General features: G+C 63.8%; 44 protein-coding genes and 3 pseudogenes (2 of these 47 only partly in view). 22 read left to right on the forward strand and 25 right to left on the reverse strand.

What is annotated here, in order from left to right; translation table 11 throughout:
- Positions 1-4,234, forward strand: the 3' portion of a protein-coding gene (locus AC5Y2L_RS17735; protein ID WP_499936920.1) for a helicase-like domain-containing protein. 1,106 nt of this gene lie to the left of the window's left edge; 4,234 of the gene's 5,340 nt are visible here — the last part of the coding sequence; its start codon lies off the left edge, out of view; its stop codon occupies positions 4,232-4,234.
- Here the strand turns inward: AC5Y2L_RS17735 and AC5Y2L_RS17740 are convergent.
- Positions 4,231-4,728: a DUF4226 domain-containing protein gene (locus tag AC5Y2L_RS17740; protein ID WP_499936919.1), complete on the reverse strand. Its 498-nt coding sequence runs from the start codon at positions 4,726-4,728 to the stop codon at positions 4,231-4,233. The two genes, AC5Y2L_RS17735 and AC5Y2L_RS17740, sit on opposite strands and share 4 nt — an antisense overlap.
- 311 nt (positions 4,729-5,039) lie before the next feature.
- Between AC5Y2L_RS17740 and AC5Y2L_RS17745 the strand changes: the two genes are divergently transcribed.
- From AC5Y2L_RS17745 to AC5Y2L_RS17785, 9 genes are all read left to right on the forward strand, one after another.
- Positions 5,040-6,431, forward strand: coding sequence for a C2 family cysteine protease (locus AC5Y2L_RS17745; protein ID WP_499936917.1), 1,392 nt, complete (start codon positions 5,040-5,042; stop codon positions 6,429-6,431).
- Positions 6,432-6,460: 29 nt separating this feature from the next.
- The gene (locus AC5Y2L_RS17750) at positions 6,461-6,988 is read left to right on the forward strand and encodes a hypothetical protein (RefSeq protein WP_499936915.1); all 528 of its coding nucleotides are present in this window, start codon (positions 6,461-6,463) and stop codon (positions 6,986-6,988) included.
- A gap of 17 nt (positions 6,989-7,005) precedes the next feature.
- Entirely contained in the window at positions 7,006-7,896 is an 891-nt protein-coding gene (locus AC5Y2L_RS17755) for a hypothetical protein (protein WP_499936913.1), read from the forward strand.
- A gap of 683 nt (positions 7,897-8,579) precedes the next feature.
- Entirely contained in the window at positions 8,580-11,564 is a 2,985-nt protein-coding gene (locus tag AC5Y2L_RS17760) for a DUF499 family protein (RefSeq protein ID WP_499936912.1), read from the forward strand.
- Positions 11,561-11,971: a DUF7680 family protein gene (locus AC5Y2L_RS17765; protein WP_499936910.1), complete on the forward strand. Its 411-nt coding sequence runs from the start codon at positions 11,561-11,563 to the stop codon at positions 11,969-11,971. Before AC5Y2L_RS17760 ends, AC5Y2L_RS17765 begins: the two co-directional genes overlap by 4 nt.
- Complete coding sequence (locus AC5Y2L_RS17770) at positions 11,968-14,952, forward strand: DUF1156 domain-containing protein (protein WP_499936908.1); 2,985 nt, start codon at positions 11,968-11,970, stop codon at positions 14,950-14,952. The genes AC5Y2L_RS17765 and AC5Y2L_RS17770 overlap by 4 nt, the downstream gene beginning before the upstream one ends.
- Positions 14,949-18,524: a DEAD/DEAH box helicase gene (locus AC5Y2L_RS17775; protein ID WP_499936906.1), complete on the forward strand. Its 3,576-nt coding sequence runs from the start codon at positions 14,949-14,951 to the stop codon at positions 18,522-18,524. The genes AC5Y2L_RS17770 and AC5Y2L_RS17775 overlap by 4 nt, the downstream gene beginning before the upstream one ends.
- Positions 18,525-19,510: 986 nt before the next feature.
- Entirely contained in the window at positions 19,511-19,906 is a 396-nt protein-coding gene (locus AC5Y2L_RS17780; protein ID WP_499936905.1) for a hypothetical protein, read from the forward strand.
- A complete protein-coding gene (locus AC5Y2L_RS17785) occupies positions 19,903-20,265 on the forward strand; it encodes a helix-turn-helix domain-containing protein (protein WP_499936903.1) in 363 nt (120 codons plus the stop codon). The genes AC5Y2L_RS17780 and AC5Y2L_RS17785 overlap by 4 nt, the downstream gene beginning before the upstream one ends.
- Before the next feature lie 378 nt (positions 20,266-20,643).
- Here the strand turns inward: AC5Y2L_RS17785 and AC5Y2L_RS17790 are convergent, their stop codons facing one another.
- The 5 genes from AC5Y2L_RS17790 to AC5Y2L_RS17810 form a co-directional block, all read right to left on the reverse strand.
- The gene (locus AC5Y2L_RS17790) at positions 20,644-21,030 is read right to left on the reverse strand and encodes a hypothetical protein (RefSeq protein WP_499936901.1); all 387 of its coding nucleotides are present in this window, start codon (positions 21,028-21,030) and stop codon (positions 20,644-20,646) included.
- Between the two features lie 737 nt (positions 21,031-21,767).
- Positions 21,768-22,505, reverse strand: coding sequence for an anti-sigma factor family protein (locus AC5Y2L_RS17795; protein ID WP_499936899.1), 738 nt, complete (start codon positions 22,503-22,505; stop codon positions 21,768-21,770).
- Between the two features lie 172 nt (positions 22,506-22,677).
- Complete coding sequence (locus tag AC5Y2L_RS17800; RefSeq protein ID WP_499936897.1) at positions 22,678-22,983, reverse strand: DUF1416 domain-containing protein; 306 nt, start codon at positions 22,981-22,983, stop codon at positions 22,678-22,680.
- 296 nt (positions 22,984-23,279) lie between these two features.
- Positions 23,280-24,413: a uroporphyrinogen-III synthase gene (locus tag AC5Y2L_RS17805; RefSeq protein WP_499936896.1), complete on the reverse strand. Its 1,134-nt coding sequence runs from the start codon at positions 24,411-24,413 to the stop codon at positions 23,280-23,282.
- A 384-nt stretch (positions 24,414-24,797) separates the two neighbouring features.
- Positions 24,798-25,349, reverse strand: coding sequence for a DUF4189 domain-containing protein (locus AC5Y2L_RS17810; protein ID WP_499944234.1), 552 nt, complete (start codon positions 25,347-25,349; stop codon positions 24,798-24,800).
- A gap of 785 nt (positions 25,350-26,134) precedes the next feature.
- Here AC5Y2L_RS17810 and AC5Y2L_RS17815 point away from each other — a divergent pair.
- The 5 genes from AC5Y2L_RS17815 (at position 26,135) to AC5Y2L_RS17835 (ending at position 29,101) form a co-directional block, all read left to right on the forward strand.
- The gene (locus AC5Y2L_RS17815; RefSeq protein ID WP_499937148.1) at positions 26,135-26,506 is read left to right on the forward strand and encodes a BlaI/MecI/CopY family transcriptional regulator; all 372 of its coding nucleotides are present in this window, start codon (positions 26,135-26,137) and stop codon (positions 26,504-26,506) included.
- A 13-nt stretch (positions 26,507-26,519) separates the two neighbouring features.
- Positions 26,520-27,443, forward strand: coding sequence for a M56 family metallopeptidase (locus tag AC5Y2L_RS17820; RefSeq protein WP_499936894.1), 924 nt, complete (start codon positions 26,520-26,522; stop codon positions 27,441-27,443).
- Between the two features lie 140 nt (positions 27,444-27,583).
- Positions 27,584-27,841 (forward strand): SHOCT domain-containing protein, encoded by a 258-nt coding sequence (locus tag AC5Y2L_RS17825; protein ID WP_499936892.1) that lies wholly within the window; start codon positions 27,584-27,586, stop codon positions 27,839-27,841.
- Positions 27,842-28,126: 285 nt separating this feature from the next.
- Complete coding sequence (locus AC5Y2L_RS17830; protein WP_499936890.1) at positions 28,127-28,687, forward strand: class I SAM-dependent methyltransferase; 561 nt, start codon at positions 28,127-28,129, stop codon at positions 28,685-28,687.
- A 255-nt stretch (positions 28,688-28,942) separates the two neighbouring features.
- A complete protein-coding gene (locus AC5Y2L_RS17835; protein WP_499936888.1) occupies positions 28,943-29,101 on the forward strand; it encodes a hypothetical protein in 159 nt (52 codons plus the stop codon).
- A gap of 210 nt (positions 29,102-29,311) precedes the next feature.
- Here AC5Y2L_RS17835 and AC5Y2L_RS17840 read toward each other — a convergent pair whose 3' ends face one another.
- The 10 genes and pseudogenes from AC5Y2L_RS17840 to AC5Y2L_RS17885 form a co-directional block, all read right to left on the reverse strand.
- Positions 29,312-29,572: a hypothetical protein gene (locus AC5Y2L_RS17840; RefSeq protein WP_499936886.1), complete on the reverse strand. Its 261-nt coding sequence runs from the start codon at positions 29,570-29,572 to the stop codon at positions 29,312-29,314.
- A 1,283-nt stretch (positions 29,573-30,855) separates the two neighbouring features.
- Entirely contained in the window at positions 30,856-32,256 is a 1,401-nt protein-coding gene (locus AC5Y2L_RS17845) for an NADH-quinone oxidoreductase subunit N (protein ID WP_499937147.1), read from the reverse strand.
- Between the two features lie 21 nt (positions 32,257-32,277).
- Entirely contained in the window at positions 32,278-33,768 is a 1,491-nt protein-coding gene (locus AC5Y2L_RS17850) for a complex I subunit 4 family protein (RefSeq protein WP_499936884.1), read from the reverse strand.
- Positions 33,769-33,770: 2 nt separating this feature from the next.
- Positions 33,771-35,597: a proton-conducting transporter transmembrane domain-containing protein gene (locus tag AC5Y2L_RS17855; protein WP_499936882.1), complete on the reverse strand. Its 1,827-nt coding sequence runs from the start codon at positions 35,595-35,597 to the stop codon at positions 33,771-33,773.
- Positions 35,598-35,602: 5 nt separating this feature from the next.
- On the reverse strand, positions 35,603-35,905 hold the full coding sequence (locus tag AC5Y2L_RS17860) for an NADH-quinone oxidoreductase subunit NuoK (RefSeq protein WP_499936881.1): 303 nt from the start codon (positions 35,903-35,905) through the stop codon (positions 35,603-35,605).
- Positions 35,902-36,465, reverse strand: a complete 564-nt coding sequence (locus tag AC5Y2L_RS17865) for an NADH-quinone oxidoreductase subunit J (protein WP_499936880.1) — start codon at positions 36,463-36,465, stop codon at positions 35,902-35,904. The genes AC5Y2L_RS17860 and AC5Y2L_RS17865 overlap by 4 nt, the downstream gene beginning before the upstream one ends.
- A 3-nt stretch (positions 36,466-36,468) precedes the next feature.
- Complete coding sequence (locus AC5Y2L_RS17870) at positions 36,469-37,401, reverse strand: NADH-quinone oxidoreductase subunit H (protein WP_499936878.1); 933 nt, start codon at positions 37,399-37,401, stop codon at positions 36,469-36,471.
- Entirely contained in the window at positions 37,394-38,632 is a 1,239-nt protein-coding gene (locus AC5Y2L_RS17875) for a hypothetical protein (protein WP_499936877.1), read from the reverse strand. The genes AC5Y2L_RS17870 and AC5Y2L_RS17875 overlap by 8 nt, the downstream gene beginning before the upstream one ends.
- Positions 38,629-38,973: an NADH-quinone oxidoreductase subunit A gene (locus tag AC5Y2L_RS17880; protein WP_499936875.1), complete on the reverse strand. Its 345-nt coding sequence runs from the start codon at positions 38,971-38,973 to the stop codon at positions 38,629-38,631. Before AC5Y2L_RS17880 ends, AC5Y2L_RS17875 begins: the two co-directional genes overlap by 4 nt.
- Before the next feature lie 413 nt (positions 38,974-39,386).
- Positions 39,387-39,755, reverse strand: a pseudogene (locus AC5Y2L_RS17885) (MFS transporter); the annotation flags it as partial.
- A 393-nt stretch (positions 39,756-40,148) separates the two neighbouring features.
- Between AC5Y2L_RS17885 and AC5Y2L_RS17890 the strand changes: the two are divergent.
- Complete coding sequence (locus AC5Y2L_RS17890; RefSeq protein ID WP_499936873.1) at positions 40,149-41,681, forward strand: multicopper oxidase family protein; 1,533 nt, start codon at positions 40,149-40,151, stop codon at positions 41,679-41,681.
- 103 nt (positions 41,682-41,784) lie between these two features.
- Here the strand turns inward: AC5Y2L_RS17890 and AC5Y2L_RS17895 are convergent, their stop codons facing one another.
- Positions 41,785-42,438 carry a DUF305 domain-containing protein gene (locus AC5Y2L_RS17895; RefSeq protein WP_499937146.1) on the reverse strand — a complete coding sequence of 218 codons (654 nt, stop codon included), beginning with the start codon at positions 42,436-42,438 and terminating at the stop codon, positions 41,785-41,787.
- Positions 42,439-42,607: 169 nt separating this feature from the next.
- On the opposite strand from AC5Y2L_RS17895, the pseudogene AC5Y2L_RS17900 reads away from it, so the two are divergent.
- Positions 42,608-43,206 (forward strand): annotated as a pseudogene (locus AC5Y2L_RS17900) (class I SAM-dependent methyltransferase).
- A gap of 462 nt (positions 43,207-43,668) precedes the next feature.
- Here AC5Y2L_RS17900 and AC5Y2L_RS17905 read toward each other — a convergent pair.
- A complete protein-coding gene (locus AC5Y2L_RS17905) occupies positions 43,669-45,924 on the reverse strand; it encodes a heavy metal translocating P-type ATPase (RefSeq protein ID WP_499936871.1) in 2,256 nt (751 codons plus the stop codon).
- 26 nt (positions 45,925-45,950) lie between these two features.
- Entirely contained in the window at positions 45,951-46,157 is a 207-nt protein-coding gene (locus tag AC5Y2L_RS17910) for a heavy-metal-associated domain-containing protein (RefSeq protein WP_499936869.1), read from the reverse strand.
- Between the two features lie 672 nt (positions 46,158-46,829).
- Here AC5Y2L_RS17910 and lpqS (AC5Y2L_RS17915) point away from each other — a divergent pair.
- From lpqS (AC5Y2L_RS17915) to AC5Y2L_RS17935, 5 genes and pseudogenes are all read left to right on the forward strand, one after another.
- Positions 46,830-47,204: a putative copper homeostasis (lipo)protein LpqS gene (gene lpqS / locus AC5Y2L_RS17915; protein WP_499937144.1), complete on the forward strand. Its 375-nt coding sequence runs from the start codon at positions 46,830-46,832 to the stop codon at positions 47,202-47,204.
- Between the two features lie 243 nt (positions 47,205-47,447).
- Positions 47,448-48,464, forward strand: a pseudogene (locus AC5Y2L_RS17920) (PLP-dependent cysteine synthase family protein); the annotation flags it as partial.
- A 559-nt stretch (positions 48,465-49,023) separates the two neighbouring features.
- The gene (locus tag AC5Y2L_RS17925; RefSeq protein ID WP_499936867.1) at positions 49,024-50,073 is read left to right on the forward strand and encodes an ornithine cyclodeaminase; all 1,050 of its coding nucleotides are present in this window, start codon (positions 49,024-49,026) and stop codon (positions 50,071-50,073) included.
- Entirely contained in the window at positions 50,064-51,434 is a 1,371-nt protein-coding gene (locus AC5Y2L_RS17930) for a type III PLP-dependent enzyme domain-containing protein (protein ID WP_499936865.1), read from the forward strand. Before AC5Y2L_RS17925 ends, AC5Y2L_RS17930 begins: the two co-directional genes overlap by 10 nt.
- Positions 51,435-51,574: 140 nt before the next feature.
- Entirely contained in the window at positions 51,575-52,846 is a 1,272-nt protein-coding gene (locus AC5Y2L_RS17935; protein ID WP_499944238.1) for an MATE family efflux transporter, read from the forward strand.
- Between the two features lie 567 nt (positions 52,847-53,413).
- Here the strand turns inward: AC5Y2L_RS17935 and AC5Y2L_RS17940 are convergent.
- From AC5Y2L_RS17940 to AC5Y2L_RS17965, 6 genes are all read right to left on the reverse strand, one after another.
- Complete coding sequence (locus AC5Y2L_RS17940; protein ID WP_499937143.1) at positions 53,414-53,671, reverse strand: WXG100 family type VII secretion target; 258 nt, start codon at positions 53,669-53,671, stop codon at positions 53,414-53,416.
- Positions 53,672-53,724: 53 nt separating this feature from the next.
- Positions 53,725-54,021, reverse strand: a complete 297-nt coding sequence (locus AC5Y2L_RS17945) for a WXG100 family type VII secretion target (RefSeq protein WP_499937142.1) — start codon at positions 54,019-54,021, stop codon at positions 53,725-53,727.
- A gap of 101 nt (positions 54,022-54,122) precedes the next feature.
- Positions 54,123-55,328 (reverse strand): PPE family protein, encoded by a 1,206-nt coding sequence (locus AC5Y2L_RS17950; protein WP_499937141.1) that lies wholly within the window; start codon positions 55,326-55,328, stop codon positions 54,123-54,125.
- A gap of 19 nt (positions 55,329-55,347) precedes the next feature.
- Positions 55,348-55,647: a PE family protein gene (locus AC5Y2L_RS17955; RefSeq protein ID WP_499937139.1), complete on the reverse strand. Its 300-nt coding sequence runs from the start codon at positions 55,645-55,647 to the stop codon at positions 55,348-55,350.
- A gap of 629 nt (positions 55,648-56,276) precedes the next feature.
- Positions 56,277-56,654, reverse strand: coding sequence for a putative copper homeostasis (lipo)protein LpqS (lpqS, locus tag AC5Y2L_RS17960; RefSeq protein ID WP_499937174.1), 378 nt, complete (start codon positions 56,652-56,654; stop codon positions 56,277-56,279).
- 373 nt (positions 56,655-57,027) lie between these two features.
- A protein-coding gene (locus tag AC5Y2L_RS17965) for an MDR family MFS transporter (protein WP_499937138.1) crosses the window boundary here: on the reverse strand, positions 57,028-57,671 show its 3' portion. 688 nt of this gene lie beyond the right edge of the window; only the last 644 of its 1,332 coding nucleotides appear in the window; its start codon lies off the right edge, out of view; its stop codon occupies positions 57,028-57,030.

The raw sequence follows: 57,671 nt of genomic DNA on the forward strand, positions 1-57,671 counted from the left end.
GCTGCGCGCCCGGCTCACGCCGCTGATCGACTCCGCGGTGCGCCGCGGCTTGGGGCTCACCGCTACCGCGGCCGACCTCACCGACGTCTCACCCCGCGCGTTCGATCCCGGCCTGATCACCGCCGCCGACCGCGGCGAAGACACCCCGCTGTACACCCTGCGCTACAACCCCGACACCCGCGGCATCGAACACTGGACCGGCCACCAATGGGAACCGCACAAAACCCCGAAAACGCTGGTCGCAGAAACCCGTGAACTGATCGCCCTGCGCGACATCGCGGCCAGCCTGATCGCTTCCCAACGCGACGGGCGCCCCGGCGCCGAACGCGACCAGCTGCGCGGTCACCTCAACACCCTCTACGACACCTACGTGCGCCGCCACGGCCCGCTGAACCGCTTCACCTGGGTCTATCCCAGCATCACCGAGCAGCGCAGCGCCCAGCGCCGCGCCGCGGCCGAAGCCGCCTGGCGCGCCGCCGAAGGCACCGCTGCGCGCCCCTACGACGGACCCATACCCGATGAACTGGCCACCCAGTGGGAACACGAGGCCTCCGAACCCCCCGCCCCGCACAAAAAACGCCGCCACCTCGACGGCGGAATGCGCCACGACCCCGGCTGGGCGCTGGTGGCCGCCCTGGAAATCTTCGACGAAGACACCGGAACCGCGACCAAATCCCCCATCTTTTCCACCGACCTGCTCACCGCCGCAACAGAACCCACCACCGCCGACACCCCCGAAGAAGCCCTCGCGATCAGCTTGGACCGCACCCAACGCGTCGACATCGACCTCATCGCCTCCCTGCTGGAAGTCAGCACCGACGACGCCCGCGAGCTGCTGGCCGGGCTGGTCTATCCCAGCCTCGACGACCCCGGCGAACTCATCCCCGCCGTTACCGCCCTATCCGGAAACGTGCGCACCAAACTCGGTCGCGCTCTAGAGGCCGCCCACACCGACCCGCGCTACGGCGACTACGCGCGCGCGCTCCGCGCGCTGCTGCCAGTGCAGCGGGAAGCCGAAGACATCCGGGTGCGCCCCGGCGCGCCGTGGATCCCCGCACCGGTGATCGCGGCTTTCGCCGAAAAAACTTTCGGCACAACCGGTGTGACCGCCGAGCACATCGCCGGGCGCTGGGTTGTCGACATCGCCTCCTACAAACGTCACGGCAGACTGATGACCGACGAGTGGGGGCTAGACCGGCGTGGCTGCGACGCGGTCAGTCTGCTCGAGGCCGCCTGCAACTCCAAAGCCGTCCTGGTCAACGACCAAGACGGAGTCCTCGACCCGCAGGCCACCTTCGCCGCCCAAGCGAAAATGGCCAAAATCAGCGACGAATTCGCCCGCTGGCTGTGGTCGGATGAGCAGCGCCGCGATCGGCTGGTCACCGAATACAACCGGCGGTTCAACTCGCTACGCGCTCCCAGTTACGACGGGTCACACCTGCGGCTGCCCGGCATGTCGGACCACTTCACCCCGCACTTCTATCAGCGAAACGCGGTGGCGCGCATCATCAGCGAACCCACCGTGCTGCTCGACCACGTCGTCGGTGCCGGCAAGACCGGCAGCATGGTGGCCGGCGCAATGGAATTGCGCCGCCTAGGCTTGGTCCGCCAACCCTGGCTGGTGGTTCCCAACGCCATCGTCGAACAAGTTGGGCGCGAAGCCAAACAGTGGTACCCGGCCGCCAAAGTCCTGCTCGGGTCGGCGGCCACCACAGCCGACGGCCGCCGGCGCTTCGTCGCCCAAACAGCGTCCAGCGACTGGGATCTGGTCGTCATCCCGCAATCAGCGTTCACCGCGATCAACGTCTCCACACAACTACGCATCGATTACATCGAAGACCAGCTCGACACCTTGCGCACCCAACTAGAATCCGCCGAATCCGACCGCAGCAAAAAGCGCATCGAGCTTGCGATCAAAACCGAAAAAGCCCGCCTGGAAAAACTGCTGGCCGCCAACAACAAAGACGTCGGCCTCCGGTTCGAGGAATCCGGCTGCGACTATCTGATGATCGACGAGGCCCACACCTACAAAAACCTCGGACGCACCTGCAACATCGAAGAACTATCCTGCGCCAATGCCTCCCAGCGCGCCGAGGACCTCGCCCTCAAACTACGGGTGCTGCGCCAGCGGCGCCGCGATGAAGCCCACGCTCAAGGCATTCCGGCGCACCGCGTCGTCGAACGCGTCGCCACCTTCGCCACCGGAACACCCATCGCCAACTCCCTCGGCGAGCTGTGGGTCATGCAAACCTTCCTGCGCCCCGACCTGCTCGAGACTGCCGGCGTCGCCGAGCTAGGGGACTGGGGTGCCGCATTTACCGCCACCACCACCACCATCGAAGTCAACTCCACCGGCACCAAACTGCGCCCAGTCACCCGCGTCGGAAAATTCACCAACCTTCCCGAACTGCTGGCCCTATCGTCGACCTACACCGACGTCGTCACCCGCGAACAAGTGCCCGTTCAACTGCCGGCACTGCACACCGGACAACGCCAAATCATCAGCCTGCAACCCGACACCGAAGTCGTCGACTTCATCACCGACCTCGGCTGGCGCCTAGACCACCTCGACGCCCGCAACCCCCAACGCGACAACCAACTCAAAATCAGCACCGACGGGCGCAACGCATCCCTCGACCCCCGCCTGGCCCACCTAAGCCCACCGCGTCACAGCCGCGCCGCCGCGGCAGCAGAGCTTGCCATCGGGATCTACAAGCGCTACCGCGAGCGCGCCTACACCCATCCCGACACCGGTGCCCCCGCCGGCACCGGCGCCCTGCAAATCATGTTCTGCGACCGCGGCACCCCCTCCAAACACGCCGGCCAATTCACCATCTATGAAGCCCTCAAAGACGAGCTCGTGGCCCACGGCATGCCCGAGCAGGCGATCCGCTTCGTCCACGACGCCAAGACCCCCCAAGAACGCCACAGCCTGTTCTCCCAATGCGTCACCGGAGAGGTCTCGGTGCTAATCGGCTCCACCGAGAAAATGGGCACCGGCGTCAACGTGCAAGCCCGCGCCGTGGCCCTCTACCACATCGACGTGCCCTGGCGGCCCTGCGACCTCGAACAACGCGAAGGCCGCATCCTGCGCCAAGGCAACCAAAACCTCGACGGCATCCACATTTTCACCATGGTCACCGAATCCAGCTACGACACCGTCATGTGGCAAAAGGTCCAAGCCAAAGCCCTGTTCATCGAACAAATGCGCCGCAACGAAGTTCTCGACACCGAGATCGAAGACCTCTCCGGCGGCGACATCGGCACCGCCGCCGCCGAAACCAAAGCCATCGCCACCGGAGACCCCCGCTACCTGCGCCAAGTCGAACTCGACGACACCGTCAAGCGCCTCACCGCGCTCGAACGCGCACACCAACAATCCGTGCGCCACCGGGACTTTCAAGTCCGCGTCCTAGAACGCGCCATCCCCAACAAACAACGTGACATCGACGAACTCGCCCCCGTCGCCCGCAAGGCCGCAGCCGTGGCCGCCGCCGGCGGCGCGCCCCGTATCACCGTCGGCGATACCACCTACACCGAACGCGTCCCTGCCGCCCAAGCATTCTCCGCTGTCTGTCGCCACGCCTACACCGCAGGTAAAGACCGCGGCGCCAGCCGCTTTGAGCCGATCGGCGCCGCCATCAACGACATTCCAATCCTGGCCGCCCGCGACCTGACCCACGACCAACTGTTGTTACGCCTGGCAATACCGTCGCGCACCGCCGACATCGACGGCGTTGAATTACTTTCCACCGCAAGTGGTCTGGGCGCTGAGATCAACGGCCCCAAACAGCTCGGCCTGTTACGGCGCTTGGAAAACCTCTACACCGGCCTACCCGAGCACCACGCCGGCTTGCAATCCGAACACGCCCGCGACCAGGCCGCCCTCGACGACTTCCTCGCCAATCCGCCAGCACCCTTCGAGCACGCCGACGAACTGGCCGCCAAAGACACAGAACTCAAGGCCCTCACACTCGAACTGCGCATGGCCGCCCAAAGTCCCGAGGCCAAAACCAAAGCCGCACAAGCAGAACAACGCATGACAGCCCGCGGCCGCAAACCCGGCTGGAGCCTCCTACTGAACCCCACACCCGCCCTGCTCGAAGAACTCGGCTACCCCAGCGCCGAGGCTCTGCGCCGAGTCATCCGCACACGCGAAAAACTCAGCCTGGAGCGCCACCACAAGATCGACAGCCCCGAACCCAAGCGCGACGACCCGGTGCCCGACCTCTAGACGCGGTAAGTTGTTGTGGCCGCCGACAATGCCGAACCGCGCCCCATTGACTCGTGCTGCGCCTGGCGTATCACCGCGAGCAGCTCACCAGCTTTGCCGTGCAGAAACTGCGCCATTTCCATCTGCGCACCCACCGCATCCAGAGTGGGACGCCGCGCCGCGACGCCTTCTTCAAGATCGGCCCGAAGAGCACGCAAACGGGCGCAAGCAGTCTGGGCTGCTGCATGCGCGCCCTCCAGCGCCGCAGCCACCCGTTCGTCGGCCACGGCGCGCCGAGCGTGGACCGCAGCAAGGTCGGCCGACATTGCAGCGGCCGCACCCGCCCCCGACCCACGCATATCCGGTATGGCCATACCTGTCAGCGGTGGGGGAGCGCCGGCGCCGGACAGACCAGCACGCCCCAGGGCTTCATCTGGGGCGGCCGACACCGCGTCGGCGAGCAGGGCATCGATGCCGCGGAGCAATTCCAGTAGCTGCGCTTCCCAGAAAGCCATGCCACCGACCATAAACGGCTGCTCCGCCCGCCGCCAACGCCTGCTCCGCCCGCCGCCAACGAAAAACCTTCCGTGAACGTCCACCGCTTTGGGCGCACCGATCGTCGATGTCGGCGCCGAGCATAGCCGAGCCGCCGCCCGTAATGCTACGGTGCGCCAGTGGGGACCACTCAACCCAATGCCTTGGCGCCGGCAAATGATGCCGGTGGCGCGGTCACCACGTTCGCCCGTCCGCCAGCACCGCGGACTCGCGCCTCCTGGGCGCCCAACGCATCCACCCCGTATCCTTCCTAAGCCGCGGGTTTCGGCGTATGGCTGACATTTCACCCAGCTCCCTGACCGGGCTCATTGACCAAACCCGAGCCGCCCTGCGCCGTGCCGCCGACCTGATCCCAGCTAACCCGGCGTTGCCGCCGACTTTGAACACCACCACACTGGCGGCGGCCCACCAAAGCCTGCGCTCCCAGCAGACCGCGGCTGCGCCACCAGCATTCAGCGGAACCGGCGCACGCACCTACACGACCGCACTGCGAGCCTCGACGGAAGCACTGGCCGACTACCTCGGCGCCGACCACAGGCTCGCCGCAGGCTACGACGCCGCCGCGGCCAGCGCCCGCGCCGCCCGAGCCAAACTCGACAGCATCGTCTACGACACCGACGACGGTATTCAGGCACTGCTGCCCACAACGAACAGCGCAACCGGGCGCGACCAGCTCGCCACCTACCTGCACAATCAACTCGGCAAGGCCGGCGCCGTGCTCACCGACACCCAACACGACAGCAGCGCCGCCGCCTCCGTCATCCGACCCGCCACCGCGGGATACCACGTTGGCCCGAACCACCGCAACGGTCACATCCGCAGCGCCGGGATGGGTGAGCCCTTCGACGATTTCGAAAAGCGCCGGCTGTGGACCGATAAAGATCTCTACCCCCACGAGCCCAGCGCTGCTGACATCAAACAGAAGTCCATTGGCGACTGCTACTTCGACGCCACGATGGGAGCAATCGCTCATGCCAATCCTCAGTGGATCAAGGACCGCATCCACTACGACCCTAAGACCGGCACCTTCGATGTGACTCTGTGGAATGGCCATGCGTGGCAACACATTACGGTCACCCAAGATGATATCGGAACCGACATCGACCATCACGGGGCTAGCTGGATAGATCGCGACCACCCCAACGCCCCGCTGTGGCCGGCCGTGCTGGAGTCGGCCTACGCCAAGTTGCACAACCCCGACCAAAGCCTCGGGCAGGCCCTCGAATACGGCATCGGAAAAGGCGGGTCCGCGCCGGATGCCTTGCAAGCGTTGACCGGTAACCGCGGAGTGAACATCGACCCTAGGCGGGTTTGGTACACCGAGCAGCATATCGATCAGGCCATCTCGACAGCATTGGCGCACCATCAACCGGTGACGATCGCGACCACAGACCACGGTGGCCCGCTGGTCGGTCCGCATGTGTACATCGTGGAAGGCATCGACGGGGTTGGCAGCGACGCCAGGCTGACCCTACGTAACCCCTGGGAAGATAATCCGCGCGACCCGGGGAACCCCTTGATCACAGTGCGGCTCGGCGACGTCATTGGCTCCGGGCCGACCGGGGGATTTGACCGGCACAACACCCATCATCCGTCGCAGGGCGTGAATATTGGCGAGCTCCCTGTAGCAGGAGGCGAAGTCGCGGCAGGCCGCCGCCAGTGAAGGTGAACCAGTCAACCAAGTTATGGGCCATGGCTGCAGCAACATTCGTCGTGGTTGCCGTTGGAGCCGGTGGGTACGTCGTGGTGCAGTACGAGTTCGCGCGGCAGCCATCATCGCTGAGCAGCCTGCCTGAGTATCCGTTTGCCGACTCCACCTACCCGATCGATGACATCCCCACGCCGGAACGTGACCACGCAAAAGCGGTATTGCGGCACCTCGCCGCCGGCATGGCCCCAGGCTATCGCCCCACCGCCGAGCGCTTCCTGGCCAGCAAAGGCGAATTCATCTGGGACGCGGTCCGCAGCGGCCTCGACGGCTACTTGTCCGACGCGAACTTTCACATTCACGACGTCGGGCAATTACCGCACCAAGAAGGTGACCCGGCTTACGTCGTGTGGACTCGCACCAACCGATTGCAGCACTGGTTCAACCCCAACCACATCCTCGCCATCGGCTTGCAAGACACTGTCCGCGCCGCGCAGCCACGTGAAGAACTACACGTCTACGCCTACTTCGAACTGATGCCCGCCGCGCCTCGCACCCGAAATGCTTCCTAAGCCGCGGGTTTCGGCGCATGGCTGACACCTCACCCAGCTCGCTGACCGGGCTCATTGAGCAAACCCGAGCCGCTCTGCGCCGCGCCGCCGACCTGATCACCGCTAACCCGCCGGCGCCAGCCACGCTGAACACCACCACACTGGCGGTCGCTCACCAAACCCTGCGCGCCCAGCAGAGCGCGGCGACGCCACCAGCATTCAGCGGAACCGGCGCACAGACCTACACGACCGCACTGCACGCCTCGGCCGAAACCATGGCCGACTACCTCAGCGCCGACTACAGGCTCGCCGCAGGCTACGACGCCGCCGCGGCCAGCGCCTGCGCCGCCCGAGCCAAACTCGACGGCATCGTCTACGACACCGACGACGGTATTCAGGCACTCCTGCCCACGACGAACAGCGCAACCGGGCGCGACCAACTCGCCACCCACCTGCACAATCAACTCCACAAAGCCCGCACCGTGCTCACCGACACCCAACACCACAGCAACGCCGCCGTGTCCATCATCCAAGCCGCCGCAGCCGGCTACCACCTGCCCCAAAGTCATCGGGACCCCAAACCCCAGCCGCCGCCCGATCCAGCCCCATGCTGCTGGATCGGAACCGAAAACGGCGACGTTGCCAAGCTATGCCCACCCGACACCGACACGGTCACCTACGTCGACCGCGACGGCAATTATGTGGCCAAAGACCTTGCAACCGGAGAAGTTACGATCATGCACCGCCCCGGTCAGACCGAAGGTGGCAGCTGCTGGTTGGGGAGCGCCACCGCAGATCGCTCCATATGCGGACCCTGCGCCGTGCGATGGATGTATCCGCGCAACGGATTCCTGATTACCGAAGAGCTAGGCCCGGATGGCAAGTCCCACATAATCTTTCAAACACCGCTCGGACCACTCATACCGTAGAGCCACGCTGACCGGGATTCCACCCAGACTCACCGCCAGTGCGAGGCCAAGACCACCACCCCGATGAAATCACCGGGAGCGGCTCGAATTTCAACTCGCCGACATTCGCCGAATCACCATGCAGGAGCCCAAATGACAGCGGCCGTCAGCCCGACAACCGAGAAGAAACTGCGGAACGCGATGGAACGGCTACTCGCAGGACAGCCGGTCCGCACGGATGGCCGCCTTACCAAAGCCAACCTGCATATCGAGGCGGGCGTCAGTCGCGCAACCATGAACCGCGCCACTGAAGTCATCGCCGACTGGGAACGCCACTGGCGGCACCGAGCCTGCTCCTCGAGACGCCCGCCTGGTCGAGCTGCAGGAAACGGTCGCCAAGCTGAAGCAGAACGTTGCGACGTTACGACAACACAACACCGAGCTCGAACGTAAAAATCAGGCCGCTGTCACCATGATCGCAGAACTCAGTTCGCGCCAGTCAGGGCAATGACCAGACCGGTACAGTTATGCCCTTGCCGGTGCGGCAGCAACGGCGACGCTGGTGAGCGGGGGAGCCGTACCTTCTGCCCTGGCCAGGACATTTCCTCCGCCCAGTTGCCGATTACACCGAACTCATGCGCCTAACTCGACCAGAATTGTCGGTGTCGATAGCTACGGTGGACACAGCCAGAAGGGATGCACGAATGGGCTTGGTTGAGTCGATCACGCCGCGACGCGATGTTCTCGAGGGCGAGCTGACCGAGGCGCGGTTCGCTGCCAGTCTGGAGGAAGTCGTCGCAGGCACCGCGCCCGAGGCGTACGGAACGCCGGCCGTGTTCTTTGCGTCGACATACCCGTCCGGGGGGCTGAAATCCCTCCTAAATGAGGCGATGGGCCGGGTGACCGGAGGCCGGGCTGACGCTGCAAGCGTGATCCGACTGGAGACGAACCTGGGCGGCGGCAAGACCCACAACCTGATCGCGCTGTACCACGCCGCCCACGGCGGCCTCACCGCCGAGCAAGCCCCCGAGTTGATGGACCCCAATCTGCTGCCCAAGGTCCCGCTCCGCCAGCTCGGCGTGTTTGTCGGCACCAGCTCTGGGGCGTCGACCTTCCCACCCATCGAGGGCGTCGCCGCGAAGACAATGTGGGGATACCTCGCGCTACAGCTGGGCGGGTTGCCTGGCTATGAGTCGGTGCGCTCGGACGACGAGTCCCTTACGGCACCGGGTTCGGATGCGATCAAGCGCCTGCTCGGCGACGAGCCGTCGCTCATCCTCATCGATGAGATCGCCCGCTACTACGCTGTCGCCAAAGGTGTGACTGTCGGCCAGACCACACTCGCTGGTCAGACGACCGCGTTCCTCATGGCGCTGATGGAGGCCGTCGACGCGCTGCCGCACGCAGTTCTAGTCATCACCACGACGGGCCTCACCGACGCATTCGGCGAAGACACCGCCGACGTGATCAAGGCGATTGACGAAGCGCGTGAGTTGATGGCACGCAAGGAACTCGTCCTGCGGCCGAGTGAAGAAGCAGATCTGCCGCGGATCCTGGCGCGGCGATTGTTCGAGCCGATCCCGACCGGTGCCGCAGGTGCCGTCGCGCAGGTCTACGCCGAGACCGCCGACGCTGCCTTCGGCGCGGGCCTCGACCTCCCCGAGGGCGTGGCCGGCGCAGGATGGGCGACCGAAATCATGCGCACCTACCCATTCCACCCCGCGCTCATCCGGGTGCTCGACAAGCGGCTGTCCACCATTCCGAACTTTCAGCGCACCCGCGGTGCGCTTCGGCTGCTCGCGCGAGTCGTGCGAGACCTCTGGCAGGACTCGCCCGAAGACGCCCAGTTGATCCACCTGCACCACGTCAATCTCGCCGACCGCGTCATCGCCGAAGAACTATCCAGCCGGCTCGAACGACCCGCCTACGAACCCGTCATCCGTGCCGACATCGCATCACAGCCGGGCGGCGAACTGTCGCACGCCGACGCCGTGGACCAGCACATGGGCAGCACCTACGCCCGTCGACTCGCCACGAGTATCTACCTGTATTCGCTCACCCGCGATGTGCCTGGCGTCCCCGCCGCCGAACTGTATGGCGCGACCCTCGCTCCAGGCGGTGACCCGAACCTGCTGCAGAAGGCGCTCGACGGTCTTGAGCGCGCTTGCTGGTACCTACACGCGGACGTCCACGGCTACCGGTTCTCTACGGAGGCATCGCTGGTCAAGCTCGTCCAAGAAGCCGAGAGCGAAATCAGTATCACCAAGGCGCGCACCGAGGCCACCGCGATCCTCGCGCAACGCTTCAAAGACGCTGCGCTCAAAGTGAGACGGGCATGGGAGGACGCCAAGGTTCCTGACAACGACGAGGACGCCTGGCTCGTCATTCTCCACTGGGACGACTTTGGCGATCACCGGGGCGTAGACCCGCACTCAGGCGTCCCGACCAAAGTCCAAGAACTGTGGGACCGTACGCCATCCGGCGGCATCCGTGAGTTCCGCAACCGGCTCGTCATCCTGGCGCCCTCGCAGGGCACCCACGACGCGATGGTCCGCGCCGTCCGCACCCACCTGGCGCTGGTCGCGCTGGACAGCAACGCCGAAGTGCGAGCCGCGCTCAGCGCCGATAAACGGGAGGAACTCAAGAATCGGCGCAAGGAATCCGAACTCCTCGCCCAGATCGCCGTCTGCAACCACGTAAACGTCCTGTACGTCCCCACCGCGAGCGGGCTCGACGCGATCGAACTTGACGTGGTCACGCAAGCGTCGTCGAGACCCAACCAGACCGACGCTATCCTTGACCGACTCGCCAGCATGGACAAAACGCTCACTTCGAGCGCGAAACCACTTGACCCCGGCTACATCAAAGCAAAGCTCGGAGAGCTACTACAGAAGCCACAGCCCACCCGCGAGCTGGTCCGCGCCTTCGCTCGCCGCACCGATCTCAAACTCGTCCTCGACCGGGCCCAACTCGTCGCCCTCATCGGCGCGGGGGTACGAAACGGTGTCTGGGAGTACCAAGACCCAGAACGCGGCGACGACGGCTGGGCAACTAAGGACCACCCGAGCGCGGCCGTACGCCTCGCGGAAGACACCTTCATCCATCCCCCGGGCTCCGCCCCCGCGCCCAAGGAGCTCGTGTGCCCGTTCTGCGGCACGAGCCACCCGGGCAGCGCCTGTCCCGAAAAGGGAGGAGGGCCCATCTTCCCCCCGCCGCCAACCCCAACTCCAGGAGTATTCACCGGAACCGGCAGCGGCGGAAAGGCTTTCGCTGATGCGCGGGGTGCCGCAGCGGATGCCGGTCGGAACGAGTTGCGACAGCTCACTGTGGCCATCGACCACGTCGGAGCAGGAGCCGGAGCCGAATTGGCGCGACTTCACACTGTCGTCAATCCGAGCACGCTGGGCGTGACTCTTCACTACGACATCGATGTCACGGTCGCTCTCAGCGACCCGAGTGACTCAGTCCAGATCCGGTTCCACGGTGGACCGGCGGACTACGCACCGCTGCGGGAAGCCCTCAAGCAGCTTCTTGGCCCGCGTCAGGCAACCTTAAAGTCCAGCGTGACAGCACAGTTCACTGAGCCGATCCTGCTGTCCGGCGACCAGGCGAATGCAATAGCCCAAGCCGCGACAGATACCGGGCCCGCAAAGTGCTCAGTCACTATGAATACGGAAGGCATATCGTGAGCCGTGCCGAACACTATTCCTGCCATATCAGCCGCGATGACGACGGTCGGATCACCGCCGTCGCGATCGACGTCACCGACCTCGAAGGCGGACAGCGCGCGATCCGAGTGAACGGTCACCGGGCGGCCCACATTGCAGCCCCCCTACAGGAAATCTTTCGCACAGCTGCCTTGCGCGGAAGGCAATGGAGCTCGCCGCGGCCCTTCGAACTGACTCCCACGCTGGGTGCCCACGCGGAATTACTGCTACGCGCGGTCAAGCCACTTCGGCGGATCGATCGCATCGCCGGCGTCGCCGAAGGAATCGCCGGCATGAGTCGTGAAGAAGCCAATTACTGGCACGCCCAGGCGCAGCGCCGGTACGGCCTGAAGGCACTCCGCGTGTTGCTCGACGGCGGATCCCGATGACACGTTCGCTGATTGAGCAATGGCTACCCGCTCAAGCAATCGGCGCGGAAAGCCTCCGCGAGCGCGGCACCCCCAAGGCACTTCCGCCAATCAACTTCCTCCACGTTTGGTGGGCCCGCCGTCCCCTGACCGCCAGCCGCGCAGCCGTCTTGGCCTCGATCTTGCCTGCTTGGCCATCAGCCGAGGAGGCTGCAGCCGATCCGCGTAGCGAAACGATCCTCGCTGGGCTCCAAGCTGAATTTCCAAGTGGCGAGACCCAATACCATGCATGGTTTCGTCGAACGGTTGGCATCATGGGCGATCCAGTGACGGTCCGGGCCGCGATAAAAGCCGCCAACGCCGAGGGCCGCAAGCTTCCAGGGAACCCTTACGGCTACCAACGTGCATTCACAACTTCCCCTGATGAACAAGCGGTGGAAACAATCCGTCGACTCGCCGCCCTGCGAAGCGGGAGCCCAGATAATCCGTCTGTACTTGACGCGTTTGCAGGTGGCGGTTCGATCCCATTTGAGGCCGCCCGGCTCGGTTGTGACACTTACGCAAACGAGTTGAATCCTGTAGCGACGGCGATTCTCGAGGGAACCGTTTCGCTACCGGCGGCTCTAGGAGCTCCGTTCGCGAAGGTCATCTCGGAATGGGGTGGACGATGGGCAGAGCGCGTACGCGAGCGTCTAGAGCCCTACTTCCCGCGCCAGGACGGCGAAACGATAGCAGCGTACATCTGGGCGCATACCGTGCCCTGCCCGACAACTGGCCGTCCGACGCCGCTCGCTCCCGACTTCTGGCTTGCCCGCGGCGCCGCCGGGAGCGCCGCGGTTCGGCTTGATGTCGACGCCGAGCGTGGGGCCGTCTCTCCGGTAATCATCACAGGCTCAGCCGCGGCTGCATTTGGCAATCGAACCACCTACAAAAACGGTACAGCCGAGAGCATCTGGACTGGCGAGACCTTCCCAGGATCGTACATTCAGGACCAGGCGATCAACGGCCGATTAGATGTCATGCTGCTCGCAATCTGTTTCAGTCGACCAACCGCGTCTGGACGGCAGTTCCGTGCGCCCTCGGATGCTGACGCCAAAGCGGTCTCGGCCGCGAAAGCTGCACTTGCTCAGCGCATTCCACAGTGGGAGATCGCAGACCTGGTCCCTAGCGAGCCGATCTTCGAAGGCAAGGAGACGAAGCGCAGCGTCGACATGGGTTTGACGAGGTGGTCGGACCTGTTCATGCCCCGCCAGCTCCTTGCCAACATGTGCATCCTCGAGGAACTCAAGATGCTTATTTCCGAGGCGCGAGGCGTACTTGCTGCCGACGAGGCGAACGCGCTAGCCCTCTACCTTGCCTTTGCGTTAGACAAGATGGTCGATTACAACGGCCGGCTATCAAGCTGGCACTCTTCGCGCACCCTGATCCGTAACACCTTCGACCGCCATGACTTTGCGTTCAAGTGGACCTGCGCAGAGTTCGATGCAGCGCACGCTCTGGTCCCTTGGGGTGTCGGAAATGCCGTGGCCAACCACACCAAAATCTGTTCTCTTATCGCACCGGACGCGACGATCTTTTCTGCGGCACGGTCGGCCAGGGCACATGTGCGCCGAGGATCTGCCGCGAATCTCGACCTGCAAGATGAATCCATCGACGTGATCGTGACTGATCCGCCCTATTACGACAATGTCATGTACGCAGAATGTTCGGACTATTTCTACGTCTGGCTAAAGCGGTCATTGCGCGACACCTGGCCGCAGTACACGGAACTAATCCTAACGGACAAGGAGGATGAAGCAGTAGCAAATCGCGCCTTGTTCAAGGACATTGCTGTGCCCACCCGGCGCGGGCGTCGTAAGAACGATGGCGGGAAGACCGCCGACGAACTTGCCGACGAACGTTACGAACAGCTGCTGACAAAAGCATTTCGTGAGGCAAACCGAGTTCTCAAACCTTCCGGCGTCCTAACAGTCATGTTCACGCACAAGCGAGTTGACGCCTGGGACACCCTGGGCGCTGCTCTGCTCGATACCGGCTTTTCGATTCTGTCATCATGGCCGATCCATACGGAAAGCGAACATTCCCTTCACCAAGCGAAGAAGAACGCAGCCGCGTCAACGATCTTTCTTACCTGCCGCAAGCGCACGAGCAGCTCGCCTGCGTATTGGGCGGACATCCGCGGCAATGTCGAGCGAGCCGCAGAGGAAGCGGCGTCGCGCTTCGCCGAGAAAGGCATGACCGGTGTCGATCTAACGATCGCCACCTACGGCCCCGTCCTCTCTGTCCTGTCAGAGAGCTGGCCGGTCTACACCGGGGACTTGGGCGCCGACGGACAACCTGAAGTCCTGCGCCCAGATGCGGCGCTTGATCTCGCACGAGAGCGCGTAGCTACATTAAAAAAGCGTGGTCTACTGGGCGGTCGCGAGGTCGAGTTCGATCGAATCACTGACTGGTACCTGTTGGCCTGGAACGACTTCCAAGCCGCCGAGTTCCCGTTCGACGAGGCGCGCAAGCTCTGCATCGCCACACACCTCGAGTTCGACGAGATCGCCCGCCAACACAAAATTGTCAAAGCCGCATCGGGGAAGGTAACTCTCCAGACGCCAGCCCAGCGCCGCACCGCAGGCGAACTCGACCCCGACGCATCCGCCTACACCACCTGGATCGATCGCCTCCACGCACTAATGCTCATCTACGACGAAGACGGACTCGCGGCCGCACGCGCGTGGCTCGAGCGCACGGGACTCGCCGACGACGCGCGCTTCAGCGATCTCGTCGAGGCAACATTGCACGCGATCCCCCGCGTCAAAGACAAAGGCCAATTCGCTCGACCAGAAGCACGCATCCTTGACAGCCTCCGCACTGCCTTATTCGACCACATCCCGCCGCCGACCGACCCCAGCGCCCCAGCTGGAATTCAGGGCGCATTCGAAGTCGACCCCGAACTGGGCGAACTCGGCTACGAAGACGACGAGGGCGATCTACCCGAGGATGAGGAGTGAACGAACCGCATACGCATACCCCCGATGGCGAAGCAGTACCGTCCGGTCTGCGCGGCATCGACCTACAACCCGGCTACGACTCCAGCGACCAGGTTCTCGAGACTTTCTATGTCCCAGCCCTTTCGCGGGCAACCTCGTACGATCGCTCCGTTGGCTACTTCAGGTCCTCTGCCCTCAGCGTCGCCGCGCGCGGCCTGTCGCGGTTTATCAACGGAGGTGGCCGTGTTCGGCTCCTATGCGGCGCCGAGATCACACCAGCCGACCGTGACGCCCTCCTCGGCCGTAGCTCTCTTGACGGCGCGTTCGCTCAACGCCTCGCTGATCGTCTCGTCACCGACCGCGAGGTCGACCAGAAGCGCCTGCAGGTCCTCGCGTGGCTGGTCCAGGAGCACCGCATGGAAGTGCGTATCGCGATCGCTGTCGACGGAAATGGTGAACCGATTGTCGGGGGCGATCAGGATCCTTACTTCCACGAGAAGATCGGCGTCTTGCGCGATACCCACGGTGACGGCGTCGCTTTCCAGGGTTCGGTCAACGAATCGGCCACCGCATGGACGAGGAACTTCGAATCGTTCTCGGTCTACACCTCGTGGGGTGCAACCTCGACGCATTTCAGCTTCTGGGCCAACAAGTTCGAGGAACACTGGGCCGGTCGCATGGCCGGCTTCAAGGTGTATCCGCTGCCGACTGCCGCTCGCGAACGCCTCCTTAGTCTCGCACCAGGAGCCGCGCCCGATCCCCGAGACATTGAGGAACCGCCAATTGTCGGCGTCGATGCCGTGGTCGCGCGATACCTACAGGTCGCCCCACGTCTCATCGGCGCCGAGGCACTACCTGAAGCGACGGTCGGCTTAAACCTGTTCCCGCACCAGCGCCAAGTTGTGGAGCGGCTCGCCAGCCTTCACCCACGCTCGTGGCTAGTTGCCGACGAGGTCGGCCTGGGCAAGACGATCAGCGCGGGGATGGCGTTGCGTCGCTTGACTCTCGAGGGGCGCGTACGCCGCGCGCTCATCCTCGCACCCGCGAACGTTTGTCGACAGTGGCAAGACGAGCTGTTCGAGAAATTCGGACTTTGGGTGCCACGCCTTGACGCCAACAAGATCTACGGTGCTCACCCATCCGATGTGCATGGCAGTGGCCCCAACCCGTACGCGGAGCACTCGCTGCTCATCGCATCTAGCCACCTCGCGCGCCGGCCAGAGCATCACCGCCTCATCCTCGATGCTGCCCCGTACGACCTGTTGGTCGTCGATGAGGCCCATCATGCACGCCGCACACATGCGGCTGAGAACCAATACCGCCCTGGGCGATTGCTGGAATTGCTCGACCAGCTGAACAATCACGGTGCCACTCGTGCCCTTTGGTTACTCACGGCCACACCGATGCAGATCGACCCTGTCGAGCTACGTGATCTGTTGGTGCACATCGGCCTTCAAGGAACGCTTGCAGACCGTGACTGTTTTAACCGCTACTTTCAGGAGCTCGCCAAAGACGACGACTCACGCGTGGCGTGGGAGTGGCTCGACCAGGCGCTCCAAGACACACCACACCTGCCCAGAACGACTGCCGACGAAGCCCTGCTGGAGCGCATTAGACGCGATATAGGCCCGGTCGCGGCAGCGCACATCGAACGCTTCGGCACCGGGCAGGCCACCGCGTCGGAGATCGTCAGCGGGCTCGACAGCGACGGAACCGTGGCCCTACGTAGCTGGTTGCGCACAATCGGGCCGGTCGGCCAATTAGTCACCCGCCACAGCCGCAGCACTCTCAGGTCATATCGCGACCGAGGGCTATTGTCTGAGAACCTCGCCGACCGGGATACGGCGGCGGTCGCCATCCCATTCGACGCGGCGGAACAGAAACTCTACGACCAACTCGACGAGCTTATCGATCGACTCATGTTGGCGCATGGCAGCAGCCAAGGCGCGGGCTTTGTCCTCACCGTCTACCGCCGCCGGCTGACCTCATCGTGGGCCGCCATCCGAAAAACGCTTACCCGGCGTCTGGCACACGAGGAACTCCTGCTCGACGACGACCTTCTCGTCGAGGCTGACGACGCCGAACTCGAAACGACGAATGCGGGCGCAATCAACCAGACGCAGGCGCTTCCGTTGACCCCAGCGGAGATCGACGAAATTCGCGGCTATGTCGAGCGCATGGGGGTCGTAGCGGATTCCAAATTCGACCGCCTGCTAACGGATTTGAACGCCGCGCGGGACCTGGATAGGTCGACGATCGTGTTCACCCAATTCGCCGACACGCTCGAAGATCTACGTGATCGGCTCAGCGGCGCCTATCGCCATCAGATGGCGACATTTACCGGTGCTGGAGGGAGGATTTTCCGCGATCTCGAGGGCTGGATTGAGATCTCCAAGCGTGATCTGGTCGAGGCGGTCCGCGCACGTCGTGTCACCGTCCTGCTTGCCACCGACGCGGCAAGCGAGGGCCTGAACCTGCAGACGTGCAGCTACCTCATCAATTACGACATGCCATGGAACCCCATGCGGGTCGAGCAGCGCATCGGTCGCGTGGACCGCCTGGGTCAGCAGGCCGATGTCGTCAAGATCCGCAGCTACTTTATTCCGAATACCGTTGAGGAGTCCGTATATACGGCTCTTGCAAACCGCATCGACATCTTCAGCGGCATGCTGGGCTGCCTTCAACCCATACTTGGCTCAACCGAGCAGGCGTTCCGCCAAATCTTCCGCGCGCCGCGTAGCGAACGGCAAGCAGCACAAGAACAGGCCGTCAAGGAGATCATTCATCGTTTGGACCACGGCGACCGCCACGGCCTCGACATCATCGCGGAGGACCCGCTACCACTGCCCACCTACCCACCCTCCCCGGTCATCCACGAGGACCTTCGCCACGTGCTTGTCGACCGTTTCTCCGCCGTCCTCGATGACGTCAACCGCCCGGTGACGTGGACACCGGCCCGCGCGTCGCGCGACCCGGAGGGATGGGTAGCCCTGGCGACTTACGGCCACCCGCGGCTCGAGTCTGTACTGGAGAAGCACGCCGGCGCCCACCTGCCCGACGACACTGCCCTCACGCTATCGACTGTCGATGACGGCCCGATTGCGGCCGTTCGTGCCGACAGGACCCCGCCGGTGCCCGTCAGGAATCTGGCCGACATCGACGCGCTCGGCCCTGCCACCGCCCGCGGCGAAGCGGAGCACCTCGCAGAATTAACCGCCGCTGCGGCGCGGGAACAGCGCCGACGCTACGAACAGGAACTCGCGGGACTCCAGCTGAAGCAAGCCACCGACAACCTCCGACAACGCTTCGTTTCCCTCGTACGAGACACCATCGCCGCCGGCTGCGCAGCGTCACGCAGCAACGGCACACCGGCCGCGGACCCCATTACCATCTGGTTCGACCTCGGCATGGATGCGACCAGCCCGTGGGCCTATGCGAGAGCGATGCAGGACCGGCTCGGCGTTCCGATCTCGCAACTGATTACGGGCGACCTCGGGGTAGATATTGAACCAATCTCGTCGCAACGCTGGGCAGTGATCCGACAGCGGTCCGGCGACGACCTGATGAAGTTGATCGCTGAGTTCAACCAGTGATGCTTCGAGTCACTGCTCGCGTCGGCGGAGCACCACTTTGCGGCCTCCCAGCCGCGCAGCGCCGGTTACTCATGGCAAGGCCAGCCGGGATGTGATCTCCGCACTCCTGCTCGACGCACCCCCGGGTCAGGACGACTGACGCCATGAATCACCCCGCTGGCTTTAGAGGAATTGCGTTCTCGCGCCTACGAACTACTGCAGCAGCATAACGAGGCGGCGCTGCGGGAGGCGGTCAGTGCCCTGACCTCTATCCTGGACATGTCTCCGGCGTCGGACTCGGGCGCGGCCATCCATGCAGACATCGCCCGCGCACACGATCGATTAGCCAAGATGGGGCTGCTAGAACACGCAACGCCGGCAGTCGAACACGCTCTACATGCCGGCCAGAACGAATTCCGCGGCATGCTCAAAGGCGATACAACGGAACTCGAGATCGAGTACAGCCCGGCCAGCGGCCCGGCGCTCGGCCTCGTCGTTGGCCGAACCGAGGTGTTCGATCTGGCGCGATCGTGTTTGTCCGAGTCGATGTCGTGCGCGTGCGACCGGCGCGAAATCACTAAAGCAAGGACGGCTTCAGCGTGTGGCCGCCGGTTGTACCGCTGTCGCGAAGCACGGCACTCGCGGCATTGCGAACAGACACGCCGAGGACGGCGACGACCGGATCGTGGTCGGGGAGGTCGCGCACCGCAGTCACTCTGCCTAACAGGCGGGGCAGGCCTGCGATGCGGTTTCGCTGTTGACCAGCTGCTACTGCTCCGCTCCATCGCTCCGGCCTGGGCCGGTGGCGAACTGACCGTCAACCATGGGCCGTTGCGCTCGCTGATCGATTCTTGTCGCGTAGCCTGCCTTGCGTCCGCGGTGCTCGCAGGCCCGTTGCGCGCGTGATCCCGTCGCGCCGATAGCGGTTGCGCGCTTACTGACCGATCCGTCCCCACTGCCTGGGTATATTACTTGCGATGACTATTCATTTGCAGTAATATTTAAGTGTGATCACCGACTGGACCGGCGAGTTTCAGAACTGGCTGGACTCCCTGGACGCCAAAGCCGACGCAGGTGATCACCTCGCGCGACGCCAACTCGAGTATGCAGATGCCGGCATCTCTGTGCTCACCGACTTACCAGCGCCGCCGAACGACGACACCGCGGTCCTGATGCGAGTACGCCAGCGGGGAAAGTATCCCATCTGGCGTGTGTCGCACCCATTCGACGACGAGGTCGCCGTGCGCCTCATCGTGTGGTTCCCCGAACATCAGGCGGCCGGGGTAATCGTCGCGTTCGGCGGCGACAAAAAGAAGATCGGCGACGCCTTCTACACCAGTGCAGCGGCGCGCGCCGACGCGGCCATCGAGCAGTGGCTACGAGAGAGGAACAGAGAAAAATGAAACTCGAAGACAAGGGCAGGCAGCGTCTGCGCCGCACCCTCGCCGACCCCGACCATGCCGAGCGCGTCGCGGAAATTCGCGAGGGGATGCGGGAAATGGACCGCATCTACGCGATGAACCTGGCGATGATCCGCAAGGCCGCACAACTCACCCAGGAAGACTTGGCGGCCCGTCTCGGCAAGGGGCAAGCGGCGGTGTCCAAACTGGAACGGCAACACGACCTACTGCTGTCCACGCTCGCTAGCTACATCCACGCCGCAGGCGCCGAAGCGCAGCTCGTCGTCACCGTCGCAGGCAAAGAACTGCGCTACGACCTAGGACGGCTAAGCTCCATAGACGACCCGATTGCCACGACCTGAGTCGATCCGGCAAGGCCGCGATCATTCATCCCATCCGGCGCGGCACTAATGTCCGTTCTCAAATGATCTGGCACAACCGGAGACGCCCAATCAGGAGTGCGACAGATCGGATGACAATGCGTACCCAGCCCGCGAGTCCCATCCGCCAGCGGCTCGCCGCACGTTGACCTGTGCTGCGACAGATCAAGTGAGAATGCGATAGGTCATTTGAGAACGGACAACTAGCGAGGGCACTACTGCCGCCAACAAGCTTCGTAATGGCCCATGTTGGTTCCCAAGTTGTCATGTTTCGTCACTGTGACGTTTCCTGCGAATGCAGCGGGCGTTGACTGACGGCGGCGGCAGCAGCACAGGGGGGAGACGTGCAAAATTCCATCATTAATGGTCAGCATCCCTGCTCGACGTATGCGGCATTGTCAGGAGCCAGGCGCCGGCGTACCCAGCCGCCATGATGCACGCGGCCGCAGCGATCGCAACCGTTGCCCACAGTGGTTGTCCCCAGCGGCGCTCGTAATCTAATCCGACCGCGATGCATGTCAACCCGAACCCCAAAAAGGCGATGGCGGTGACGACGGCGCCCACTGATGGCGCAGGCAAAACGCGGCCTCGTGTACCTTGCATCAGCACTGTTACCGCGCCAATCGCGCTAACAGTCCAGTCATGGCTAATCCACATAGTCATGGCTGAAATGATGCCCAAAGGATTGGACACCGTGAAGCGATCGCCCACGTTGTGACTGATGATCAAAAAGACATAGTCTGGCAATTCAGCAAGATATGACGTCCGAAACCCATTGCCTGGCAACCAATTTCGCCGATAATAGCGATTATGGTTAACTAAATCAGATCGGGAGTCGCCCAACACAACGGGTCCGGGGGCCCATGACCCGATCACGGGCGGTCACCAGACTCGGATTGGTGAAAATCGGCGGTTATCCATCCCGGGTCCTGCCGTTTTCATCTGATGAATCACGCCCGGAGCTTCCTTCCGATTGGCGGTGGCCAGCATTGTCGCCGAGCCCGGCCCGAAATACCAACGCGCGGAATTGATCCCCGGTCGTAATGCGCGAAAGTCCTTTGCAAGCATCTCCTTAATCCGCCGCGCTTGCGTAGGCGGCGTCCCGCGCCCACGTTGCAGGCAGCCAACACTGGCTGGCTTCATTGCGTGCCCTGGCCGCTGTTGACAACGAAACTGGCTGTGCGACAACGAAGAAATCGGCCATCCCCTCACCTGGTTACCGATCTTGTTAGGGGCTGCGCCGCTGCAGTGGCCTCGGTGCCTCGCACAGAGCGGGTGCTACCGCCGGCCACCCGCGTCACAAGTTTATTGGCTCGTAGCCTGAAGGCCTTATCGCCACTCTCCATGACACGGTGATCGCTGGCGGATCCGGGGAAATATCGGTTGCTGAGATGCCTACTCCACGGTGGGCCATCTGCTCACCTGGCTCGGGACGATGGCATAGCAGGACGACCGCGCCAGCGGCACTTACGACTACCGGCAATCTAAAAGGAGCGCTCCAACAGCACTCGGCCGGTATCGGCGTAAACCACTTGCACCGCGGCGATTTGGTCGGCCGATGTCGAGATGCTGCCGGCGGGTGTCGCCGTGTGGCCCGGCTCAGCCACCCATGTCGCCAGCCGAGTTTGGCTGCCGTCGCGACCGACGACCACCATCGCCAGCCTGTCGTGGGGCGCATCCAATGGAGCCAAGCAGTCGGACCTCATGTTGATGGATGTTCCCCAGCGCTCAGGGGTGACCCGAACCGTCGAGGTCAGCAATTTGGTCCCGACTTGCGACATTTGCAGCGCCGACACGGTCGCCTGCGTCGGCGACGAGGTCGTGAAATGGCCGTGGACACCAACGAATATGCTGACCGCTAGCACTGCAGCCGCAACCGCGGCCGTCCAGGTCCTCAGGTGAGAACGGCGGCGTCGCCAGCACACCGCGGCCAGTAAGGTCGGCAGCACCTGCGGCGACATTTTCGGTATCACGGATAGGTGGTCGTACCGCTTGGTCGCGGCCAGCGCACTCGGGTCAAGCTGCGCAAGCATGGCCGGCATGCCAGACAATTCGGCAATGGCCTCCCGGCATGCCGGGCAGCATGGCAGGTGTGCCTCGAATTCACGACGGTCGGCGGCAGACAGGGATCCCAGCACATAGGCGGCATCCCACATCGCGTAGCGGTGGTCGTCATCCACGTACACGTTGCGATCAGCGGGGAACCCGCAGAGCGGTGCCATCAGATACTCCTGCTATCGACACGGGTCAAATGTCAATTCGGTTCACGAATTCGCCGCTGACGATGCCGGCTCATCTGCATAGGTACGACGCGGCCATCGTGATGGTCTACGTGGACCAGCAGCGCAGTGCCGCACTACGTCTGCAAGGGCCAGTACGAGAGTTGAAGCAGGATCAAGTGGTGATTTCGACGTCGACCGTATGGATGCCGGGGCCAGTTGCACCGACCACGGCGTGGCCGCTGCCGATCGCGGACAGCGCACGCACCGTCCAGGGCCCCGGCGCGGCAAAGAACCGGAAGCAACCGGTCGCCGATGCGACGACCTCCGCAGTGAAGTCGTCGGACGCATTCAACAACCGCACGAACGCACCAGCCACCGGCTGTCCAGAGTCGTCGACCACCCGACCCCCAATCACCGTCTCCTTCTTGATGTCAACACCAACTGGCAGCGCGATCCTTTCCGTCGAAGAAGAGCTCATGGTTCGCCTTTCCGAATCGACAGGGCCACCCCAGGAAGCCTAGTTATTACTGTTTACGTACGTAGATAGTATTACACCACGCGGGGAAATGGCCGGTGCAATTCAGCCCACTGGTCGTGTCCGCTTCACCGCCAACGCCCGGTCGGTGGCCATACTTGCCGCTCCCAAGGGGCCAACCTTTGACCATGGACCTCGACGATGCCGTTTCGGTGGATCGGTCTAATTGGACACCACTATGGCCACGCCTCACGTTTTGAAAATCGCGGTGCGCCAACCTCTTCCATGCACCGTGACAACTAGGCGAGGGGGTCGATCGCCAGCCGGTAACCGCGCTTGACGACGGTCTGGACCAGCTCCGGCATGCCCAGCGCCGATCGCAGTCGAGCCATTGCGGTCTGCACCGCATGCGTGTCCGCCCCGCCTCCCGGCAACACGGTGAGAAATTCCTCCTGTGATACCACCCGACCGGGCTTGGCCGTCAACCGCCGCAGCAATGCCATTTCGGCCGGCGGGATACTTCGGATGTCGCTGTCGACCGCCACCGTCGTGGCGTGCACGCTGAGGTGGTGTCCGCCCGCTACGAAACGGCGGGCGCGGCGCGGTAGCTCGTCACCTATCAACTGCACCAGCTCGCCCAGCCGGTAGTGGTCTGGATGGACCGTCGGCACTCCCAGCCGACGCAGCGGCGCCGACGTGACCGGACCCACGCAAAACGCTCCCACATGATCACGCAGCGCGGCGACGAGCTCAGCCACACACCCAAGTGCCTCGGCGCGCTGCAGCAGTACCGAAACCGCCGGGGCACTGGTGAAACTCACCGCATCGACCCGGCCGTGGACCATCATCGCGATCAATTTATCCATCGGCCGACTGTCCTTGGGCGCCTTCCAGCGATACACCGGCACCTTAGTGACTTCGGCGCCCGCCGACGTCAGCGCAGCGCAGATGTCGATATCGGGAGCCCACTCAGACGACGCTCCGTGCAGCTGCACAGCGATGCGCAGACCGGCCACCCCGTCAGTCAGTAGCCGATCGAGCACCTCGGCCGTCGCCTCTGATTGCGGACTCCACTGCTCGCAGAGCCCGGCCTGGTGGATGGCCACGCACTCCTTTGGGCCCCGCGCCAGGATGCGCGCCGAGGCCAGCGCGGCGATCAGGTCATCGACGAGATCCCAGCCGTACGCGGCCTCGATCCATCCGCGCAAGCCGATGCCGGTGTTCACAATGACCACATCGGGTGGCGTCTCAACGAGCAGCGTTGTGACACGCCGTAATTCGATGTCATCGCTGAGCGGGATAATCCGGATGGCCGGAGCGTGCACAATGGTAGCGCCACGGCGCTCCAGCAGGGCAATCAGTTCCTCGGACCGGCGTGCCGCCGTCACCCCGATACTGAATCCTGCCAGCGGTTTACCTGCCGGGGACGTCAACAATTCGAGCGCTCACCTCCTACGCCCGAACGTCAGCGACCGCGCGATATGTCGTACACCTCAAGGTGTTCAGGTCGGGTCGCCTTGGCGATACCTCGACAGGCGCTCGACGGCGTCGGTGCGCCAGCGGCCGGGCCCCACGATGGGATAGGCCTTGATCAGCTCTCCGCGCCAATACAGCTTCACCGTGTGCGCGTCTCCACCCGGACGTCCAATTCCTCTGCAATGAAGGCGCACCCGGCAAACCTACTGACCGGGTACAGAGATAGTAGGTCGGATTCAAGTCGCTCGCCTCGCCTGGACGCGGGCGGGCGCCCAGGCGACGATCGGCGTCGAAAGGACCGCTTGACCACCACGTGGACCCCACCAGAAAGTCTTATGGGGCTAGTAATTCGTCATGCACACCCAGTTCACGATCTTCCCGCCGCCCAGCCTGTTCAAGGCCTTACGTTCTGCCGTGGCACGCGTTGAGCCGCGTCCTCCTCGGTAGGTCACGCCGTCATAGGCGACCGCACCGCATCTATCGAAGCTGATGATCACTTTGCAATCCTCTTGGCCGCACCGGTCCAATGCGACTCGGTTGGCCTGTGACTGCACTGTATAACTCGTCGATTTCCCCCACGCACCGGATGGGGAATAGGCGATCGCACCGTAGTACGTGTAGTGAGGGATTACCGGTCCCAAAGGCTTCTCAGGCATATTGGCGGCACCTGCCCCCGGAACCAGCGGAAGCGCTAGGGTCATCAACCCGGCTGTCGTGCCCACGCTGGCGGCTGCCAGTGCGATTCGATGCCGACACTTAATAGTCATTTCGTAACCCTTTCTGAGGCCTGTGATTGGGTGTTCTGCCGCCAGTTCTGGCGCCGATCGTCCGTCTGAGAGGCGGAGTTGCCCTGTCTCGGTAGGCGATTCGGCGGATTCAGGTGTTTGCGTCATCTCGGAATGATCCGACACAAATACCCCCTTGGGGTAGAGACCAAAGTCCTGAATACCCACAGGACCAAAGTCCTGAAAAGGCGCGGTGAAAGACACTCCATTGGTTGCAGCCTGGCGTGCTGCGAACCAGAGCGGGTCACCTCGAACAGCGTTGGAGTCGACGCGACGACGGGCCTGGCTGATCGCGTCGGTCTGGCTCTTGTCGGGCTGACCACGTGCCCCCAGGCGACATACTTAAGAACGGGTCTACTGTGGTCCCAGACCCGTATTGTCCTGTTGTCGCACACCGCCTTACAACTCCTGGAAGGTACGCTCGGTCGCCTGCAAGTTAGGGTGCCAGCGCAGCTCCTGTCCATGGCTATTCCTTCGCGAGGCCGCGAGAGTGTCCCGCCTCAACTACTGTCTATGTACGTAGATAGTAGACCCGAGTGGGCTTGACCACAATCACAAACCCAGCTGCATGGGCAGGCAGCGTGCCGCGATCACCGGCAGTCAGGTACTCAATTGCTGTAGGCCTGAGGCTGATCGAATAAATTGGTGTAGACGAATTGGAGTCATCAACGCCGCCAACACCCGATGGTGGCCCTGTGGTCAGGGACAAACGTTTTGGAGGCTGGACCCCACGCCAGGGGCCGGGAGACCTCGGCATGGCCGCTGCGAAGTGCCAAACCTGCGCGCTTCCTCTTCGCTTGCATTACTATCTACGTACGGAGCAAGTATTTCTTCAGGTCGGCGTCTGCAACAGAAGCAGGGATGCGACCCGACAGCGGTACCGGGAGGTCATGGTGCGGGTTCGAGGCTTCGGGGAGCTAGAGGCGGTCGTCATGGACCGAATCTGGAGCCGCGACCCCGCCACGCCGACGTCGGTGCGCGAGGTGTTCGACGATCTTGCGGCCGAGCGTTCCATCGCCTACACGACGGTCATGTCCACCATGGACAACCTGCATACTAAGGGCTGGCTGGAGCGAGAGCGCGACGGCAAGGCCTACCGGTATTGGCCGACGCTGTCACGCGAGCAGCACAGCGCCCGGCTGATGCGGGAGGCATTCGACGGCGGCGGTCATCCCGACTTAGTGCTTCATCATTTCGTCGAACAGATCGGCCCCGAGGAAACCGCGCGGCTGCGTGCTGCGCTGCGGCGGCGGCGGTCGAAATGAGAGGCGGCCAGCGGTGAGTGCCGCTGTCTGTCTGCTGTTGTACAGCCTGACGATGCTGGTCGTCGGACCGCCACTATTACGTGAGTTGACCCGCCATGGGCATGCCCCCCGTTTTGGGGTTGCCGCCTGGTTGACCGCAATCGCCACGGTGTTGCTCACCTGGCTTGCGTCAGCAGGGATAATTCTCGTCTCGGTCGCCAGTCACTGGAATTACCCGCGAGCGCTCGTAGAGTCCTGTCTGGTGCGGCTGCACGGCGTAATGACCGACAGCATCAGCCTCCGAGTGGTCGCGGCGGTGGTTGCGCTGCTGGCAGCAGTCGTCAGCGTGCGCCTCGCCAGGGCCGTTTCGCGGATGCGCGCCCGGGCGTGCGCGCACGCCGAGGCCGTGCGTCTGGTCGGCCATCCTCACGGAGACACCTACGTGGTGGTGGAGGCCGCTGAACCCGCCGCCTACTGCGTTTCGGGCCGTCCGCCGGCGATCGTGGTGACCAGCGCGGCCCTTGCCGCACTCGATGAACACGAGTTGGCGGCGGTGCTCGCCCACGAACGAGCCCATCTGACCGGACGCCACCCGTTGGTGGTCACCACGCTTCGCGGTCTGGCCGCGGTCTTTCCCAGGCTAACCCTGATGCGCGAAGGTGCCAGCCAGGTGTCGCGGCTATTGGAGATGTGCGCCGACGACGCCGCGGCCCGCAGACACGGCTCCGGCGCGTTGCTGTCTGGGCTGATCACCATGTGCCGCGCGACCCCGGCCCGGGCCCTTGCGGCCGCCGATGTGGCCGTATCGGCGCGCGCCGACCGCCTCGCACTGCCGGCGGGGGACCCTGCGATAGCTCGGGCTCGCGCAGCGCTGGTCAGCGTGATCGCGCTCATGGTCGCCGCGCCCCTCATGACTGCGGCGCTGGCCGCGTCCGGTGTCCTGTTGTGCTGGAGGTAGCGGTGGCCAGGTGTCGACATAGCCGTACGCCGGCATAGGAATTGGCTGTGTGCCACACGCGAGTATGCCGTGACTTCAGCCGCAACCGATTTCCATCGCGTAGATGGCCGCTTTGGTCAACGAGTTAAGGAGGTACGGCGATGATGATGTCGCACCACGGCGACTGGTTATGGGGTGGTTCAATGCTGCTGACGGTGGTAATGCTCGTGTTCTGGGCACTGCTGATCACCGCCGTCGTGCTGGCCGTACGGTACCTACTATCCTCATATGGCAGCGGCTCAGCCGCTGTTGGGGGACTGAGCAAAGCGGAAACTCTGCTCGCGGAACGTTTTGCCCGCGGCGAGATCGACGACGATGAATACCAGCGCAAGCTAACGCTGCTTCAGCAGCACCGCTGAGGCCGAACCTCCTGGCGTACAAGTCGGCCAACCCGCAGTGGCACCTCCAATACCCTTGGCATTCCGCAAGTTCCGATTCCGCCATGCACCGAGCGGCAATCCTCGAGGCCTCGACAGTGAGACTGCGCAATGTTCAAACCGGCAACTATACGGATCACATCGCACCATAGCGTTCAACGTCCACCCCCGCTGCAGCTGTAGGAGTGCATCACGATGACGTCAACAACACACCGCTTTCGCTGGCATCGCTACTGGGACAGACAATCCCGTACGTATGACAGACAGATGCAGTTCATGGACCGATACCTGTTCGGCGACTCGCGCACCTGGGCCTGCGCGCAGGCCACCGGCAATGTGCTCGAAGTGGCCGTCGGGACCGGCCTGAACCTCGAAGCTTATCCGGATGGCATCACACTGACCGGCATCGACCTCAGTGATGCCATGCTCGACATTGCCCGCGCCCGCGCAGCCAACCTTGGGCGCACGGTCACCCTGCAGCAGGCCGATGCCCACGCACTGCCGTTCGAGGACGCTACCTTTGATACCGTCGTGTGCACTTTCGGACTCTGCGCAATACCCGACCACACCAAGGCCCTCGCCGAAATGACCAGGGTGCTCCGACCCGGGGGACGACTGATCCTGGTGGACCACATCGAAAGCACCTCACGGGTAGTGCGTGTAGTGCAGCATGCGCTCGAAATTGTCAGCGTCCCGTTGGCCGGCGAACACTTCCGGCGTCGACCGTTGAACCATATCCGGGCGATCGGGTTTGACGTCGCACAGCGACAGCGGTTCAAGCTCGGACTCGTCGAACGCGTCGTTGCACGCAAACCCGCAGTCGCGTAACTAATTGCCGTTCATGCCTTTTGGGTGACGCGGTGCTGGGAGCGGCGGCCATTAACGCCCGGGTGCACACCCGCGGAAGGACGATTCTGCAGGGCTGGCATCACCGACACACGGACGGCCGACATAAGTTTTCGTAGCCAACAGGCACTCCTGTTCGCCTCGAGTCGCCGTCGACCCCTGGGCGGCCCGTCGTTATACTAAGCTACTAAGTAGTACAGTAGCTCGTGAAAGTTTGCCGCTGGGAAAGGAACTCCGATGACAATTACCGCCCCCGCCCCCGCCCCCGCCACCTCGCATCGCGGCCATTGGCTATACCAGACCCTGGCCGTGGTCGGCATCGCGGTCGGCATCTTCATTATCACGGCCGGTGTGTACCTCCTGATATTTCCCACGCCCTGCTGCGCTGGCATGTAAGCCCGGCTGTTGTTAGGTAGTGATGAGTATGAGAGGGCCATTTATTTACTGACCTACTAAGTAGTACAGTATTGCAAATACTTGAATGGGTTAAGGAAGGTTCACGATGACGCAACGGGATCAACCAGCGGCAGATCAACCGACTTCAGGCACTTCAGGCACAGGCTCCGCACACTCAACGACGACGCGCCCGGCTAAGATGCGCTGGCTTTACCCAACCCTCGCCGTCACCGGGATCGCTGTCGGAGTATTCATCATCGGAGCCGGCCTGTTTATGCTGTTCGCCCCCCCGAGCTGGCACCCCGCCAAGAAAGACTGTTGTGCATCGATGGAAGCCAAGATGAAAACCATGAACGACGATATGAAAAAGATGCCGTGCATGACCTCGCCGCCTTCCATGCCGGGCATGAGCCCGATGCCGGGCATGCCCTCGATGTCTCCAATGCCGAGCATGTCCCCGATGCCGAGCATGCCGATGCCCTCGCGCTAATACTCCCGCGCGGGGCTAATTGCCTGGCGGACAAGCTGTTACAGCGGTCATCGCCGTCGATGCTGTGGGCGTTAGACTCGCACCGGCGGAATGCCGAACTTCGGCGCTGAAAGTGCGACGGTGAACGCGTTCATCCACCACGTTGTCACGCCTGCGCTAGTCGGTCCTGCTTGCTCGCTACGCCGGGGTACCGGACGCCGCGGTGGCGGCCCAGTTGCATCAGGGTAATGACATGTCGCAGTTACCTCGCCTCTCTGAACTATTGGCAAGTAGGGACCGCATTTCCAACCGGCCCGCCACGCGAGTGGCCGGCAGACCTTCGGCATACAGCATCATCAGCATCCTGCTCGATGTGGGATTGCATGGTCTCGACAATGTGCCTGAGACTTTCGCGGCAAGCTCGCGTTTTACGGAAATCACCGGCTGCACTCACTGTGCCGGTTGACATGTCCATGTCGATGCTTATGTCCAAGTTGGCCGACATTCCCATCACCCGACATGTTGTCTCTTAGTCGGACGCGCTAAGCCCATCCTCAGCTTCTATCGCCGTATCACCGAGCTTGGCGATCGCCGCCGACCGCCTAAACCCTCAGACGAAGACGACCAGCGCCACTGGCGTGGCTACATCCACCGCTGTTGAAACTCGTGATCGTAAATGCCCCTGCTAGCAACAGGTTCCGCGGATGCGTCTCCGGGTCGCGTCGAATTCGACCCTGTCGAGCCGGCTGGGCTGCTGCGTTGACTTAGGAGACGGCGGATTGCGGCGTCGAGGGCGACGATGACGACTACCCAAAACGCTGCGGTCACTGAAATCATCAATGTGCACCCGACCCAATTCATGCCGTCGCTGCTATGCCCAATCGTCATCATGCCCCCTTGACTTTTCGCTACCCAAATTTCCTTCATTTCTGTCGATGCGGTGGACTCGAAACAACTCATTGTCGAAGTCGGTTGGGTTTAGTCACTCCCCTTCGCTGGACATCGGAGGGCCAGGTTCTACTATCTATGTACCGAGATAGTAGATCAGATCGGGGTTCATCGCCACAGCTTTGACGTCCACCTGGCAACCAAGTGCGGGGAGGGATATATATATCGGCACTGCTCAACAACTGCGGCTGGTCGGGATCAGCCCTGACCCGGCCCCGCCAGGGGTAACGGCTGAACGCCGAAGACACTCGATCGCCTTTACCCAATGATGCGGCTAGCCCGCGCACGTATCCCAAGGGGCTGCAGTTAGCCGGCACAACGCGATTCACGCTGTCGGTTACCGCATCGGCGTGGTGGTGAGAACCTCCCAGACCGGACCGGCCGCAACACCGAGGACGAGGCTTAGGCCGGCGGCACATATCGCGGTGCCGGTGGACCATCTTTTGGGCGTCGAGCCCGTTGGCGTGTCGTCGGACCGTTGAAATATTGGGATGATCCAGCGCAGGTAGTAGAACAGGCTGGTCAGGCTGTTGACGAATACCACCACCGCCAACCACGCTTGACCGCCGTCCCAGGCAGCCGTGGCCGTGGTGAGTTTGCCGACGAAGACGGCGGTTGGGGGGGTGCCGACCAGGCCGAGCAGGGCCACTGTCAACGCTGCGGCCAGCCAGGGCTGGGCGTGGCCGAGGCCGCGGTAGGCGGTGAGGCTGCGTCGATCGGGCAGCGCGGTGCTGACCGCGAACGCAGCGCTGTTGGTCAAGGTGTAGCCGATTAGATAGAACAGCAGCGACGGCAACGCTAGGCCGCTGCGGCCGGCGACGGCGATCGGCACGAGTAGGTAGCCGACTTGGCTGACGGTCGACCAGCCCAAAAGTCGGCGGGGATCATGCTGCCAGTAGGCGGCCAGGTTGCCCAAAGTCATACTGGCGACTGCCAATATCGCGACCAGCAGGGGCCAGGCCACGGTGTGCGGCATAATGTTAGCCAGGCGATATAGCGCCACCAGCGCGCCGATCTTGGGCACGGTGGTCAAGAAGATGGCCGCTACACCGTTGGCACCTTCGGCGGCGTCGGGAACCCAAAAATGTGCGGGGACGCCGCCTGCTTCAAACATCAGTCCTGCCAGTAGGGCCACCAGGCCAGCCGCGACCACTCCCGCTGGTGCGTCGCCGAGTCGCGCGGCCAGCTCGTCGTAGCGGGTGCTGCCGGTGATCCCGTAGAGGAGGGTGATACCCACCAGCAGGGTGATGCCGAACAGAGCGCCGATCAGGTAGGTCTTCATCGCCGCCTCGGCGGCCAGCGCGGTGCGCAGCAGCCCGATCAGCCCGTAGAGAGGGATGCTGGCGAGCAGGTATCCGGCCGCCAGGACCAGCAGGTCGCGTGCTCCGGCCAGCACCAGGATGCCGGCAGTGCAAAAGAGCAGCAGCGCATAGGTTTCGCTTTCGCGGGCCGTTGCTTTGACTTCGTCTCCGGCTATCGCGAGAACCAATAGCACACCGGCCGCGGCGGCGATCCGGGCCACCGTCGTGGCGGCGTCGACGGCGAAGGGGCCCTCGAATGCGGTCTGATCCGGACCCGCCATGCCGATCACCGTGACGGCGATGACACCAGTAAGCATTGCGGCGGAAACGATTCGAGCCCACCACTGTCGTTGCCGGGGCAGAAATGATCCGCTTAACAGCACCACAAGGCCACCGCCGAACATCAGCATCTCCGGCAACATCAGCAGCGGGCGCATCCCGGTCTCTGGGTTCACCGGCTATCTCCCGACCAGCCCGATGAGCGTGTGGGAGGCCGGCTCGATCAGATCCAGCAAGGGCCGCGGAAGGACACCGATTAGAACTGAGAGCGTCAGAAGCATTCCCGCCGAACCGATTTCGGACGGGTGCAGATCGACAAAGCCCTGCGAGTGGCCTTGGGTGTTGCCGGTGAAGATGCGCTGCAGGGCCCGCAGGAAAAGCGCTGCGGTGATCAGGATGCCCGGCAATGCGATGGCGGTCAGTGGCGCCGCGGCGATGCTGCCGGTGAAAATCTGGAATTCGGCGATAAAGCCCGAAAATCCCGGCAGTCCTAGGGAGGCGAACGCACCAGCCGCAAAGAGGCCCGCCAATTTCGGGGCCGGTGCGGCCAGGCCGCCGTAGGCGTTCATGTCATAGCTGGCGGCGCGGTCGTAGAACACCCCGGCAAGCAAGAACAGCGCCCCGGTGATCAAACCGTGGCTAACCATTTGCGTGACGGCACCGGTGATCGCCACCGCACGCGCGCCCGCGGTGCTCGCCGACAGCAGGCCCGCGGCGCCGACCGCCACCACGATGTAGCCCATGTGGTTGACCGAGGTGTAGGCCACCATCCGCTTGAAGTCGTTCTGCGTTAACGCAACCAGCGCTCCGTAGAGCACCGAGACGATGCCGACGACGATGATCACCCACGCCCAGGCGCGCCACGCCTGCGGCAGCATCGGCATCGCGATCCGCACGAAACCGTAGGTGCCCATCTTCAGCAGCACCCCGGCCAGCACCGCCGAGCCGATGGCCGGCGCGTCGGTATGGGCCGGGGGAAGCCACGTGTGGAATGGGACCGTCGGCGTCTTGACCGCCAGACCAACCAGGATCGCCGCCAGGACCAGCCCACCGACTAGCGGGCTGCCGGCCAGCGGGGTAGTGGCAACCAGTTCGACCATGTCGAACGTGTGCGGATCAGCCGCAACGTAGAGGCCGATGAAGCCCACCAGCAGCGCCAGTGAACCCAAAAAGGTATACAGGAAAAACTTCAGCGCTGAGCGACCGGCGTCGCCGTGGCCCCAGCCGGCGATCACGAAGTACATCGCCACGATCGACAGGTCGAAAAACACGAAGAACAAGATCAGGTCCGCGGCGACGAACAGACCCAGGCTCACGGTCTGCAAAAACAAAAACAGGGCCGCCTGCGCCCGGGTCCGGTCGCGCCCGCGCAGTCCAAACAGCGCGCAGGCCAAAAAGATCACTGCGGTCATGACCACCAGCGGCAGGGACAACCCGTCGACGCCGACGTGGTAGCTGCTGTTGACCCCCGGGATCCAGCGGGCCCGTTCCTCGAAAGCCAGGCCGTTGGGGCCTGGTGGCGTGTAGCGTGCCCAGATCAGCACCGTCAGCGCCAGATCGGCGGCGGTGACGGCGACCCACACCCAGCGGGCCACCGCGTCGGCGCTTGCCGGTACGGCAAGCACACCTACCGCGGCGGCCAGCGGCAGAAAAACGATCAGACTGAGCACGTTCACCTCACGGTCACGAGAAGCAGGACACCGAGCACAACCACCACCACCGCGGCGAGGTAGTACTGGTGCAACTGGCCGGTTTGCGGTCTGCGCGCCAGGTCCCCGAGCCGACGCATCCGCGTCGCCACCGCCTCCACGGCCGCATCGACACCGCGGTCATCGATGCGGGCCGCCCACCTGCCGGCGTGTAGCGATCCGGCCGCGATCCGATCGATGGCCCGGTCAAGGATGTGGTCGTCGAATCGGGCCAGCACCGCAGCCAGACGCATCGTCGGCCGGACGACCAGGCCGTTGGCTACCCGTTCCAGGCCAAGCCAATTGGCGGCCCACCGGGATTCGGGCACCCCCCAGCGACCCACCGCGGCGACGACCACAAGCGCCAAGAGCGCTGAGGCGGCCAGTTCAGGCACCGTTGGACGCGCGGCCACCCCGTTGTCGAGGGCATGGCTGAACGTCGGCACGGCCAGCACCCCCGCAGCGGCGGCGCCGACAGCCAACACAACAAGAGGCAGCTTCTCAAAGGCATTGAGCGCCTTACGGTTTGGTGTCACCGGATCCGCCGTGGGCGTCGGCGTGCCCCACACGGCAGCCAGGATCTTCGCGGCATAGGCCGCCGACAGCGCCGCGGCCACCAACCCCGTCGCATAGAGGCCGACCGAGTGATCCAGCGCAACCGCCAGCACCGCGTCCTTGGTGGCCCACAGCGATAGCGGCGCGATTCCCGCCAGCGCCGCGGCGGCGACGGTGGCGCACCACCCAACCAGCGGCCATCGGCGGGCGACCCCGCGTAGCCGGTCAAGTACTTTGGTGCCCAGCAGCGAAAGCCACGCCCCGGCGGCGAGAAACAGCCCGGCCTTGGTGAAGGCGTGGGCGACAAGCTGCGCGGCGCCGCCACCGATCGCCCCCACACCGGCCGCCAGCACCACGAACCCCAGCTGCGCCGCGGTGGAGGCGGCCAGCAACTGCTTGAGGTCGCGTTGGGCCACCGCGACAGCACCCAGCAGCACCGCGGTGACGGCGCCGGTCCAGGCCGCCGCCTCCGCGGCCCATCCGGTGACCGCCAGCAGCGGCTCAACGCGCAGCAACAAGTACGCACCCATGGCCACCATCGCGGCCGAGTGCAGCAACGCGCTGACCGGGCTGGGACCCTCCATCGCCCGCGAGAGCCAAAACGAGAACGGCAGCTGCGCCGCCTTACCCAGGGCGGCGATGAGCACCCCGAAGGCAATAACGTTGCGCCACAGGGTGGTTGCGTGGGACAGATCTGCCAGCGCTAGACCCGCGCCGCCGGCAAGCGCCGCGCCGGCAGCCAGATACAGCCCCAGGTCGGCGGTGCGGGTGGTGACAAACGCGGCAAGCCCCGCCGACATCCGAAAGTCATCGCGCCACCAGAACCCGATCAGCGCATACGACGCCGCCCCCATCACCTCCCACGCCAGCAGCAGCGCGGGCACCGTCGCGGCGGTCGCCGTCAAGATCGCCGCAGAGGCGAACACCAGCATCAAACCGTGGAATCGGCCCGCAGCTACCCGAATCTCGGCGCCGGCGAACATCAGCACCAGCAGGGTGACTACCGCGACCGCGGGAACCACGACCGCCGCCAGGTTATCCACGGACAACGCGAACTGCGCCCCGGCGACAAACGCGACACCCACGGCGGGTCGAGCAACGGCCACCACGATCGACAACCCCACGACAACCGCCGACGCCGCCACCGAGATCGCCCCCGCGAACCGGTCGGCACGGCGGGCAAGCAGCAACGCCGCGCCGCCACCAGCCGGAAGCAGGATCAGCAACCACAGAGCCAACTGCGCTGGTGCGGTCACCCCGTTCATCCGGCCAAGTCGGCGGCCATGTCGGTCATGTCGGCTCGGCGCTCGCGATGCAGCAAAGCGGCCACCGCGAAACCCATCGCCATCTCCACCGTCATCGCGGCAATGATCACCAGCAGCAGCACCTGTCCGGTGGGTGCGGGAGCCGAAAACCACCAAAACCCGCCGGCGCCAACAATGACGGCATTGATCATCAACTCAAGGCCCATCATCACCATCACCACGACCTGTTGGGAGAGCGCGCCGTAGAGCCCGACGGCGAATATCGCCGAAGCCACCAGCAGGACCGTTTGCAGCGTCACCGGCCAACTCCACCGGGTTGTGGATCGCGGGCAGGTCTGTGTTTGAGGTCATCGCCGAACCGGTCGTAGCGACTGCGGTGAGCCGCCAGGACGACCCCGGCCACGATGGTGGCCACCATCACCGGGCTGATCACCGCCATGGCCAGCATCTTGGGTCCCATCAACTCCTCGCCGAGCGCGACGGTGACCATCTGAGGCGGTGCGCCGCGCCGCGACGGCCAGTCGGTCAGCAGTATCCCGGACGCCAGCACGGCGAACGTTCCGACGGCCGCGGCCAGCGCGCGCCTTTTGTCGTGCACCATGCTCATCGGCATCAGCGCCGGGTTCATGCCCATGAACATGACCATGTACACCGCCATCACCGCCATCTCCATCACCATCATCAAGATCGTGATGACGCCAATGTAGTTCTGCTGCAACAACAACACCGCGACGCCGACGGCGACGAACGAGACGGCAAGGGCGTAGGTGGCGCGAGCCATCGAATTGACTTTGAAGACCGCTGCCCCGGCCAGCACGGCGACGACGGCGACGACCCAAAAGACGATGCCAATGATCATGTGTCAGTTCCTCACTGCGATGACGGCCACGACGAGGTCTTGCACCAGGGTGAGCGGCAACAGCACCATCCAGCCCACCTCCATGAATTTGTCGGGCCGCCAAACCGGCAGACGCCCGCGCAGCCCCACCAAAACCGACAGCAGCGCAACGGTCTTGACCAGCACCCACAGCCAACCCGGTAACAGCGGCCCGGCACCGCCCCCAAGGAACAGCGGTACCGCAAACGCGGCACCGGCAGCCAGCAGGGCATAGCGGCCGGCCTGGACGACAAGGCGATCCACCCCGGACAGCTCCGCGGTGACACCACCGGCGATATCGGCGGCCAGCGCCGCAGAGAACGGACCCCACACCGAAAAGGCCACCACACCAAAGCAATACACGACAAAGGCGAGCGGCATCCACACCGCGAACCACAACCCGTGCTGAGCCGATACCACATCGCCGACCCGCAGGCTTCCCGCCGCGATGGCCGGTGCGACCAGGGCGAACATCAGCGGCAGTTCGTAGCCCAGGCCGTGGGCCAGGAAGCGATACCCGCCGACCAGGGAATGCGCGGAATTGGGGCCCCATCCGCTGAGCCACACCAACGCCCACACCATCACATCCAGCGCGTTGAACCACACCACGCCGACATCGAAGTCGAACAGCGTCCACCGGCCCAGCGGCACCACCGTCACCATCAGTGACGCCACCACGATCAAGCCGGCACCGCCGATCCGCCACAGCAACGTGTCGGCGGCCACCGTAGTTCGGCGGCGCTGTCGCATCAGCCGAGCGACCTCGGCGAACGGTGCAGTCATGCCGCCGCGCATACCAGCGCTGCGCGCGGTGAGCACACCGTCGAGAGTCGCCGCATACATGGCGAGGCACACCACCAACGCCGCCCCGGCCAGCGCCCACACAGCGGGCACCGTCGTGATCGAGATGTCAGCCATGGCGCCCGCCCGGGTCCGTGTATGCGGTGTCGATGCCGAGGCTGGCAATTGCCAACCGGGCGGTCGCGAGCTCGAGGCCATCCACCAAATGCGGCAGCGCATCGACGACACTTGAAGCAGCAGCATCAAACCCGTTGGGCTGCAAGGGCGTTGACAGTGCATGCCGCGCCATGTCGAGCCGCGTGAGCAGCCGATCGTAGCAATCGCCGGCCAGGGCAGTCGGCAGCCCCAGGCTGTCGCAGTCCTCGACGGTCAACGACGCGATCTCGCGCAACGACCAGCGCAGCACTCGCGACCGGCGAAGCTTGCCGTGCAAGGTGTCGAGCAGGAACGAGCCGCGGGCGATGTTCGGTTCGCTCAGCAGCGTGTCGCGCGCCGTGCGCGCGATCGCCGCCGCACGCGGCCAGCCGGCCAGCGCCAGCACATCAACGAGGTGGTCGCACTGCCGCGCCGCACCGTACCGCCCCTCCGATGGCGAATTGCCGTTGCCGGCGTCGGCGTCGAGTACCGAACCCTCGGTTCGCACGAGTACGTCTCCCTGCAGCGAACATCGGAGCACCAGTCCCGCCGGCCAATAGCACAGCACCGGGCCCAGACGCAGATGCAACACGTCCATTTCCAAACCGTCGCGGTCGTCCCCGCCTTCGGCCAGTGCGATTCCAGCCGGCGCCATATCCATGGCGCCGTGGTGCATGTGCCGGTGTTCGCTGCGGTCGGTGTGTTCGTGGTCCATGCCACCGTGGTTGGTGGAGCTATGGTCGGTGTGTTCGTGCTTCATGTCACCGTGGTTGCTGGAGTTGTGGTCCATGTGTCCGTGCTCCATGCCACCGTGGCTGCCCTGGTGGTGGCCGCCGTGATCGGTGTGGCGGTGATCATCGCTCAGAGCGGGCCATTGGGCACGTTCGCGAGCATCGTTTCGGTGGATGCCGAGGTCGACGAGGTGCCTGGCGGCTTGATCCAGGGCCGACTCCACCATTTGCCTATCGTGCAGGTCGATGCGGACCCGTGGCCCCGGTAGCTGATCCCAGACCCGGCCGATCGCCTCGCTTAATTCGGGTCCGGGCATACCGCAGACGGCTAACACATCGGCGTCGGCCGGTGACGTGGCCGCGCACCATCCACGGGCATAAAGGCGGTGTTCGGCCTCTGCGCGTACCATCCAGGACCCCGGGGTCTCCACCGTAAGAATGTGTGCCCGACGGGCCGCAAGTTGGGCCAACAGCTGTGTCATACCCAACGCAGTGCGCCCTCGCGCCATGCCCACACGACCGGCACCAGCAACGCCGCCAGAAACAAGAACATTTCGACGACTGCGCTGGCACCCATCTTCGCGACCACCACCGCCCAGGGGTACATGAATAGCATCTCGACGTCAAAGGCGAGGAAGACGAGCGTTGCCAGATACCACCGCACGTGATACCGCGACAATGCATGCTCTTCCGGTGACCACCCCGATTGAAATGGCAGTGCGGTCAATACGCTCGGGCTAGGTGCAGTCAATCGGTGCAACCCGTAGAGAGCCACGACCGCAGCCACGGTACTCACTAGCATCCACGCCACGCCGGCATACATCGCGGCTCCTATTCCCGTTCAGCTGTTCGCAGTCAAAGCCAATAGCGCCGCCTCAGTGGAGTTCCCAGCCATTGAGCAGCTCAGCAATGTGATTTTGCGCCCCATCAGGCAGTCGTCGGACGCCGATCGCGGCGGTGGGTCGGGCCAGCGCACACATCAACACGCATCTTGCACCAGCGCGCACAACAAGATGCTCAACGGCTCTTAGCGGCACCGATGCCATTTTGCATTCCTGGTTGGTCCGTACTACTCGGTCAGTCGTACATTACCCCGCTAGGGTATCAATCGCGCAAGAGCTCGGAACTGATCCGGGTGGGTGCCGCCGCGGCGCCCTCACACCTATCCACGTCATCGTCCGCAGTGATCAATTCGGTAGCTCAGGCAACTTTCAGCGATATCTCGACCGCGAGTTAGGCGCGGATCGCGGGGTGATACCGCGGCGGTCAAACCTATTGTGGCTGAGGCGATTAGCACCGTGGGAAGTGACGGTGTACCCGCCAGGAGGACAAACCCGCCGGCGCGCAACAGGCACTCTGCGGCGATTACCGCCTTGTAGCCGACTCGGTCCGCGAGCGTGCCGCGAATGATGAACCTGCTTTTGCTCCGAGAAGTTCCGGGCACCCATGACCAGCCCAGTAGCCCACGCTACGAGCTCAAGTGGGCCGGCGAGGTAACCGGCCAGGTATCGCATCAGCATGTAAAAGCCGACATTGATGCCAAACTGGTTGATCATCAGAATCCGGCGCCTTGGGGAAACTACGGAACCGCACGATGAAGGCCATTAACCTCATCCTCTCAGTTGACTTGACGACGCCGGGTCTAAGAAGTTTCCCAACCGCTCGCGTGCGGGGGCGATAAGCGACGGACCTGGGGCGGGTTAGTCGTTATCGAGATCCTGAGCTTCCCATTCCGGGCTTCTCCGTTTTCTCGGAGACTTCCTGAACCATGTTTGATTTTGCAAGCCGGGAGGAAAGAGGTACTCGTGCCACGCGGTTAACCCACGGATAGCGCAGGAAGGCATCAGACTGGTTCGACTGAATCGACCGGTACGGTGGACCACGGACAGCCACAGGCCGACCTGCCGACAGCGGCATCAGTCTTGCAACCCGCTGGTCGTTGCGACCCGCTGTGGTGCTGAGGTCCCCGCTGAGCTGTGAAACCATCACGACCTACTCATGAAGGGACTTGGGATGCCTAGACAAGGGTGGACTGACCTGCAACTGAGTAGGCGGGCGTTCATTACCACCTCGGTGGCCGGCGGGGCCGGATTGGCGCTGGCCGCATGTGGACGGTCGACCACTGCCGGGCCCACCCTCGAGCAAGCCATCGCCGCTGCCGAGAAAGCCCGGTCGCACACCGGGCGGACGGTGCGCGCCGCGTTGACGCCGCAACCGGCGACGATTGACCTAGGCGGCCCGATCGCGCGCACGCTGGCCTACGGCGACGCACTGCCCGGTCCGCTGATCCGTGCCAATGTCGGCGACGAAGTGGCCGTTACCGTCAAAAACCGGCTCGGCGGTCCGACCTCGGTGCATTGGCATGGCGTCGCGTTGCGCAACGACATGGACGGCGTCTTTCCGGCAACCCCGAATATCGCCGCTAACAGCGATTTCACCTACCGGTTCTCGTCGCCTCACCCGGGCACCTATTGGGCTCACCCCCACGTGGGCCTGCAGGCCGACTATGGGCTTTATCTGCCGGTGATCATCGACGACCCCACCGACGCGGGCAAGTACGACGCCGAATGGATCGTGGTCCTCGACGATTGGACCGACGGAATCGGCAAAAATCCCCAACAGGTCTATGACGAGCTGAAGGCAACCCACATGCCCGCCCCATCGCCCGGTCAGCAGGAGATGCCTGGAATGACTGCCGTGGGTTCTAGCGCCCTGCTCGGCGGGGACTCTGGCGACGTCGACTACCCGTACTACCTGGTCAACGGACGGATCCCGGCGGCGCCGACCACGTTCGACGCCAGACCCGGCCAGCGCATCCGCATCCGGATCATCAACGTCGGCGCCGACACCGCCTTCCGGGTGGCCCTGGCAGGCCACGTGATGACGGTCACCCACACCGACGGTTATCCGGTTGTGCCCACCGATGTCGACGCACTGCTGCTCGGCATGGCCGAACGCTACGACGTCACGGTCACGGTAAAAGACGGAGTATTTCCGCTTGTCGCCGTACCCGAAGGCAAAAAAGCCCAGGCCGGGCGCGCCCTGCTGAGAACCGCGGCCGGTACCCCACCGGACGTCAGCTTTCAACCAGCCGAACTCAACGGCCGGGTCGGCACCGTCGAGATGTTCACCGCCACCCCGGCTGCCAGCTTGGGATCGTCGCAATCCGAGGTCAACCTTGCCCTGGAGCTGACCGGTTCAATGATGAAGTACGACTGGGGGATCAACGGCAAGCTTTACCCGGACAGCCCGCCAGTGACGGTCAAACAGGGACAACGCGCCACCTTGACCTTCACCAACTCCACCATGATGTACCACCCCATGCACCTGCACGGCCACACCTTTCAGCTCATCAAACCCGACGGCAGCCTGGGTGCACGCAAAGACACCGTCAACGTGCTGCCCCATCAGAAACTCGATGTTGTGCTGATCGCCGACAACCCCGGTACCTGGATGATCCACTGCCACAACGCCTACCACCAGGAAGCCGGTATGATGACCACCCTCAGATACACCGCCTACACGACATGACGGCGCTGATGGACGCCCGGCGCCGGTTGTGGCATCGGGAAAGTCTTGTCGATGCGAGCGGCTGATCTTCGCGCGCTGTCTTTGCGGCTAGCCAGGTAACACATCACAGCGAGCCCAAGATGGTCTGCATGCTGTTGATCTCGTGCTGCTGATTGGTGACGACCGAGTTTGCTAGCGTTAGAGCCGGCGAGTATTGACCGGACTTGATTTCGTTCTGGGCCATGGTTATTGCGCCCTGATGGTGCTTGATCATTTGGCTTAGGAAAAGCTTGCTGGCGTCAACGCCCTGTGCGTTCTGCAGGGCCTGCATGTCCTGTTCGGACATCATCCCGTCCATTCCGCTCATTCCGGGCATGCCGCTGCGGCTTGGCATCTCGGGCGTCGTAGTCTCGTTACCGCCAGGCATCGTCGTCGGCTGCCCCCACTGGTTCAGCCAGGTCTGCATCTGCTGGATCTCCGGTGCCTGGGCTGCCTTGATCTGGTTGGCTAGGTCGATCACCCGAGGATCGATGCCCGGCTTGTTAAGGATGAGGTCGCTCATTTGGATGGCTTGTTGGTGATGAGCAATCATGCGCTGGGCGAACATGACGTCTTCGCCGTTGTGTGCCTGCGTTCCCGCTGGCGAACTCGATGCGCCCGGGGAAGAGGCGGCCACCGACGTGCGCGAGGCAGCCTCATTGCCTGAGCCGCCACACGCGGTCAACGCAAGTTGCACTGCGATTGCAGCTGCGGTGGTGGTCAGTGATCGACTTCGTATCACAACGACTTCCTTTCAACAATCACACGCAAACTGGTTTTCGTGTACCCGATACGGGTAGACCGTAACAGGTTAAGGGCGCGTAACTGCTGGGCCCCGAAGGAGGTCCACGATGAAACGGCACGCTAATACCGCTCGTCGAGACGATCACCACCTCGGCAGGATGACCATGTATTCGTGGGGCTACGAAGTGCTGACCAACGCCTGGTACTTCGGTCAGCGCGCCCGGATATGGGACCAACTCGTCGCTGATTGGCGCTCGACGAGGCGGGAGGTACTCGACATTGGCTGCGGTACTGGTTATTTCGCTCGTCGGATCGCCCCTGTGGTAGGTCCGGCGGGCGCCGTAGTCGGGATCGGTCCCTCACCGGCGGCGCTCGATTATGCAGCAAGGCGTACCCCGCCGAACTGTCATTCCAAGCCGCAGCTGCCGAAGACCTTCCCTTCGCGGACGCTTCGTTCGACTTGGCGGTGTCCAGTTTGACCTTCCACCACATTGGGACTGACCATCGTCTCGACGCCATCCGTGAGATGTTTCGAGTGTTACGGTCGGGCGGCCGGATATGTATTGCCGACGTCCGCCCCCCAAGAAGTCAGATACTGGAGCGAATTATCGCCACCGCGCACGGTCAAGCTAAGGTGCACAACATCTTTGACCAACTCCGAGCGATGGCCATCGCGACCGGGTTTGCCGTCACCGGGACCGGGAATGTGTCGCGACTTTGCTACATCACGGCAGAACGGCCCCCTGATCGGTCACCGGCATAGCGACCAAGAACACCGAACTGTAGTTTCGAACAAGGTCGCAGTGCTCACAGTTCTACAGTGATATCGAAAAGACATGCTGCACAACCACTCTGGCCAATTACAGCAATACACCGGAATTACCCGTCATTCAGGTTCGCACCAATCTAGCTGTCAGCTAAGCGATCGGACGGACTCGCGGCATGCCACTGCGCAACGACGACCTACTCTCAAGACTCCACCGGCGGCAGGTGTTGCAGGACAGCCGTGGTTAGGTTGACGTCATAGCCAGTGCGCCGCGACACGACAGGACCGGTGGCTTCGCAGACGTTCGCGCCACCGAAGTCTGTGCGCGGCTTTTTCTCAACTGGCCGACCGGATTCTCACTGATGCTCGCTTACTCTGCGCCGCTACCATAGGACATCCGTCCGAACCGCATACAGCAACACACTTTTCGGCACTATAGACGCTGGGTTTGGGCGTCTGTTAGTACGGGTGCGGCATGAATCTGCGCAGCCGCAGGCTGTTGCTGACAACGAACAGCGACGAAAAGGCCATTGCGCCACCTGCCAGCATGGGATTGAGCAGCCCGGCCGCCGCCAACGGCAGGGCGGCAACATTGTAAGCAAACGCCCAAAACAGGTTGGTCTTGATCGTGGCTAACGTCTTGCGGGAGAGCCGTATTGCGTCGGCCGCTACGCGCAGGTCACCGCGTACCAGCGTCAAGTCGCTGGCCTCGATGGCGACGTCGGTGCCGGTGCCCATCGCCAGCCCGAGGTCTGCCTGCGCCAGGGCGGCCGCGTCGTTGACGCCGTCACCCACCATGGCAACGACTTTGCCCTCGGCCTGTAACCGCTTGACGGTTGCGACTTTGTCGTGGGGCAAAACCTCGGCGATGACCTCGTCGATACCCACTTGGCCGGCGATGGTGGCGGCCGCGGCCCGGTTGTCGCCGGTGAGCATGATGGGGGTCAAACCCAGCGCGCGCAGTGCGGTGACCGCCTCGGCCGAGGTCGGTTTGACCGCATCGGCCACCACGAGCACCCCACGCGGTCGGCCGTCCCAGCCGACCGCGACCGCTGTTTTGCCTTCGGATTCGGCGCGGCGCATCGACCGCGTCAGATCAGTTGGTAACTGTTGCGACCAGTCGGCCAGTAGCCGCTGCCGGCCTACTATCACCGCGTGGCCGTCGACCATGCCCTGCACACCGAGTCCCTCCAGGTTGGCGAAATCCAGCACGGCCGGCAGATCACCGAGCTTGTCGCGTGCGCCCTTGGCGATCGCCCTGGCGATCGGATGCTCGGAGGAGTCTTCGAGTGCGCCGGCCAACCGCAGCACCTGCTCGGGCTGCTCACCGTCGGCGGCGATCACCTCGAGCAGCGTCATCGTGCCGGTGGTGATGGTGCCGGTTTTATCGAGCACGATCGTGTCGACTTTCCGGGTCGATTCGAGCACTTCGGGTCCCTTGATCAATATTCCGAGCTGGGCCCCGCGCCCGGTGCCCACCATCAACGCGGTCGGTGTGGCCAGACCCAGAGCGCACGGGCAGGCGATGATCAGCACCGCGACGGCCGCCGCGACAGCCGCCGAGGTCGTTCCACCGGTACCGACCCAGAACCCGAGCGTCGCCAAGGACAGGCCGATGACGATCGGCACAAAGGTGGCGGAGATCTTGTCGGCCAGCCGCTGCGCCGGCGCCTTGCCGGTTTGGGCGTCCTCGACGAGCTTTGCCATTTGCGCCAGCTGGGTATCCGCACCGATCCGATTCGCCCGCACCGCGATTCGGCCACCAACGTTGACCGTGGCCCCGACCACCGGGTCACCGGGGCCGACTTCGACCAGCACCGATTCCCCCGTCAGCATCGACGCGTCCACCGCCGAGGAGCCCTCGATCACCACGCCGTCGGTGGCGATCTTTTCGCCGGGGCGCACCACAAACTCGTCATCGATGCCGAGCTGGTCGATCGGTATGCGTTGCTCTGCACCATTTCTGCGCACCGCGACATCCTTGACGCCAAGCTCGAGCAGCGCACGCAGCGCGGCGCCGGCCCGCCGCTTCGCGCGTGCCTCGAAGTACCGACCGGCAAGCATGAACGTCGTGACCCCGGCGGCGGCTTCCAAATAGATGTTGCCGGTAGCGTCGCTGCGGCTGATGGCCCACTCGAACACGTGTTTCATGCCGGCCGTACCGGCGGTGCCCCAGAACAGCGCGTAGACCGACCAACCCAGCGCGGCGATCGTGCCCATCGAGATCAGCGTGTCCATGGTGGCGGTGCGATGCCGCAGAGTGGCCCACGCGGCCGTGTGGAACGGCAGCCCGCCCCACACCACCACCGGCGCGGCCAGCGTAAGCGACAGCCACTGCCAGTTGGCGAACTGCAGTGCGGGAATCATGGCCATCGCGATCACCGGAACGGTCAGTACCAGGGAAAGCAGCAGCCGCTGCCGCAGCGACGCGGTCGGATCCTGCTCCGCCGAAGCAGCCACCTCACTGTCGGCGACGGGTGCGCTCGGCTTGGGCAGCGCCGCCGCGTAGCCCGCCTGCTCCACCGTGGCCACCAACTGCTCGGGCGACACATCTCCGAAGTAATCGACACTGGCCTTCTCGGTGGCAAAGTTAACCGACGCGCTGACCCCATCGAGCTTGTTGAGCTTCTTTTCGATTCGGGCCGCGCACGACGCACACGTCATCCCGCCGATCTGCAGCTCAACATGCCGAGCTGGTTGTGTGGCGGCGTCCATGGTCAATCCTCCCCAGATCGGCGCTCTTAGCCGGCGAGCTGGTAGCCAGCCTCTTCGACGGCGTTCCTAATCGCATCGGGGTCAATCGGGCGGTCGCTGTCGATGGCCACCGCGCCACGTGCCAGATCGACGTCCACAGCTGCGACACCGGCAATATTGCCGATCTCCTCGCGCACTGATAACGCGCAGTGACCGCAGGTCATTCCGGTGACGGTGACGGTCACGGTGCTCATGTCGATCTCCCATCCGTATGCAGTGGGGTGTCCTCCGTTGAGGTCTACCATACCCCTCCACGGTATGTAACGGGGTGGTGGGCCATCGTAAACCGACTCATCTGTTCGGCCCGCCGGGCCGTCTTATCGCGTCAGCATGGTCAGCGCGATGGCGACCCACCCGACGCTGCTCGAGGTGAAACAGGACAGTCGCCAGAACACGGTAGACCGGCGGCGGACTGCCGAAATCGACGCGCGGAAAGGTAGGGGAGAAACGTGAGCGGCTGCCAGCAGGCGCCGGCCACAACAGAGTCACCATCTCATGTGGAACATCGCGTATGGCGACAACCGACTGCGACCAGGTCACCCGCGAAGAGCAGGCCGCCGAGGTCAATCGTCGCCGGTTGAGCATGGCACGTTGTTCGCCGATATCCCGTTTCGCGGCGCACCTTTTGTGATGTTGCCGATGCCTGACCCCACTACCGGTTCGGGGTATACAATCGTGACGTGGATGCGCGGTCGACGGTGTCATGCCCGCCGCCAGTGTATGGGGCGAGTGGGCTGGTGCCGATCGTCCGGGGGCTTGCCGAGGCGACCGGCGGTGGCGCTGCGCTTTTGTTTGGGCGCTTGTCGGCTTCCGGCGGCGTGACGCGGCAAGGGTCCGCAAACGCGAGGCGGCCTTGGTTGCGATCGGTGATCGTCGTCGCGGCTGTGGTGTGGGCGCTGGTGGCTGTGGGGGCTCACGGATTGTTGGCGGAAAAGCACCACGCTGCCCACGCACCGCATCCGCTGCTGGCCTCGCTGGGCGCTGAGTTCGCGGTCAATATCGATCATGCGCATCTGGTCGACGGGTCGGCGTCGTCGCACCATCCTGAACAGTCCGCCACCGCGGTTTTGCCGCGGTCGGCCACCGCTTGGGTTGCGCTAGGTGTGGTAGCGGCGGTGTTCACCGTTACCGCTGTGCTCGGCAGCGTTATGGTGCTGGCCGGGCGGGGTCCGCCTGGTTGGCTGACCCCTGTTGTTACGGGTCGACATCGGTTGACCCAGTTCTGCCGCGCTCGTCGCTGAGCGGTCAGCGTCAGGCCGTTGTGCCTTTGGCACCGATGGCCGGTGGCTGCTGGCTTTTATTAGTTGCCACGCCCTGTTTGGCGGGCATGCTCAAGCGAGGATCACATGACTTCTGTCCCTTCTATCGACACCCTGCCCGGCGGGTGGGAACACTCCCGTTGCCGGCCTCCCGCCCCCGACAGGTTTCGCCGCACCCCGCAGCAGTGCCGCCACGCGCCCGAGCGGTATCGCCGCGTAGGTGCGATGGTCGGTAACACTCCGGTGCTACGGATTTCAGAACCGTTCGCCACTGGCGACCGCGGCTTTTGGGCCAAACTCGAAGGGGCCAACCCCGGAGGCATGAAAGACCGCCCCGCCATGCACATGGTGGAACGCGCCCGATTGCGGGGCGAGCTGCTGCCCGGCGCCCGCATTGTCGAATCCACCAGCGGCACTTTGGGTTTGGGATTGGCGTTGGCGGGTATGGTGTATCGCCATCCGGTCACCCTGGTTACCGACCCCGGGATGGAGCCGATCATCCAGCACATGCTCCGCGCTTACGGGGCGCAGGTGGATTTGGTGACCGAACCGCATCCGGTGGGGGGGTGGCAGCTTGCGCGCAAAGACCGCATCGCAGAATTGCTCGCCGACGAGCCCGACGCGTGGTCCCCCGACCAGTACAACAACCCGGACAACGTCGACGCGTATCGACCCCTGGCCTTAGAGCTGCTCGACCAACTCGGCGACATTGATGTGTTGGTGTGCTCGGTGGGTACCGGCGGCCACTCGGCCGGGGTGGCCCGGGTGCTGCGCCAATACAACTCTGAGCTGCAGTTGATCGGCGTGGACACCATTGGCTCGACGATCTTCGGACAACCCGCCACCTCACGGCTGATGCGCGGCCTAGGCTCCAGCATCTACCCTCGCAACGTCGACTACGGCGCCTTCACCGAAGTGCACTGGGTCGCCCCGGCCGAAGCGGTGTGGGCCTGCCGCACCCTGGCCGCCACCCATTACACCAGCGGCGGCTGGAGTGTGGGGGCGGTCGCGCTGGCCGCGGGCTGGGCCGCGCGGACCTACCCGCGCGGCACCAATGTCGCCGCCGTCTTTCCCGACGGCCCGCAACGCTACTTCGACACCATCTACAACGACGACTACTGCCGCCACCACGGCCTGCTCGACCAACTGCCCCCCCAGGAGCCGGCCATCATCGATGATCCGACCCAACACGTCGTGCAGTCCTGGACCCGGTGCACTGCCGTCGTCGACCCCACCACTGTGGCGCCGCACCTAGCCGCAATTCAGCACCCCGGGTCGAGGATTTCTGGTCGAAGACACGGCGGCGAAGAGCAATTCCGGCATGAGGGCAACGCCCCAATGAAGCACCAACGACTAGGTCGAACGACACCTGCGGACACTGTTGCGGCTGAGTTATGCGCTGCGAGCGCTGCGGGGAATGCAGGTGACAAGCTGACGTCACTTCCTGGGTTCGCCGCGCGCCTAAACAGTAGGCCCCTGTGATGCGACCGCGAGCAGTGCGCGATATGGGACACCGCTTATGCGCTGGGGTTGTTGCCGGGCGACCAGCCGACGCGAGTTCGAGGCGCAGTTAACGGTTGCGCCTCGTGTCGGAGCGGTCCGTGGCGGACCGATGTCTCAACAGTAGCCCTATCTAGCGCATTGAAACCAAGGCCACATTCACCTGCAGCGGGCGGCGACGCCGATGACATCCGGGGGGGAAAAGACGGGTGACCAGGAGAAAATCCCACCATAAAAGTAGTGCGACAACAAATCACAAATGAATGAACAACAGTCCAGAAAGCGCATCTACGGTCGAATTATGAGCAACATTCAGAACGGAACACAGCACATGCAATCTGCGACAACAAGCCAACCAGTGCAGCAGATCCTCTCCCGTGAGGGCGTTGCGCTGCCCGTGCTCACCCACAGCGACCTCGCCGACCTTCCCATCAGCCCCAGCGACGTGATAGAGGCTGTGCGGGGAGCGTATCTGCGGGTGGCGCAAGGCTCTTCGCGAGCCCCGGCGAAGATCATGATGCGTTCGCCATATAGAGATTCGGCGTCCTATGCGATGCCCGGCTATGACGGCGGGTTGCAAATATTAGCCTTCAAAGATTATTACATGCAAAATGACGAAGGCAAAAAAGAATACATCACCATCATCCTTTATGACGACAAGGCGGGGGTGCCTATAGCGTTTATGGACTGCACCCGAGTTACCACCCTACGAACCGCGGCCAGCACCGCGTTGATCGCCGCCGCATGTGCCCCCGCCGGGGCACGCACCGCGCTCGTGGGCGGTTCAGGTGCACAAGGCAGGGAAACCTTCCCATTCCTGCTCACCGCGCTTCCCGACGTGCAGCGGCTGCTGCTGTTCGCCACCCATCCCGACGGGATCGCGGCTGTGCGCGCTTACCTTCGCGAACAGCACCCTGACCGAGACATCGAGCTAGTGACCGACCCTAAGAAAGCCGCAGGCGAAGCCGACATCGTGGTCGCGACCTCGGCGGGCCCGGCCACCGAGGTCAAACTGCGCACCAGCTGGCTGAAACCCGGGGCGCTGTTTATCTCGGTGAACGGGACAGGGGTCCACCCGTCGTCGCTGCGCGACGCCGACTATGGGGTCGCAACCACCGCGGGTCAGCTGGCGGTCACCGGTAGGCGCTTCGCCAATGAAGATGGCTCGCTGCCGCTGGACGCCGAACTGCCCGACATCCTTGCCGGAACAGCGCCCGCCCGGCGAGACAAGACCGACCGGGTCTTCGTGTTCAACAGCGGCATGGCCATCACCGACATCCCGGTAGCGCATGCGCTGGCGACCCAGGCGATCGCGCTGGGGCGCGGACAGGAGATACGGCTGTGGAGCTAGCACACCAGCCCTTATCGGTGCCGGCGATCAAGCCGGCCTGGTTTCGACAGGTGCTAGCCGACCGTACGCTGCTAGCCGATGTGGCTCATGCGATAGGCGGACCGTTTCATGGACTGTATCCGCCCCGATTCGCCTACAACCTCAAAGCCTTCACCGATGTCATCACCTCGTCCAGGGTGGCGGGGCAAGTCTTTTTCGCCAAGAAGGCGAACAAGGCGGGTTGTTGGCTAACGGTGTGCGCCAACACGGGTGCCGGTGTCGACGTGTCCAGCGCCGAAGAGTTGATTCATGCGCTCTCGCGCGGGGTGCGCGGCTCCGACATCGTCGTCACGGGTCCGGCCAAAAGTGAGCAACTGCTCTGGCTGGCATCCCGCCACGGTTGTTTGGTCGCTGTCGACGCCCATGATGAGCTCGACCGGGTGATCGCCTTGGCCCGTCGCGGCGAGCTCGTCCGTATCCTGTTGCGGGTGCTCCCGGATGTCAACCCCGACAGCAGATTCGGCTTCGATGCGGCCGAACTGGAAATGGCGCTGAAGCGCTGCGCCCTGCAGCGGTCCCGAGTGTCAATGGAAGGGTTCTCCTTTCACCTCAACGGCTACGAGGTCACACCGCGAGCCCAGTTGGCCGACCAGTTGGTTGACCGTCTCGTCGAGGCACGAGCACAAGGGCTCGCAGCAACGTCCATTTCTATCGGCGGCGGGTTCGCGGTGAGCTACCTCGACGCCGAAACGTGGGCGCGATTCTTGCGCGACGCCGAGCAGTCCGATTTTCACGGCGGGAAGACGTTCAGCCACTTCTACCCTTATTGCCAGTCGCCAACCGGCGCAGAGATGTTGTCCGCCATCCTCTCCAACGCAACAGCCCGCGGCACAGGCACAGTCGGTGAAAAATTTGCCAGGACCAGAACCAGGCTATTGGTGGAGCCCGGGCGCGCGTTGCTGGACGGGGCCGGGTTCACCGTATTTCCCGTCCAGGGGTTCAAGCGCAGAGTCGACTACGGGATCACCACGGTCGACGGATTGAGCATGAGCCTCTCGGAGCAATGGAAGTCCAGCGAATTTCTTCCCGACCCGATGCTGTGGCCAGAACAGAGTCCCGACGCGCTCGCGCAGACACGCCCCGTCCGAACCTGCGTCGGCGGAGCAAGCTGCCTGGAATATGACATGCTGACTTGGCGCAAGGTCGTGTTGGCGCGGGAGCCGCGTCACGGCGACCTGCTGATCTACCCCAATACGGCTGGCTACCAGATGGATAAGAACGAATCCGAGTTTCACCAACGTCCGTTGCCCCCCAAGGTTGTGGTGAGCCTCGACGGCAGCAGGTGCCGCTGGCAGCTCGACGACAACGGACATCAACGGTGAGTCGGCCGCCCGTGGCTGACACGCACCGAGCGCGCCTTGCCTACCTCGTGCGTACCAGCCGGCAACTGACCGCACTGGCGGCACCGATCGCCGGTGTCCAGTTCGCCCAAGTGGCTTTGACTACCACGGATTTGGCCGTGATGGGGTTAATCGGGGTGCAGGCCATCGCCGCGGGCGGACTCGCCGCAGCCTTATACAACCTGATGCGCACCATGTGCGTGGGCGTGGTGACCGCCGTGGGAAACCTGGTCGCCGGCGCGGCCGGACGGGGCGAAACACGTTCGGGCAGCGATCAACCCGATGGGCAGGCCCAGACCGAAATACGCCAGATAACGCGGTCCGCTGTTCTGGTGGCCACCGCGGCTGCTGTGCTTCTCGGAGTTGCGCTGATCGGGTTGGGCTACGTTTTACCGCTTTTCGGGCTGAACAAGGACGTGGCGGCACTCGCGCGACCAATGATGAGCGCCCTGGCTCCCGGACTGATCCCGATGGTTTGGCTAAACGTTTTGCGCCAGTTCAGTGTCGGCATGCGCCGACCGGGTCCACTGTTAGCCGTCAGCATCGCGTCCATCGCACTGAACGCGGCATTAGACCTCGTGTTCATCTACGGTCTGCTGGGCATCCCAAAGCTTGGGCTCGCCGGAATCGGACTGGCTACAACATTGGTACAGGTGATTTCCGTTGCCGCGTTCTACCTTATCCTGCGCCGCGATGACCGCCTGGCCCCGCTACTGTCGATCGATGGCTGGAATGCGGACGCTGTGACAGCACGCAACATCGTACGCCTCGGCATCCCCATCTCCTTGACATACGGTTCAGAGGCGGGCATCACTTCCCTTGCTGCCGTGGTGATGGGGGCCTTCGGCCCAATCGCGTTGGCGGCGCACAATGTGGTAACCCAGTTGACCCGCATTGCTTTTCAGGTCAGCATCGGCCTGTCCCACGGGGCCTCAATTCTCATCAGCCGTGCCATCGGCCGAGTCGACAAAGACCATGCTCAGCAGATCGCGACCGCAGCGCTCGTGCTTGGCTGGCTCACCACGGCCTTTATCGGGCTGGTGTACGTGGCGGCGCCAAACGTCGTTTTGCGGCCATTCCTCGACAACGATCCTTCCGATTCGTCAACTATTGTGCTGGCCAAGCTCTTTCTGCTCTTTGCGATAGTTCAGCAGATCGTGGACTTCACCCAAAATATCGCCGTCGGGTTGTTACGGGGCATTGGAGACACGGCGACGGGCCTTCGGGTCACGTCGATCGGGTATTGGCTGGTTGGCTTGCCGGCGATGCTGCTGCTAGCCTTCCCGGCGCACTTGCAGGGCCCGGGAATATGGATCGGGCTGAGCACAGGCTTCCTCACCACAGCAGTGTTGCTGCTACACCGGTTTCGCCGCGACCTGCCACGGACGGTCTGACCTGCCGCAAGTGGACGCCTAAGTAGGCACAAGGAAACCCCTTGAGAGCACACGCAGTTGGACGCCGAAAACAGCTCATCTCGCTGCGTGGCCGATGACGCTGTTTTGGCCCCCCTAGCCTTTAGATGATGGGTGGGGTAGAGCGGCGCTCATCGGTGCTCTGGCCTTCGTCGGGCTACACGGCCGGCATGACCATCATCCAGGATGACGGCGATGCCCGTTGCTCTTGCCGCTGTTCGGCGCGCTCATCGACTAGTCGCAATCGCGGCAGGATCGCATGTTGCGGTCCAGCCTCACAGGTGAATTCGCCACGTGGGACGGGCTTTAGCCGCAATGTTTGAATCAGGCGACAGGGGCCGCGACGAGATCGCCCGCGTGGCAGTCGGATCCGACTGATCATCTGCGGGAAAGCTGCGTGCGGCATTGCTTTCCCGCATCGCATGCTAGCTGTGTCGTAGTCGTAGCTGGCTGGCCCACCCGTCGATGCTGTCCACCGCTACCTTGGTGAATCCGCGGGCGCGACTCTGCGTTTAACTGTTGTATGCCAGCAAGCGGCCGGGATCGGTGTTAGGCCCAGCTGGAGCCCACCGCGGTGTCGGTGTCGGCCATGTTGGCACCGGCGGTTTGGACCTTGGAGCCGTGGGCGTTGGCCTGCTCGTAGATCATTTGGAAGTTGCGTCCCAATTCGGTGATGAACTGCTGGCACGCGATCGAGCCGGCGCCGCCCCAAAAGTCGCTGGCGGCCAGCACATCACGAATGATGGCCTGGTGCTCGGCTTCCAGCGAGGCGGCCTGGGCGCGGATCACAGCGCCATGGGCGTCCACATCACCGAACTAGTAGTTGATCGTCATGTCATTCTCCCAACGAATACCGAGGGCTAGCTGCTCAGAATCTGCTGCGAGGCCTGTTCCTGCGCCTCGTAGTTGTTGGCGTCGCGGATCAGCCCGTCGCGCACCCCATGCAGCATGTTCACGATGTTGCTCAACGCCTGATTCATCTGACTCATGGTGTCGTAGGAGGTGGCCTGAGCTGTCCCATTCCAGCTGGCACCGGCAACGTTTTGTGAGGATGCCCACATGCGGCGGGCCTCGTCCTCGACGGTTTGGGCGTGCACATCGAAACGGCCCGCCATCGCCCGCATTTCGTTCGGATCGGTCATGAAACGTGTAGTCATCTCGGTATTTCCCTATCTCGGAATCATCAGTTGTGCTAATTGCTGCGGTGGTCGGCCTGACGGCTGGCCCACTGAAACAGATTGGTGCTCCTCGCTTATCGCTATCCGACGGTCGGCGAGGTTGGTACCACAGTGAGTCGGGGCATGAAGCGAGGATCAAGATCATTACCGCCGATGGTTCCAATGGTGCGCCCGGCCATAGGCGCGAGCGGCGCGCCGAGCAGGCCTCCCGGCCCGTCCGCCACTGCCGGGGCAGTGCCCACACCGGTGCCAGGCAATGCCGCTGCGGCAGGACTCATCGTCGGTGCTGCCGAGGCCCAAGTCTGCGGGACCGACAACGCCCCGACGGAGCCTGCCCGGCCCATACCCGCCGATACCGCAGCTGCGCCGAGGCCTGCTGAACCCGTCGACCCCAGCGCGCCCGCCCCGGAGCCGAGCCCGCCCGTCAGACCCGACGCGACTCCGGCCATCAGACCCGATCCCGAAGCTGCATTGACGGCGGCGGCGGCTGGCATCAGATTCTTCATCTGGTTCAGGTTCGACAGGAGTCCAGCCGATATATACCCGACCGAACTTGTCATCGACAGACCGGTACTCAGCGGGCTCAGCGACGAGCTCAGCGACGACAAAGAGGACGATGTGGACGACAGGGGCGAAGCGAGGCTCTGCAGCGCCGTGGGCACCGCGGAGGTCACCTGCGACAGTGTGGCCTGGGTGTTCGTCGCGGCCGAGGTGGCCGTGGCTTGGGCGACGGCCGCGCCCTGGGCGGCCAGCCCGGCCGGAGAGGTGGTGGGCTGCGGCGGGATGAACGGCGGCAACATCGAAGCGGCTGCCGACGAGCCGGCGTAGCCGTACATCGCGGCGGCATCCTGGGCCCACATCGCCATGTACTGCGCTTCGGTGGCCGCGATCGCCGGTGTGTTTTGCCCCAGGATGTTCGTGGCGATCAGCGACATCAACAGGCTCCGGTTGGCCGCGATCACCGGCGGGGGCACCGTCATCGCAAACGCGGTCTCGTACGCGGCCGCCGCCGCCCGGGCCTGGTTCGCCGTTTGCTCGGCCTGGGCGGCGGCGCTGTTCATCCAGGCCACATAGGGGGTGGCCCCGGCCGACATCGCGGCTGATGCCGGGCCCTGCCACGACCCGGCGGTCAACCCCGAGATCACCGACCCGTAAGCGGTGGCCGACGAACTCAATTCGGCGGCCAGCGCGTCCCAGCCTGCCGCGGCAGCTAGCATCGGCCCCGAGCCAGGACCGAGAAACATTCTGGCGGAGTTGATCTCCGGCGGTAGCACCCCGAAATCCATTTCTTCTACCTCTTTTCGCTTAACCGGTCGCGGTCGCGTTGGCGGCTTCAGTGGTGGCATAGGAAGCGGCGCTGCTTGCCAGGGTGGCCACAAACTGCTCATGAATGGCTGCGGCCTGGGCGGCCACCGCCTGATACAACTGGGCGTGCGCGGCGAATTGGGTCGCGGTCAGCGCCGACACCTCATCAGCGGCGGCGGGAACTACTCCGGTGGTCGGGGCTGCTGCGGCGATGGTTTCAGCGCTGATCGATGAGCCGATAGCCTGCAAGTTGCCGGCCGCCGACGCCAGCATTTCGGGTTGTGCCGTCACGAATGACATGGGTATTCCTTTCAGAGATGTTGTGCGGGTTGGCGATGGATTTACTTGAAGCGCTTGTTGATTCGTTTCATTCGTCGGATTCCGATGTGCTGGTGTCGACCCGTCGTTTCGGATACCGGTGTGGCAACAGGGCACGTTGCACATGATCGGGCCGCTGTTTCACCGCCCGCCTATGGTGGTTGGCCGGCGTGTATTGAAACCGGAGCCGATACACTGTGCCAGCCAAACTGACATCTAAATCCGGTGTGCTGCTGATGGATTCGACAATTTGGACGCCTGGCCACGACGCACGTGAGCCCGGGCCCCGTTTGACCCGGTGCAGGGCGGACTGATCTGCCATGCCGTCGGGCGGGATCCGTCGAGATTGGACCGGAAACGGCGCTCGCCGGTGCCGAGCGGTGAGATCCACAGCACGCACCGGTGTGTCGCCGACGACGGTGTTCGCTGGGCGATGGCTACCCGGGGCGGAGCGCTGCAAGGTGTGCCGCTTGCAGGTGCCGATGTATGGCACATGGTTGGTCATGCGAACGTCGCTTCTGCGTCGATGCCGCGATGTAGCGCGCGGCGGTTCTCATTTGGCAGCGGTAACTGGCCGTGGTGGCGTAGCACGACGGCCTGAGGCTGACCGATCAGCGACGCGCGAGACAGAACCGGGTCAAGCGATCTTGACCGGTGAGAGCGGCGACCAACGTGCGCGGAGGCCCGCGGCCCGCCGGCGGGACACCTTGCGGCAGCGAACCCGTGACAGCGACCAGGGCCACCACGAGACCGAGCTCAACCAGGGCGGTAGACCATGACGTTGGCAACACCCCGATTGTGTACGCGTGGTGGCATCCAGTTGGTGAGGCGTAACCCTGGTGGGTGTCGTCGACATTGACCGCAAACGCCTTGCCCGGTGAGGCGAGCACGGCGTGCAGTGGTTGAGGCGCGGAAGACTGGAACCAAAGCCAATTGCAGTGTGCGGCAATGGCGAGCAGCATCGCGGCTACCGTGGCGATGGCTGCCATGGTGATCACGGATCGCAACCCTGGCGGTCGTGATGCACCGTTTAGCACCACCATGCCTCGATGCCAGCCGTGTACATGGCGGGGAATACCTAAACTCGATGGGCTGACGGGTGCGGGACCGGCAACCGTGGGTTCAATGGGCCCGCTCAGACCGTCCGCCAGCGGCAAGTGAGGCTTCATATGCAGAGATCCGCTCCGCCCCATTTATACCGCATACCGGCATGGGGAACAACCAGATAGGCGCTTTGTCGAAGCGCCTCACGTGATCGACCATCGACCCCGCGCCAACTCACGTCGGTCGCGCGCGCACTGCCGCCCAGACTGAGAGCATCGAGGTCCTGGCCAGGCGTCATAGGGCTGACCACTTCCGCACCTACGCGCTCACCAACTCGTCGCGGTATTCGATGCGCTCCGGTGCGGCCTCGGGTTCTTGGCTTACCGTCTCGCCGGCTAACTGCGGACTTTCCTCCATGTCCTGGGCTACCAGATGATGGCTGCGGTCAAGATGGTGTAAGCCCACAGCTGCGATGACGCCGACGAAAACGAGTCCCCCCCAGAGGAGTTCGCCGACTCCCAGCTGTCGCGCTGCGCCTAGGGCCCAGCCGGTGGCCAGGTTGCCGACAAGGATTCCCACCCCGACGATGGTGTTGTAGAACCCGTAATGGGTGGCCACTAGCCGCCCACCGGCCAGGGCCATGACGGTGTCCATCTCGAAGGGGAAGACTGCGGCAGAACCGACTGCCAGCATGCCCGCTGACACCAGCAGCGCGGCGACGGCCGCAAAGCTTCCGAACGGGTAACTGTCCGGGATCATGACCAGCGGCAAGAACGAGGCCGCCAGGGTGGCTAGGCCGATGGTCAGGCTGCGCCCAGGGCCCCACCGTTCGGCGAACCAGCGGGTGATGCGCAGCTGTCCGGCGACCGCCACCAGTCCTGAAATGACGAAAATCCCCGCAACCAACGGTGTTTGGAAGCGCTTTGTCAGGATCGACGCCTGCAGCGGAAGGGCGAGATAGA

It is taken from the genome of Mycobacterium sp. NGS66 (assembly GCF_059812225.1).

Excerpts from the sequence above, each read along its gene's own strand:
- AC5Y2L_RS17910 (WP_499936869.1), bottom strand. The coding sequence starts at position 46,157 with ATGAGCACCGTGACCGTCACCGTCACCGGAATGACCTGCGGTCACTGC.
- AC5Y2L_RS17950 (WP_499937141.1), bottom strand. The coding sequence starts at position 55,328 with ATGGATTTCGGGGTGCTACCGCCGGAGATCAACTCCGCCAGAATGTTT.
- AC5Y2L_RS17840 (WP_499936886.1), bottom strand. The coding sequence starts at position 29,572 with ATGCTCGGCATCGGGGACATGCTCGGCATTGGAGACATCGAGGGCATG.
- AC5Y2L_RS17955 (WP_499937139.1), bottom strand. The coding sequence starts at position 55,647 with ATGTCATTCGTGACGGCACAACCCGAAATGCTGGCGTCGGCGGCCGGC.
- AC5Y2L_RS17880 (WP_499936875.1), bottom strand. The coding sequence starts at position 38,973 with ATGTATGCCGGCGTGGCGTGGATGCTAGTGAGTACCGTGGCTGCGGTC.
- AC5Y2L_RS17740 (WP_499936919.1), bottom strand. The coding sequence starts at position 4,728 with ATGGCTTTCTGGGAAGCGCAGCTACTGGAATTGCTCCGCGGCATCGAT.
- AC5Y2L_RS17750 (WP_499936915.1), top strand. The coding sequence starts at position 6,461 with ATGGCTGCAGCAACATTCGTCGTGGTTGCCGTTGGAGCCGGTGGGTAC.
- AC5Y2L_RS17810 (WP_499944234.1), bottom strand. The coding sequence starts at position 25,349 with ATGACGCAAACACCTGAATCCGCCGAATCGCCTACCGAGACAGGGCAA.
- AC5Y2L_RS17830 (WP_499936890.1), top strand. The coding sequence starts at position 28,127 with ATGCAGTTCATGGACCGATACCTGTTCGGCGACTCGCGCACCTGGGCC.
- AC5Y2L_RS17835 (WP_499936888.1), top strand. The coding sequence starts at position 28,943 with ATGACAATTACCGCCCCCGCCCCCGCCCCCGCCACCTCGCATCGCGGC.
- AC5Y2L_RS17745 (WP_499936917.1), top strand. The coding sequence starts at position 5,040 with ATGGCTGACATTTCACCCAGCTCCCTGACCGGGCTCATTGACCAAACC.
- AC5Y2L_RS17760 (WP_499936912.1), top strand. The coding sequence starts at position 8,580 with ATGGGCTTGGTTGAGTCGATCACGCCGCGACGCGATGTTCTCGAGGGC.
- AC5Y2L_RS17890 (WP_499936873.1), top strand. The coding sequence starts at position 40,149 with ATGAAGGGACTTGGGATGCCTAGACAAGGGTGGACTGACCTGCAACTG.
- AC5Y2L_RS17870 (WP_499936878.1), bottom strand. The coding sequence starts at position 37,401 with ATGGCTGACATCTCGATCACGACGGTGCCCGCTGTGTGGGCGCTGGCC.
- lpqS (WP_499937174.1), bottom strand. The coding sequence starts at position 56,654 with ATGGCAGCCATCGCCACGGTAGCCGCGATGCTGCTCGCCATTGCCGCA.
- AC5Y2L_RS17945 (WP_499937142.1), bottom strand. The coding sequence starts at position 54,021 with ATGACTACACGTTTCATGACCGATCCGAACGAAATGCGGGCGATGGCG.
- AC5Y2L_RS17785 (WP_499936903.1), top strand. The coding sequence starts at position 19,903 with ATGAAACTCGAAGACAAGGGCAGGCAGCGTCTGCGCCGCACCCTCGCC.
- AC5Y2L_RS17875 (WP_499936877.1), bottom strand. The coding sequence starts at position 38,632 with ATGACACAGCTGTTGGCCCAACTTGCGGCCCGTCGGGCACACATTCTT.
- AC5Y2L_RS17905 (WP_499936871.1), bottom strand. The coding sequence starts at position 45,924 with ATGGACGCCGCCACACAACCAGCTCGGCATGTTGAGCTGCAGATCGGC.
- AC5Y2L_RS17935 (WP_499944238.1), top strand. The coding sequence starts at position 51,575 with ATGGGGTTAATCGGGGTGCAGGCCATCGCCGCGGGCGGACTCGCCGCA.
- AC5Y2L_RS17825 (WP_499936892.1), top strand. The coding sequence starts at position 27,584 with ATGATGATGTCGCACCACGGCGACTGGTTATGGGGTGGTTCAATGCTG.
- AC5Y2L_RS17770 (WP_499936908.1), top strand. The coding sequence starts at position 11,968 with ATGACACGTTCGCTGATTGAGCAATGGCTACCCGCTCAAGCAATCGGC.
- AC5Y2L_RS17865 (WP_499936880.1), bottom strand. The coding sequence starts at position 36,465 with ATGATCATTGGCATCGTCTTTTGGGTCGTCGCCGTCGTCGCCGTGCTG.
- AC5Y2L_RS17925 (WP_499936867.1), top strand. The coding sequence starts at position 49,024 with ATGAGCAACATTCAGAACGGAACACAGCACATGCAATCTGCGACAACA.
- AC5Y2L_RS17800 (WP_499936897.1), bottom strand. The coding sequence starts at position 22,983 with ATGAGCTCTTCTTCGACGGAAAGGATCGCGCTGCCAGTTGGTGTTGAC.
- AC5Y2L_RS17795 (WP_499936899.1), bottom strand. The coding sequence starts at position 22,505 with ATGGCACCGCTCTGCGGGTTCCCCGCTGATCGCAACGTGTACGTGGAT.
- AC5Y2L_RS17845 (WP_499937147.1), bottom strand. The coding sequence starts at position 32,256 with ATGCGCCCGCTGCTGATGTTGCCGGAGATGCTGATGTTCGGCGGTGGC.
- AC5Y2L_RS17755 (WP_499936913.1), top strand. The coding sequence starts at position 7,006 with ATGGCTGACACCTCACCCAGCTCGCTGACCGGGCTCATTGAGCAAACC.